The organism is Fusibacter paucivorans, from assembly GCF_018390735.1.
GTDB lineage: Bacteria > Bacillota > Clostridia > Peptostreptococcales > Acidaminobacteraceae > Fusibacter > Fusibacter paucivorans.
The window spans coordinates 57,672-115,342 of record NZ_JAHBCL010000001.1; the positions used below are offsets into that span (position 1 = coordinate 57,672).

Annotated in this window: 55 protein-coding genes and 2 riboswitches (2 of these 57 cut by a window edge); of the genes, 9 read left to right on the forward strand and 46 right to left on the reverse strand. The window is 44.2% G+C overall.

Going from position 1 to position 57,671, the window contains the following annotated elements; genetic code table 11:
* The 10 genes from ilvD to KHM83_RS00280 all read right to left on the reverse strand — a co-directional run.
* Positions 1-295, reverse strand: partial view of a dihydroxy-acid dehydratase gene (gene ilvD, locus KHM83_RS00235; RefSeq protein ID WP_213234883.1) — the beginning only. 1,376 nt of this gene lie to the left of the window's left edge; the window shows 295 of its 1,671 coding nt (coding positions 1-295); its start codon is at positions 293-295; the stop codon falls past the left edge of the window.
* A 153-nt stretch (positions 296-448) separates the two neighbouring features.
* Positions 449-1,318, reverse strand: coding sequence for a succinate--CoA ligase subunit alpha (sucD, locus tag KHM83_RS00240; RefSeq protein WP_213234884.1), 870 nt, complete (start codon positions 1,316-1,318; stop codon positions 449-451).
* Between the two features lie 13 nt (positions 1,319-1,331).
* Positions 1,332-2,528 carry an ADP-forming succinate--CoA ligase subunit beta gene (sucC, locus tag KHM83_RS00245; protein WP_213234885.1) on the reverse strand — a complete coding sequence of 399 codons (1,197 nt, stop codon included), beginning with the start codon at positions 2,526-2,528 and terminating at the stop codon, positions 1,332-1,334.
* A gap of 84 nt (positions 2,529-2,612) precedes the next feature.
* Positions 2,613-3,755: an aspartate-alanine antiporter-like transporter gene (locus KHM83_RS00250; RefSeq protein WP_213234886.1), complete on the reverse strand. Its 1,143-nt coding sequence runs from the start codon at positions 3,753-3,755 to the stop codon at positions 2,613-2,615.
* Between the two features lie 137 nt (positions 3,756-3,892).
* Positions 3,893-4,071: riboswitch (cobalamin riboswitch) on the reverse strand.
* 160 nt (positions 4,072-4,231) lie between these two features.
* A riboswitch (cobalamin riboswitch) is annotated at positions 4,232-4,403 on the forward strand.
* A 486-nt stretch (positions 4,404-4,889) separates the two neighbouring features.
* Positions 4,890-5,363: a MarR family winged helix-turn-helix transcriptional regulator gene (locus KHM83_RS00255; protein WP_213234887.1), complete on the reverse strand. Its 474-nt coding sequence runs from the start codon at positions 5,361-5,363 to the stop codon at positions 4,890-4,892.
* Between the two features lie 200 nt (positions 5,364-5,563).
* Positions 5,564-6,433 (reverse strand): TIGR03943 family putative permease subunit, encoded by an 870-nt coding sequence (locus tag KHM83_RS00260; protein ID WP_213234888.1) that lies wholly within the window; start codon positions 6,431-6,433, stop codon positions 5,564-5,566.
* A 1-nt stretch (position 6,434) separates the two neighbouring features.
* Complete coding sequence (locus KHM83_RS00265; RefSeq protein WP_213234889.1) at positions 6,435-7,976, reverse strand: permease; 1,542 nt, start codon at positions 7,974-7,976, stop codon at positions 6,435-6,437.
* Between the two features lies 1 nt (position 7,977).
* On the reverse strand, positions 7,978-8,892 hold the full coding sequence (locus KHM83_RS00270; RefSeq protein ID WP_343213084.1) for a CobW family GTP-binding protein: 915 nt from the start codon (positions 8,890-8,892) through the stop codon (positions 7,978-7,980).
* Between the two features lie 348 nt (positions 8,893-9,240).
* Positions 9,241-10,134 (reverse strand): dihydrodipicolinate synthase family protein, encoded by an 894-nt coding sequence (locus KHM83_RS00275; RefSeq protein ID WP_213234890.1) that lies wholly within the window; start codon positions 10,132-10,134, stop codon positions 9,241-9,243.
* A 372-nt stretch (positions 10,135-10,506) separates the two neighbouring features.
* Entirely contained in the window at positions 10,507-11,412 is a 906-nt protein-coding gene (locus tag KHM83_RS00280) for a DMT family transporter (RefSeq protein ID WP_213234891.1), read from the reverse strand.
* Between the two features lie 206 nt (positions 11,413-11,618).
* Between KHM83_RS00280 and KHM83_RS00285 the strand changes: the two genes are divergently transcribed.
* Positions 11,619-12,164, forward strand: a complete 546-nt coding sequence (locus tag KHM83_RS00285) for a glutathione peroxidase (RefSeq protein WP_213234892.1) — start codon at positions 11,619-11,621, stop codon at positions 12,162-12,164.
* 202 nt (positions 12,165-12,366) lie between these two features.
* Here the strand turns inward: KHM83_RS00285 and KHM83_RS00290 are convergent, their stop codons facing one another.
* From KHM83_RS00290 to KHM83_RS00385, 20 genes are all read right to left on the reverse strand, one after another.
* Positions 12,367-12,927: a helix-turn-helix domain-containing protein gene (locus KHM83_RS00290; protein ID WP_213234893.1), complete on the reverse strand. Its 561-nt coding sequence runs from the start codon at positions 12,925-12,927 to the stop codon at positions 12,367-12,369.
* Positions 12,928-13,133: 206 nt separating this feature from the next.
* On the reverse strand, positions 13,134-13,787 hold the full coding sequence (locus tag KHM83_RS00295) for a VanZ family protein (protein WP_213234894.1): 654 nt from the start codon (positions 13,785-13,787) through the stop codon (positions 13,134-13,136).
* 1,178 nt (positions 13,788-14,965) lie between these two features.
* Positions 14,966-15,958, reverse strand: a complete 993-nt coding sequence (locus KHM83_RS00300) for a gamma-glutamylcyclotransferase family protein (RefSeq protein WP_213234895.1) — start codon at positions 15,956-15,958, stop codon at positions 14,966-14,968.
* 141 nt (positions 15,959-16,099) lie between these two features.
* Entirely contained in the window at positions 16,100-16,501 is a 402-nt protein-coding gene (locus KHM83_RS00305) for a Rid family hydrolase (RefSeq protein WP_213234896.1), read from the reverse strand.
* Positions 16,502-16,625: 124 nt separating this feature from the next.
* On the reverse strand, positions 16,626-17,747 hold the full coding sequence (locus KHM83_RS00310; RefSeq protein ID WP_213234897.1) for an NAD(P)/FAD-dependent oxidoreductase: 1,122 nt from the start codon (positions 17,745-17,747) through the stop codon (positions 16,626-16,628).
* Complete coding sequence (locus KHM83_RS00315; RefSeq protein ID WP_213234898.1) at positions 17,747-18,079, reverse strand: (2Fe-2S)-binding protein; 333 nt, start codon at positions 18,077-18,079, stop codon at positions 17,747-17,749. The genes KHM83_RS00310 and KHM83_RS00315 overlap by 1 nt, the downstream gene beginning before the upstream one ends.
* A 4-nt stretch (positions 18,080-18,083) precedes the next feature.
* The gene (locus KHM83_RS00320; RefSeq protein WP_213234899.1) at positions 18,084-19,646 is read right to left on the reverse strand and encodes an FAD-dependent oxidoreductase; all 1,563 of its coding nucleotides are present in this window, start codon (positions 19,644-19,646) and stop codon (positions 18,084-18,086) included.
* Between the two features lie 9 nt (positions 19,647-19,655).
* Positions 19,656-19,970 carry a (2Fe-2S)-binding protein gene (locus KHM83_RS00325; protein ID WP_213234900.1) on the reverse strand — a complete coding sequence of 105 codons (315 nt, stop codon included), beginning with the start codon at positions 19,968-19,970 and terminating at the stop codon, positions 19,656-19,658.
* Between the two features lie 14 nt (positions 19,971-19,984).
* Positions 19,985-21,280 (reverse strand): FMN-binding glutamate synthase family protein, encoded by a 1,296-nt coding sequence (locus tag KHM83_RS00330; protein WP_213234901.1) that lies wholly within the window; start codon positions 21,278-21,280, stop codon positions 19,985-19,987.
* Positions 21,281-21,287: 7 nt separating this feature from the next.
* Positions 21,288-22,007, reverse strand: a complete 720-nt coding sequence (locus tag KHM83_RS00335) for a GltB/FmdC/FwdC-like GXGXG domain-containing protein (protein WP_213234902.1) — start codon at positions 22,005-22,007, stop codon at positions 21,288-21,290.
* The gene (locus KHM83_RS00340) at positions 21,995-22,891 is read right to left on the reverse strand and encodes a class II glutamine amidotransferase domain-containing protein (protein WP_213234903.1); all 897 of its coding nucleotides are present in this window, start codon (positions 22,889-22,891) and stop codon (positions 21,995-21,997) included. Before KHM83_RS00340 ends, KHM83_RS00335 begins: the two co-directional genes overlap by 13 nt.
* Before the next feature lie 36 nt (positions 22,892-22,927).
* Positions 22,928-24,292, reverse strand: a complete 1,365-nt coding sequence (locus KHM83_RS00345; protein ID WP_213234904.1) for a glutamine synthetase family protein — start codon at positions 24,290-24,292, stop codon at positions 22,928-22,930.
* Positions 24,293-24,652: 360 nt separating this feature from the next.
* The gene (locus tag KHM83_RS00350) at positions 24,653-26,065 is read right to left on the reverse strand and encodes an APC family permease (protein WP_213234905.1); all 1,413 of its coding nucleotides are present in this window, start codon (positions 26,063-26,065) and stop codon (positions 24,653-24,655) included.
* A 316-nt stretch (positions 26,066-26,381) separates the two neighbouring features.
* Complete coding sequence (locus KHM83_RS00355; RefSeq protein ID WP_213234906.1) at positions 26,382-27,842, reverse strand: hypothetical protein; 1,461 nt, start codon at positions 27,840-27,842, stop codon at positions 26,382-26,384.
* A 128-nt stretch (positions 27,843-27,970) separates the two neighbouring features.
* Positions 27,971-28,600, reverse strand: coding sequence for a DUF2812 domain-containing protein (locus KHM83_RS00360; protein WP_213234907.1), 630 nt, complete (start codon positions 28,598-28,600; stop codon positions 27,971-27,973).
* Positions 28,600-28,938, reverse strand: a complete 339-nt coding sequence (locus KHM83_RS00365) for a PadR family transcriptional regulator (protein ID WP_425513861.1) — start codon at positions 28,936-28,938, stop codon at positions 28,600-28,602. The genes KHM83_RS00360 and KHM83_RS00365 overlap by 1 nt, the downstream gene beginning before the upstream one ends.
* 203 nt (positions 28,939-29,141) lie before the next feature.
* Positions 29,142-30,209, reverse strand: a complete 1,068-nt coding sequence (gene buk / locus KHM83_RS00370; protein WP_213234908.1) for a butyrate kinase — start codon at positions 30,207-30,209, stop codon at positions 29,142-29,144.
* 120 nt (positions 30,210-30,329) lie between these two features.
* Positions 30,330-31,229 (reverse strand): bifunctional enoyl-CoA hydratase/phosphate acetyltransferase, encoded by a 900-nt coding sequence (locus tag KHM83_RS00375; protein WP_213234909.1) that lies wholly within the window; start codon positions 31,227-31,229, stop codon positions 30,330-30,332.
* Positions 31,230-31,575: 346 nt separating this feature from the next.
* Entirely contained in the window at positions 31,576-32,046 is a 471-nt protein-coding gene (locus KHM83_RS00380; protein ID WP_213234910.1) for a DMT family transporter, read from the reverse strand.
* 18 nt (positions 32,047-32,064) lie between these two features.
* On the reverse strand, positions 32,065-32,508 hold the full coding sequence (locus tag KHM83_RS00385) for a DMT family transporter (protein ID WP_213234911.1): 444 nt from the start codon (positions 32,506-32,508) through the stop codon (positions 32,065-32,067).
* Between the two features lie 174 nt (positions 32,509-32,682).
* Between KHM83_RS00385 and KHM83_RS00390 the strand changes: the two genes are divergently transcribed.
* The 4 genes from KHM83_RS00390 (at position 32,683) to KHM83_RS00405 (ending at position 36,871) form a co-directional block, all read left to right on the forward strand.
* Positions 32,683-33,372: a Crp/Fnr family transcriptional regulator gene (locus KHM83_RS00390; protein WP_213234912.1), complete on the forward strand. Its 690-nt coding sequence runs from the start codon at positions 32,683-32,685 to the stop codon at positions 33,370-33,372.
* Positions 33,373-33,600: 228 nt separating this feature from the next.
* On the forward strand, positions 33,601-35,052 hold the full coding sequence (locus KHM83_RS00395) for an MATE family efflux transporter (RefSeq protein ID WP_213234913.1): 1,452 nt from the start codon (positions 33,601-33,603) through the stop codon (positions 35,050-35,052).
* The gene (locus tag KHM83_RS00400; RefSeq protein ID WP_213234914.1) at positions 35,053-35,499 is read left to right on the forward strand and encodes a MarR family winged helix-turn-helix transcriptional regulator; all 447 of its coding nucleotides are present in this window, start codon (positions 35,053-35,055) and stop codon (positions 35,497-35,499) included.
* A gap of 136 nt (positions 35,500-35,635) precedes the next feature.
* A complete protein-coding gene (locus KHM83_RS00405) occupies positions 35,636-36,871 on the forward strand; it encodes a hypothetical protein (protein WP_213234915.1) in 1,236 nt (411 codons plus the stop codon).
* Here KHM83_RS00405 and KHM83_RS00410 read toward each other — a convergent pair.
* Both KHM83_RS00410 and KHM83_RS00415 read right to left on the reverse strand, forming a co-directional pair.
* A complete protein-coding gene (locus KHM83_RS00410; protein ID WP_213234916.1) occupies positions 36,814-37,419 on the reverse strand; it encodes a rhomboid family intramembrane serine protease in 606 nt (201 codons plus the stop codon). The genes KHM83_RS00405 and KHM83_RS00410 overlap by 58 nt on opposite strands.
* A 293-nt stretch (positions 37,420-37,712) precedes the next feature.
* Positions 37,713-38,315 (reverse strand): YczE/YyaS/YitT family protein, encoded by a 603-nt coding sequence (locus KHM83_RS00415; RefSeq protein WP_213234917.1) that lies wholly within the window; start codon positions 38,313-38,315, stop codon positions 37,713-37,715.
* A gap of 191 nt (positions 38,316-38,506) precedes the next feature.
* Here KHM83_RS00415 and KHM83_RS00420 point away from each other — a divergent pair, with 191 nt between their 5' ends.
* A complete protein-coding gene (locus KHM83_RS00420) occupies positions 38,507-39,379 on the forward strand; it encodes a LysR family transcriptional regulator (RefSeq protein WP_213234918.1) in 873 nt (290 codons plus the stop codon).
* Between the two features lie 124 nt (positions 39,380-39,503).
* On the opposite strand, the gene KHM83_RS00425 is transcribed toward KHM83_RS00420, so the two are convergent.
* From KHM83_RS00425 to KHM83_RS19910, 13 genes are all read right to left on the reverse strand, one after another.
* Positions 39,504-40,079, reverse strand: coding sequence for a class I SAM-dependent methyltransferase (locus tag KHM83_RS00425; RefSeq protein ID WP_213234919.1), 576 nt, complete (start codon positions 40,077-40,079; stop codon positions 39,504-39,506).
* Between the two features lie 60 nt (positions 40,080-40,139).
* Positions 40,140-40,301, reverse strand: a complete 162-nt coding sequence (locus KHM83_RS00430; protein ID WP_213234920.1) for a hypothetical protein — start codon at positions 40,299-40,301, stop codon at positions 40,140-40,142.
* Positions 40,302-40,327: 26 nt separating this feature from the next.
* Complete coding sequence (locus tag KHM83_RS00435) at positions 40,328-41,158, reverse strand: deoxyribonuclease IV (RefSeq protein WP_213234921.1); 831 nt, start codon at positions 41,156-41,158, stop codon at positions 40,328-40,330.
* Between the two features lie 463 nt (positions 41,159-41,621).
* Positions 41,622-42,695 carry a tartrate dehydrogenase gene (locus tag KHM83_RS00440; protein ID WP_213234922.1) on the reverse strand — a complete coding sequence of 358 codons (1,074 nt, stop codon included), beginning with the start codon at positions 42,693-42,695 and terminating at the stop codon, positions 41,622-41,624.
* Positions 42,696-42,897: 202 nt separating this feature from the next.
* Positions 42,898-43,788 carry a hydroxymethylglutaryl-CoA lyase gene (locus KHM83_RS00445; protein WP_213234923.1) on the reverse strand — a complete coding sequence of 297 codons (891 nt, stop codon included), beginning with the start codon at positions 43,786-43,788 and terminating at the stop codon, positions 42,898-42,900.
* A 73-nt stretch (positions 43,789-43,861) separates the two neighbouring features.
* The gene (locus KHM83_RS00450) at positions 43,862-45,064 is read right to left on the reverse strand and encodes a CaiB/BaiF CoA transferase family protein (RefSeq protein WP_213234924.1); all 1,203 of its coding nucleotides are present in this window, start codon (positions 45,062-45,064) and stop codon (positions 43,862-43,864) included.
* Positions 45,065-45,268: 204 nt separating this feature from the next.
* Positions 45,269-45,763, reverse strand: a complete 495-nt coding sequence (locus KHM83_RS00455; RefSeq protein WP_343213086.1) for a LeuD/DmdB family oxidoreductase small subunit — start codon at positions 45,761-45,763, stop codon at positions 45,269-45,271.
* Positions 45,764-45,775: 12 nt separating this feature from the next.
* Positions 45,776-47,032, reverse strand: coding sequence for a 3-isopropylmalate dehydratase large subunit (locus tag KHM83_RS00460; RefSeq protein WP_246542808.1), 1,257 nt, complete (start codon positions 47,030-47,032; stop codon positions 45,776-45,778).
* Between the two features lie 358 nt (positions 47,033-47,390).
* Positions 47,391-48,644 carry an SLC13 family permease gene (locus tag KHM83_RS00465; RefSeq protein ID WP_213234926.1) on the reverse strand — a complete coding sequence of 418 codons (1,254 nt, stop codon included), beginning with the start codon at positions 48,642-48,644 and terminating at the stop codon, positions 47,391-47,393.
* 257 nt (positions 48,645-48,901) lie between these two features.
* Complete coding sequence (locus KHM83_RS00470; RefSeq protein WP_213234927.1) at positions 48,902-50,815, reverse strand: sigma 54-interacting transcriptional regulator; 1,914 nt, start codon at positions 50,813-50,815, stop codon at positions 48,902-48,904.
* Positions 50,816-50,828: 13 nt separating this feature from the next.
* Positions 50,829-51,359 carry a cysteine hydrolase family protein gene (locus KHM83_RS00475; protein ID WP_213234928.1) on the reverse strand — a complete coding sequence of 177 codons (531 nt, stop codon included), beginning with the start codon at positions 51,357-51,359 and terminating at the stop codon, positions 50,829-50,831.
* A 157-nt stretch (positions 51,360-51,516) separates the two neighbouring features.
* Positions 51,517-52,098 (reverse strand): DUF1697 domain-containing protein, encoded by a 582-nt coding sequence (locus KHM83_RS00480; RefSeq protein WP_213234929.1) that lies wholly within the window; start codon positions 52,096-52,098, stop codon positions 51,517-51,519.
* 14 nt (positions 52,099-52,112) lie between these two features.
* The gene (locus KHM83_RS19910; protein ID WP_213234930.1) at positions 52,113-53,663 is read right to left on the reverse strand and encodes a PucR family transcriptional regulator; all 1,551 of its coding nucleotides are present in this window, start codon (positions 53,661-53,663) and stop codon (positions 52,113-52,115) included.
* 316 nt (positions 53,664-53,979) lie between these two features.
* On the opposite strand from KHM83_RS19910, the gene KHM83_RS00490 reads away from it, so the two are divergent.
* Positions 53,980-55,392: an aminomethyl transferase family protein gene (locus KHM83_RS00490; RefSeq protein ID WP_213234931.1), complete on the forward strand. Its 1,413-nt coding sequence runs from the start codon at positions 53,980-53,982 to the stop codon at positions 55,390-55,392.
* 283 nt (positions 55,393-55,675) lie between these two features.
* Here KHM83_RS00490 and KHM83_RS00495 read toward each other — a convergent pair whose 3' ends face one another.
* The gene (locus tag KHM83_RS00495) at positions 55,676-56,329 is read right to left on the reverse strand and encodes a hypothetical protein (RefSeq protein ID WP_213234932.1); all 654 of its coding nucleotides are present in this window, start codon (positions 56,327-56,329) and stop codon (positions 55,676-55,678) included.
* Between the two features lie 272 nt (positions 56,330-56,601).
* Between KHM83_RS00495 and KHM83_RS00500 the strand changes: the two genes are divergently transcribed.
* Both KHM83_RS00500 and KHM83_RS00505 read left to right on the forward strand, forming a co-directional pair.
* Positions 56,602-57,291 carry a response regulator transcription factor gene (locus KHM83_RS00500; RefSeq protein WP_213234933.1) on the forward strand — a complete coding sequence of 230 codons (690 nt, stop codon included), beginning with the start codon at positions 56,602-56,604 and terminating at the stop codon, positions 57,289-57,291.
* Positions 57,284-57,671, forward strand: partial view of a sensor histidine kinase gene (locus KHM83_RS00505; protein WP_213234934.1) — the beginning only. Its footprint extends 833 nt past the window's final position; 388 of the gene's 1,221 nt are visible here — the first part of the coding sequence; the start codon lies at positions 57,284-57,286; its stop codon lies off the right edge, out of view. The genes KHM83_RS00500 and KHM83_RS00505 overlap by 8 nt, the downstream gene beginning before the upstream one ends.

Here is a 57,671-nt window from a genome sequence, read left to right on the forward strand (position 1 = left end):
CTGCAATGAGCTCACGCGTTGCCAGCGAATATTTCATGCCTTGGTGTCCCATGGCAATACCGTCACAGACTGCAATTGCTGGAAACATCATTGGCGTACCGCCGGCCATCGCAACACCTAATTTGACGGCGTCTGCAATTTTATCGAGATTGATGTGACCGGGAACAACTTCATTATGTGAACTGACGATCCCGATCAATGGGCGCTTCATTTCCGCTTCCGTCATGCCAAGTGCATTGAAGAGGGAACGATGCGGTGCTTGCTGCACACCCTGTAAAACTGAAAAACTCTTCATACTAAATCCTTTCTGAAAGGCCTGGTGCCCTTCACGCTACATAGTAACCAACCTTAAAATCAATTGATATTAGTATACTATAAAATGTTTTGAAAGAAAGTGAAATAGCGAAAAAATATGAAAGGAATTTAATATTCTGCTCGTCATAAACAATTATTGCATTTTTAAAAGGAGTGCCGGGACAATTTCGGACAGTCTGGAAACCACGCTGACACCGGCATCTGCAAGCGCCGCTTCTTTGGATGCAACCGTCCCCTTGCCGCCGGATACAATGGCGCCGGCATGCCCCATACGCTTGCCCGCTGGTGCTGTTTTACCCGCAATAAAAGCGACAACCGGCTTCTTCATATAAGCCTTCATCCATTTCGCCGCTGTTTCCTCAGCCTCACCGCCGATTTCACCAATCATGATGACGGCTTCGGTTTCTGCATCTTCGTTAAAGGCTGACAGCACATCAATAAAGTTTGTCCCGTTAATGGGATCGCCACCAATCCCAACAGCCGTTGATTGACCCAATCCTGCTTTTGTAACGGCATCAACCGCTTCGTAAGTCAATGTACCGGATCTCGAAACAATGCCGATGTTGCCCGCACGATGTACATGCCCCGGCATAATGCCGATTTTTGTCTGATCCGGTGTGATAATGCCCGGGCAGTTGGGCCCGATCAGCCGTGATTTCTTGCCGCATAAATACGCCTTTATCTTAAGCATGTCCATAACGGGGATGTGTTCCGTTATACAGACGATTAAAGGCATTTCTGCGTCAATTGCCTCAATAATGGCATCACCTGCAAAAGGTGCGGGCACATAGATAACGCTCGCATTCGCACCTGTATCTGTTTTTGCCTCTAATACCGTATCGTAAACGGGGACGCCATGTACTTTTTCGCCGCCTTTTCCCGGTGTAACACCTGCGACGATTTTCGTACCGTAACCCAACATCAGTTCTGTATGATATTTTGCTGCTTTACCCGTGATGCCCTGCACGATGACACGGGTCTCATCATTAATCCAAATAGCCATAATAACAACCTCCTTATTGTGTCAACGCAATCATTTTTTCAGCACCTTCATCCAGCGAATTGGCGGTATGGATATCAAAAGGGGATTCTTCCAGCATTTTTCTGCCGCGTTCGACATTCGTGCCCTCTAATCTCACGACAAACGGCAGATCGCGTTCAATTGTCGGCAATACGCGCAAAAGTCCCTCTGCAATGGTGTCGCACTGCATGATCCCGCCGAATATGTTGATTAGAACGCCCTTTACCTGAGAATCTCTTAAAATGATATCCAGCGCCTTTTTGACGTGATGAGCATCGGCACTGCCGCCCACATCCAAGAAATTAGCCGGTTTGCCACCTGCAAAATGAATGGCGTCCATGGTCGCCATCGCCAGACCGGCACCATTGACGAGACATCCGATTTCACCATCAAGCGAAACATAAGACAGCCCATCGTCGCCGGCTTCTACTTCTTTGGCATCTTCTTGTGCAATATCTCGAAATGCCTTAATTTCGCGATGTCTAAAAAGCGCATTGTCATCAAAACTGATTTTGGCATCTAGTGCCACCAGTTGTTCATCCTTTGTCAAAACAAGTGGATTGAGTTCCAGCAGCGATACATCTTTCGCCATAAAGCATGCCAGAAGACTGTTAAGCAGTGCTGTCATCGCCTGAAACTGGTCAGTCGGCAGCTGAAAACACTGCATGACTTGCCGCACATGATGCGGTCTGATGCCAAGACTTGGTTGAATTTGCAGCTTGGCAATCGCATCAGGCGTTTCTGCGGCGACTGCTTCAATAGACATGCCGCCCTCTCGTGATGCCACCAGCACGATGGTGGCCGTCTTGCGGTCGACGAGCATACTCAGGTAAAATTCTCGTTCGATTTCACATGCCGGTTCAAGGTATAATTTGTGAATTGGCAATCCCGTGTGATCTGTCTGATGCGTCACGAGCTGTTTGCCGAAAAGTGCTTTTGCAATATCAATGGCTTCATCTGCAGTTGATGCAAGTTTGACCCCGCCCGCGAGTCCCCTGCCGCCTGCATGAACTTGCGCCTTGATCACAACTCGGTCTCTAATTTCTTTCCTTGCATATGTTTCAAATGATTCAATTGTTTCAAAGACGTGCCCAGGCTGCGTTGTGACGCCATAGTCCCGAAGCACTTCCTTTGCTTGATATTCATGTATATTCATTGATTCCTCCTGTTTAACTGCCAATGGGCATTGCATAATCCCTTTAAGCTAATCCTCTAACGCAATAGGGTGAATGCCCGTTTTTGAGATCGTATCAGCATCCCTATTGTCGTAAAAGGATTAAAATTTGAATGATGCCATAGCCTCGCTTAAGTAAAATAGTATATTGGCGTTGATAATCATTGAAATCAACGCAAACGGGTATGTTGCACCGTAGCCGATGGCAACATTTGGACTCCTGAATGCTTCAATTGCCGCACCAAGTCCCGGCGTACTCGTCATGCCGCCGCAAATAGCCCCCGCTAAAATGTCGTCACTGATTTTTAAAAGATACTTGCCAACACCATAGCCTACCAGCAAACTCGCTAAACAGATGAGCATGCCAATCCCCAGTAGTGCAATGCCCGATTCTGCCAATCCTTCAATGGCCTGATAGCCGTAATTAATTCCAACGATTGCTAAAAAAACATTTAACGCCATTTCCTGAATTGCATTTAAGATCGTTTCATTAAACGTAAATCTCTCGAAATTTGCCCCTAAAAATAGGGCACTCAACAGCGCACCACCCGTTGTCCCCACGGAAAGTACAATGGTTTCCGAAAGATGCCATTTAAAACTGCCAATCAGTATGCCAACGGCAACCACAATAAAATAGTCCAGCACTTTAAAACCTTGAGTGCCTTGAATACGTTCACTTTCACCTTTAGCAGGCATACGCTGCTGAAATTGGCGACCATACCACTGCGAAAACAGGATGGCAATCAAAACCCCAGGTATATAGGCAACTGCATAGCCTGCACCAATTTTGCCTGACGGATTTTCCGCCACCCGTTTGGCGAGTTCAAGAACCGTTGCCAAGCCGGGCGAACTCGTCAGCGCACCCACATACCCGCCGATCACTTCGTATTTGAGTTGATAATACCATGAACCCAATAAAAAAGTCGCCATTGCACCGGTTACTGTAATTGCGATTGCCAATACTGGGAACTTAAAACCATACTGTCGCAGCATCGCTTTTAACTGTTTTGAAGCATTGAGCCCCACCGAGACAATAAAGCCAATCAAACTGGCCGAAAAGACAATTTGAGGAACGGCAACGGGTTCATGCCCTATTGCCGTGATGGCATAACTCATTGCCAAACTTACAAAAAGCGTCGCTGAGCTTCCAAGCTTATAGTATCCAAACCCCACGTTTCCCAGCAGATTACCCAGTAAAATACAAATACTGATTAAAAAAAGGGGTTGTTCCATTAATGCGTTCAAATGACTGCCTCCTATTTCTTGCATTAAAGCCCTTAAATAAAAAACCCCCTGATCAGTCAGAGGGTATAAGGGCATAACAAATGACACCACGCGTGTGCCTGCAATTTGTTAACACCTCCTTATGCTCCGTAAGTCTTTCAGTGTTGTTCTCTAAGGCAGGTCTCCTGACTTCAGTTCTTCAAACGGCTGCACCTTCCCATCAATTAACGACAGTGGCTTTGCAGCGTTCTCCCTGTTACAGTGGCGGGACCGTGATGGCATTGCACCATGCTTCCCTATTAAGCTCGTATCGAGCACCTTAAAGCTGTTATGAAATTGTTTACAGTATAGCGCTATTTATAAAAATGTGCAAGTCGGATTGCAAAATAAAAAAATGAATATCTGCATGCAATATTTCCTGCACCATATCCACTACTTTCTTTTCAAACTTCATTGACAATTGATGAAAAACGCGCTATGCTTATCGTAAGTTAATTGAATATCAAAAAGCAATTGGTGTATATTAAATACTTAATAGGGAAGTCGGTTTAAATCCGACGCGGTCCCGCCACTGTAATTGTCTGTGTACTTCATCACCACTGTGAAAACGGGAAGGGAAGCGGCACAATAGACATAAGTCAGGAGACCTGCCAGTTGTAATGCACTGTGATACTCACGAGGATGAGGTGTGTGGCTTAAGTATTTTTATTATGCGACCATGCCCTTTCATACATGAAAGGGCTTTTTTATTTTGCTCATTGCTTTAGGTGCCGTATCCTCCGGCACTTTTTTTCTTTTATTGAACTTCATTCCTCCATGATGATTTCCTTTACCCATGAAGTAATTGGTAAAGGCTTCAACCAATTTTGATAGTATATGGCTTACGCCATTTACGCATACATCGTCATACTGATGTAAAACGTCACGTTCCTGTATCGACCAATCAAACGTGTACCCTTTGCATCGCCCCAGACGATGTTATAAAATCCTCCAGCGGCTGACCACCGCTGATTACACCGAATCGTGCCCCTCTCCAAAATGCCGATTCGGTTTTTTCCATTTTTATACGTTCTTTTTCACAAACCACTTGAGTCACATTTCACAAGAAATTTTATAGCTTTCGTACGATTGATTTGCAGCTAATCATGCCGTGCATTATTTACTGTACTCACAATTGCCTTCCCGTATGTCTTTCGTCAATTGCTTTAGCTTTTCTCGAAGCGCGATACCTTCCGTCAATTCAAGGCCTACATCACAGGCAATTTTGTAAGGAATTTCCGCGGCAGACGTTTTAAGTGCCTGTCCGGCATCGGTCAGCGTAATCATCAGCAGCCGCTCATCTTCGTCACTTCGCTGTCGTGTAATATACCCCTGCTTCTCTAATTTTTTTAACAGCGGCGTCAAAGTGCCCGAATCCAACAAAAGCCGCTCACCCAACACTTTGGCAGAAATCGTTGTCTCTTCCCACAGTACCATCATCGTAATGTATTGCGTGTAAGTAATCCCCAGTGCATCCAAGTGTGGGCGATAGCGTTTAATAATTTCCCGAGAACATGCATAGACGGCAAAGCACAGCTGATTTTCCAGCTTCAGTACTGCGTCGTCATCGCGATATTTTTTTTCTGTCATGTTGAGCCTCCTTTTGATTGACTTTGTCCAATTCCTATATAAAGCACACGTTTTAGTTTTGTTGAATTTAATTGCATACAACCAAATTAGCATGCCTTAACTAAATTGTCAACGATACATTCAACATGACGATACCGCCCATTTAACATCTTATTTTAAATACGTATCTTATGCATTGCGCTATCCTCTTCGTGATTTATCTAATAAGGATAAACATACGCTTCCACGGGTTCTGCAGGTGCAATATCCACAGCATCAATAAACGGCTGACCATCCTCACCTATGTTGATAACACCTGAAACGGTCACCCACGAATCCGTCTTCAACCCTGAAGCGCCTTTATACTTACAAGGCATTCCTATTGGCGTCAAGTCTGCCGCACAGCAAACCATCGCAAGTCTTGCGGGGATAAAAGTATCTTCGTCAAGTGCATCCATATTGTTTAATACAAAACCCGTCACGATAATTTCATAACCATTGTAATGGCTTGGATCGCGATAAATTGCATTGAGTCTATTATAAAATTCATCGTTGCCAACAATCACACGCTTCTCCGCGTCTTCTTGGGCGACTGTTCGTATTTCAGTTTGCATTTCTGTACGTGCCTCAGTTTGCCTCGATTCTTCCACTTGGTTATCGACCACAGCATCCTCTAATGTCGTCATTGCGACTGCCTCTAACGGCGAGGCAATTGCTTCATCATCGTCAAAATAAACCGACGCTTGCTGATCGATACTCATGGCACTGATCGGTTCGCTTTGAAAAAATGCACTTGTATCTGAATAACGGCTATTCGTTTGAATAGGTTTATGCGGTACTAAAATAACCAATAGTGGCAGCAACAGCACAAAGCAATGGGCATACCGCGTTTTATAGGTTAACCGTTTCATTTTGCCGGATGAAACAGCCCATAGCAACAGCATTAATACGGTGAAATAAAGATAAGGCTTAACGCTCGGCGTCACATAACTGAGATATCGATCGCTGGCAACGAGATAAAAAAGTGTTATGGCAAACGCCGCTTCACTCAATCCTTCTAAAATTGACTGCATGCTAAAATGAAATTTCATATCACATGCCTCCCATCTTTGAAAGCAAATATACGACGCCAAAACAAACGCCAAAGGTCGTCAAGAGCAAGCGTATGATAAAGTGTTTCGAAAACGAGGATGACAGCAACAGCACGTTTTTTATATCCATCATCGGTCCAAAGACGATAAATCCCATGATCGCGCCAAGTGAAAATTGGCTCAAGAAACTTCTGGCGACAATGGCATCTGAGGAAGAACAAAGTGAGAGGGCAAAGGCAAGGCACATCATAACGACAACGGCACCCGCTCCCTGATAAACACCAAGGGTATTCTGAATATTAATGACCTGAAGAATCGCTGAAACAAACGTCCCGATTACCAAATACTTACCGACGTCAAAGAAAGTTGCCTGCGCGTGACGCATCACAACCCAAAACCTTTCTTTAAGTTTTCCATCCGTCGTATCTTCATAAAATCCACAACTGCATAAGATCTCCTCATAGCGCGTCTCACGAAAAAGGTTATCTCCTGCAGGCCATATGATATATGTCGTGCCAATGAAGATCGCCGTGATAATGCCAAAACAAATACGGCTTGCAACAATGAATAGATCGCCACTAAAGGCATAGTAGGTCGATACAATAACCCATGGGTTAATGACTGGCGTCACCAGCATAAAAGTAACTGCTGCAGGCAGCGGCACACCCTTGCGTAAAAGCCCCTTAAAAACAGGAATAGATGCACAGTCACAAACAGGAAAAAGAAAGCCGCCAAGAACGGCAAAAAGCATTCCCATGCCAATCGATTTTGGAAAATAGCGTTCAATAAGTCTTTGGGGTACTAAAATCTGAAGCACCGATGACAATAAAACACCAATCAGCAAGAAAGGAACTGCTTGCAGTATAATCCCTAAAAAAATATTGACAATTGTATCAGCCGGAATACCAATCGCATTCAGCACCGCTTTTACCAACAAGTATATCCCCGCCAATAGCAAAAACGTAAGTGATAAACGACTGCCCGCATGCTCTCGCTCCTTGGTAAGTTGTCTTTGAATCGCTTCATAGGCATCAAATTGGAGTAGCTTGACACCTGGGTTCAATCTTTTTAATTGTGCTTTTAAGCGTCGATCTATCTGACCTCGCATGGCAATACAATCACATTCTGCAACTTGGGACAGCAATGCGGGCCCCGTTCTCCCCAGTAAGTTTGGCAGCATCTCTGCATGTCCTACGAGCAGCATCCCCTTTAGGCTGCATTTTCCTTTTAAAACAGAAGCGTTTAATAGTTTATAAAGCTGCTCCATCGCAACCATACCGTTCCATTCAATCCACAGAGCATCGGGCCTCTCTGACGCTATCAGGCCTGCCATTTGTTCAGCCACCAATTCTGGTTGCGACATCGTTTGTTCCATTGAAAACATTAGGCTTTTAACACAGCCTTGCAGGACCGTTTCACCCATCTCAAATTGTACCACCCCCACTTTTGCCGATTGCCATTCGCTTCTGCTAAGCAATTGATTGAGAAGCATCGTCTTTCCAGACTCTAGAAACCCTGAAACCACGTATATTGGGGTATTCATTTTATTTACCTCTAAAGAGCGCTTGCAGCGCCGGTACATTGAGGTCTTCACCAATAATGCACAGCGCTTCGCCTACTGTATCGCAATTATTTATTGAAGCTTCTCCGGGCACATACTGGAGGTTAGCATATCCCCCTTTAATCGGAACAATGCCTTTTGCACGCACAATATTGCCATAACACGCCTTTGAAAGTGATGTCAATTTATCTAAAAGCACCTTTTGATCTAGCGCTTCTTGTATGTCAATCGTAATGGTATCAAAAATTTCATTTGCCGTATGGTCGTGATGATGTTCTCCTTCACCGCAATCGCAAACTGTCGCATCGCAAATATTGAAAAGTGATGTTTGGGGCAGCAAAACATGTGTATCAATGGGTTCACAGATTACTTCTGCATGAATTGCAATTTCTTTAATCGACTTTTGCAGCAATGGCAATGCGTTTTCACATGCTGTCACACGATTGAGAATGATCACATCTGCATGTTGTATTTGATCTTTATAAAAGGTGCCAAAGTTATACAAATAGCGTTCATGACGCTTGGCATCGACAACAGTAAATTTGCCTTTGATCTCAGCATGGGGGGCAATGCGAGAATCTCTACAGGCACTGGCGACATCAGAGAGCTTCCCTACCCCTGATGGCTCAATCATAACGACTTCCGGCTCGAAATGCGTCAATAGCGCTTTTAACGCATTTATAAAATCCCCTGACAAACTACAGCATATGCAGCCTGCATTAATTGCCTGCACTTCGATCGCCCCCGTCGCAAGCAGTGCCGAATCAATGTTCACATCACCAAAATCATTTTCAATAAGTGCCACTTTACGATTTCGAAATACCCCTTGCAGCATTTTTTGAATCAGTGTCGTTTTCCCTGCCCCCAAAAAACCGGAGATAATATATATTTCTGTCACTTTTGTGCCCTCCTCAGCTTATGTTTATATGCTTTTACGCTTGTCCGCGTACCCTCCAACAATCCTAGTTGCAAATGCAACTCATTTGCATATAAAAACATTATAAAAGTATCGCGATCCATCGTCAACCCTATCGCTTGATAAAACACGTTACCATTATCATAATCGGTTTGTCCAAAAGCTACTGTTCGATTTCTTCACGACAAAAAACGCTGTACACAACGTAAAAACGTCAATGCGCAGCGTTTGCTGGATAATATCATAATACAATTTAAATTTCATGCAATTACTTTTTATTAAACACGAATAATCGGTTGTTTTCTGGCTTTAATACAATCAATTAAAACGTTAACCAATACCATTGGCTAACAGCAAAGCCCTAATCTGCGCCGCTTCTTCGTCATTAGCCATAATCCCAGGCGCCTTGACTTCCGGCACAATTGGCACACCCACGAGCTTAACCGCCATTTTAATTGCCGCGACAAACGGCTGCGTCATCGTATAAACCGGCATTAAGTCACTGACCACTTTCTGACAGTCGAGTACCGTCGCCATGTCGCCAGTCACATAGGCGGTATAAAGCTTTTTAAACAGCGACGGATAAAAGTTTGAAATACCGCCGATCAGGCCATCGCCGCCCGCCATGAGATTAGGCACAAAATATTCATCAAACCCCGTGAAAAAACAAAAGTCTGGGCGCACCGGTTTCACTGCTTGAATCAGTGCGCGCGTATGACTGATATTGTCAACGGTATCTTTAATGCCCACAATATTTTTAAAATCCACTGCCAGCCGCTTAACAAGCGCCGGTGTTAAATCATGCACGGTGCGTTCCGGAAAATTGTAAAGCATCATTGGCAGTTTAACACTCGTTGCAACCATCTCAAAATAGCGGTACAAATTGGCTTCATCCAATTTAAAGTAATAGGGTGATACAACCAAAATCGCGGTTGCCCCTGCACGCTCAGCATACTGCGAGAGTTCAATGACTTCATCGACTTGGGTACCCCCCGTTCCAATCAGTACGGGCACACGGCCGTCAACGATTTTTACTGCATGGTCGATTAACGCTTTTTTCTCTGACATTGAAATGGCAAAAAATTCGCCAATACTGCCTAAAAAGAGCAGACCGTCAACGCCGTCCTCAATTAAAAACTCAATCATTTTTGTGGTGCCCTGTAAATCAATGCACTTGTTCTCATCTAAAATTGTCACCATAGGTGTAATCACGCCTTTAAACATAGCAAAACCTCCTTGAAAATTGCCTTTCTTTTCTCTATGGCAATGCATCGCTAAAATGATAATCTTACTTAACATCCGATCATCCCGCATGCAGTTGTCATCATCTTATTGCGGCAAGAAATTTCTATGCAAACCTTCCGCTTGGAAACCTGCATAGGCCACACCGCTAGAGCTTTATATTGCATTTATCACTAAGTTTTATATTACCTTTACCATTAAGTTCTATATTGCATTTTAGACATCTGATGGCACTTGGATTTTTGAATTCTTTTTGAATACACCGTGAAACAAAACGAAATACGCCGCCTGCGCACCAAAACCATCACACACTGACATACCTGCGGTACGGCTTTTAGTCAATCACCGCCACAATCATATGTTCTGCGCTTGCTTTTGAATAAATTTTTGTTCAAACATACCCGTGGTTAAATAAACGCCTGTCATCACGAGCAGCCCTCCGACAATTTGGCTCCAAACGAGTTCAGCACCAAGTAATACGCTGATGAGTGCCGTAAAAACAGGTACGAGATTCATAAAAACACCTGCACGGCTTGCACCAATCTCCATGACGGACATATTCCAAAAGATAAATGAACCCACTGATGGAAATAAGACAATATATGCCATCCCCACAAAGGCCATCGGTTCCACACCACTGAGATCAATTCCCTGAATCAGTACAAAAGGCGTGAGCAGCATCACCGCAAAAAGGCCGGCGATCGCCGTTGCCGTAATAGGTTTAATCTCTTTTAGCCGTTTAGCAATCAACGAGTAAATTGCCCATACTGTAATCGCACCCAACATCAGTAAATCACCTGTATTGTAGTGAATTTTAAAAATAGAGAGCAGGTGTCCACCTGTTAATGTCGTAATAACGCCAAGGAGTGATACGACAATCCCTAATCGCCGCCATCCGGAAATGCTTTCTCGCAGGACAATCGCCGATAAAATAACAATCATACCCGGATTAAGCGCACTTACGAGCGCCGCATTGGTGGAAGAAGTAAAATGCAGTGACGTGTACAAAATCATATTGTAGCCAATATACCCAAGAATACCCATTGGCAATAATAGCGGCCATGATTTAAATGCCTTGCGCCAATCCGGTCTTTCCATAAAATGGGCAATTGGAAAGAGCAGCAGGCATGCAAACAGCCATCTGACAAATGTCATTGAGAGCGGGGTCAACTGCGTTACCACATATTTTCCGAAGACGTAGTTGCCAGCCCAGAATAAATTGCACAAAGTTAACATTAACCATACCGTCGTTTTCCTCATAATGCCTCCCTGATGTCTTCAAAATGTCTTCTGAGTCTTCCCGATAGAAATCCTTGCATTGTTATTGTTTCATTGTACCTTATTTAATGGGAAAAGTGTACGTTATCCTGCACGAATTACATTTTTTTGTCATTGACTTGCGGTGTTTTTCTGATATAATAATTTCATACAATTTAATTGCATGCAATTTAAATGGAGGTTATCCTATGTCACTATATGATTTAACAGCAACAACTATTGAAGGCGAGAGCCAATCACTCTCTGAATACAAAGGCAAAGTCCTCATTGTTGTCAATACGGCCAGTAAATGCGGCTTCACACCGCAATATGAAGATCTGGAAAAGCTATATCAAAAATATCAGGAACAGGGGCTTGAAATTCTCGGCTTCCCATCCAATCAATTCGCAGAGCAGGAACCCGGTACCAACGATGAAGTCAAATCTTTCTGTCTGCTCAATTACGGCGTCACCTTTCCGCTCTTTGCCAAGACGGACGTACGCGGCAGCAATGCTCATCCCGTCTTTAAATACCTGACTGCTGAAAAAGGTTTTGAAGGCTTTGGCAAGTTTAATCCGACAGGAAAAATGCTTTCTGCGATGCTTAAACTAAAATACCCTGAAATCATGCCCGGCGACGGTATCAAATGGAACTTTACAAAATTCCTCATTGATCGTGAAGGCAATGTGATCAAGCGCTTTGAACCGACCGTCTCACCGCTTGATATGGAAGACGACTTGAAGCAGCTTCTTTAAGCATTGACCACGATTAACCCACATGATCTAAATACCGTCTATCATACATGAAAAATCCCCTCATTGGCTTTAACGTCACCCATTGTAGTGACTGTTAAACGGTTATGAGGGGATTTTCATTTTATACAAATCTAATTTTAAGACGCGCCGCAGCGTTTTTCCTACGCTTCGCGCCCCATTTATCACATTTTAAGGATGCGCTTTAGACGCCTTCCATATAGTGCACCGTCATGCTGAGTTCGACATCATGCTCGCCATTATTATAATAGGCATGCGGCTGATCCGCTTTGAACTGTATTGAGTCGCCAGCTGCCAGCGTGTAACCCTTACCTGAAACTTCCAGTGTTAACGTCCCATTAAAGACAATCAACAGTTCCATCGTACCGCGGCTGTGCGATTCGGAATTGAGCTTGCCGCCGGGTGCAATGACAATTTTATAGAGTTCAAAATTTCGACCGCTTTCAAAATTAAAGTATGGATAAACCAGATAGCCGCCATCATCTTCCACAATACAATCTACCTCATCGGCTCTCAAAACAGCCGGATCATTTTGCGGATGATGAATCAACGTTGTAAAAGAAACTTTCAGACCCTGAGATATCTTCCAGACCGTTGCAACAGTAGGATTGGATTCACCCCGTTCAATCTGCCCCAGCATACTTTTGCTAACGCCAGTCTCCTGCGCGAGCTTATCTAAACTCCATGCTCGGTCTTCTCGAATTTTTTTTAGATTTTGCGAAATAATGCTATTTAAATTGTCCATTGCAGTCTCCCTGTGTGCGCTATAACATTCGATTAAATCGTATCACCACATTCTCAATCGGCGATTCAACCATCTATCATATTATAACATGCAGACCGTTCAAGGCGACCATTATTCATTGCTTTTTTATTTTGCTTTAAATGAACAGCAGAGCGCCGCTTCACTGTAATCAGCTATTTCTTCGCAACGAAATCTAGAAATCATTTTTAAAAACCATACAGTATTTTGGCCAGTCCAAATGCATCATACATCATAAAATGTCCTATCGACATTGCAAACAGATAGATTGCCGGTTCATATTTATAATGCGAATGCGCCGTCAATCGCAGTCTGTCTCCCACAATATGCCGAAAGACATAAAAAATCAGGTATCCCAGTACCGCACCAAGTGTATTTAAAATGATGTCATCCACATCTGTCTGGCGATAATTAATCAACTGACTGACTTCAATTAGCAACGAAAAAGAAAAGCCGGCGAAAAACATCATCTTAATGCTGCCCATCTTCGGCCAGATCAATGGCATTAAAAATCCAAACGGCATAAATAAGAGAACATTTAAAAAATAGGCAACCCAATCAATCTCTCTGGTAAAGTTATTTATCCCGGTGTCAAAAGGCAAAAGATTCACTTGATCCATGCTTATTCGAATACCATAGCGCTGTAAATCAAATACCGTACCCATGCCTGTAAAATAGAATACCGCAATCACATAAATCACAAAACTGATCATTATCAGGAAACGCCACTTGGGTTGTGTGATTTCCCCTTGTCTATATTGGATATAGAAAATGCCATAAGTGATTAAAAACGGCAGGATCACCGTTAGGCTCTCATAACCTTTCATCAGAAAATCGTTCACCTTTCATCGCCTCGCTTCTTTACGATTTCTCTATTATTTCTTTTCTGGCACGCTTTAGCACCATATGTTCTATTGTTATTCTATCGCATGTTCCGCCTTGATTTCATAATTTCAAATTGTTTATTGCCTAAGAAAAGCCTATGAGAATCTTAAAGATTTCTTAATATGTATGGAAGTTCATATTGGAAGCGCTTGCCATTATTTGCATGGCCTGCTTCAAGGTTATTGCTGTAAACATATCCTCTAATATTTAATTGTGTTTTAGGCATAAGTTCCCTGTTACTTATTACCTTTATACCGTAAGTCGCCCGCTAAGTTTTCAACCATTTGACGTGTTGATATATTTATTCATATGATGTATCCTTTATTTAGATGATCACATCCATTTTTTCATAAAAGGGAGGCTTGTGTTTTATAGGTTGTATCCCGACATTCATTAATCAAGTGCGTAACTTTGCTTGATAACGTTATATAAAAGTTTAATCTCATATTTGCTAGTAGAAAGGAAGTGCTTATGCCATACATAAAACATATCTTTTTTGATTTATTGGCAGTTTTTATCCAGGCGTCACCTAAAATAATTGCTTTAATTATCATTTCGAGAATGTCCGTAAATAGTGGAATGGAGAAGTTAAGAAAAATAAGTCTCTATACGATTACACTTACATTGATTGTACCCATTCTTACGCCAATCATTTTAAAGTTCTATGATTATTACGCACGTGACCTATTTATTGTTATTCAAAGAAGTACAGATTTCATATTCGTTGTAATTTTAGGGTTCTTTATTTATAACGGTATAAAATATCGAAAAGGAAAACAGTCTAACATGTAACTTAAAAAGTTAAATGTCTAAATATTTCAAACGGTTATAAAAGATCAGTATTATTCGATGCTGGTCTTTTTTTAGAATTTTCTTGTTCTTATAAAATTAAAAAATTGACTTGTTGGTGGAATAGAAGTCTTAATTATATTTTTCTGACTGAAGTCTTTCATCATCAACTCAGGAAAAGCTGATCATAAGCTCGAATACACCTTCATCCTATTTACAGCAATGATATTGCCTAGAATCATCGCAAGCGTAAAAAACTCAGTTCTTAAGAACTGAGTTGCATATGAAAAAAAGTAATATGCCCTTTCTTCATCTGTTTATTCGCTTGATCATTACCAATTAATGATTAGTTATTTTCTGTATTTATGGCTTTTAGTTGTATTGCTGCCATTGCCATTGCTATTTTAAAACGTTCATAAAATGGCTTGTCAAAAGGCAATTCAAACTGTTTTACCGTTGAAGGCAATGCCATCATTGCCTCTGTAAAAATACAGTGCTTTGAGGTGCTTTCGATCGGAACGCCCATTGCAGATTCAATCACTTTATGATTTGCTTTCAATAGTGAGCCCAATCGCTCCGGTGCCATCATTGCAACCGGTGTGAAAACAATGCCATAAAACGCTTCGCCAATTTGTCGTATGGTCAGCATTACTTTAAGGGGGTAATCGTCCATGCCTGAGTTGATTTCAAAATAGGACACTCTCTCCAAATCATTACCGGCGCTTGGACTGTCTGCACTTTGATATTGGCTGAAATGCCCTTCGGCATTTGTCAGTCTAAAAAAATGATAATCATCATAAAACGGCATATTCCCGTTAAAATCTCTAATCGCTATGAACTGATCAAATGTTGACTTAAAATCGCCAGCGGAATCCTGCACCGTATTATCTGCTGCAATCGCCGCTTTCGGCGATGCCTTCAAATAGACCCAAGCGTCGATAATTACCCTGTCCACCGCCTTACTGGCAAACGCTTCTTTTAGAATTGATTTATCTAACTTTCCTTTATCTGTTTTCAGAATCGATTCATCAGTCTTTATTGTTTCTGCTCTTATGAAAGCGTAGGCATCCTCTGTTTTTACGGTTATGGACAACTGGCTGCGCTCATATACCGGCACTTCTTCCCACTGGTCTGCCTTTAACAAATCCTTTTCAGTAACCATTAGCAACATCCCCATAACCTGCGAATCCGCTGCTTCATTTAGATAGAAAAAACCGTCCGCATCTGCAATCACTTCATAGCCATTTAAAGCAGCCGGCACTGATGGCTTAATTGACCCAAGCAGCAGCTTTTGAATGTGGTGATCTCGTAATGTTCCGTAAGAAAACAAATACGGCATGGCCTTCTCCTTAATGATTACTGCTTTTTATGACTATCTTTTATTACTATTTTTAAGGTACTGCTCTAATGATTGCCAAAGATAGCAGCATTTACAATCATATTTTAACAAAAAATTATAGGTCTTGTATGAACAAGTTGCTTAAAGTGTCGCGCCAACCACTGCGTCGAGTTCGATTTCCACAAGTTGCGTCGGCCTGTTCAGTGCTGATGTGCCCACCATGGTACAAAGCGGTTTCACCGGTTTAAAGATTTCAGAATACGCTCTGATAATCTCACTGCCATGGCTCATATCCGTCGCATAGATTTTTACACGCACGACTTCTTCCGCTTTTGAACCCGCTTCTTCCAGCAATTTTACGAGTTTTTCAAGCACGTATTTTGTCTGCGCATAAGGATCGTCAATGCCGAAGACAGTACCATCCGGCTGAACTGACGTCGTACCGCCAACGTAAACAAAAGGGCCTACTTTGACAATGCGGCTGTAGCCGGCTTTTTCTTCAAGCGGTGCACCTGAAGCATAATTGACACGCTTTAATTCCATATTCTCGTCCTCCATCTTTAATCTTATTTATTGTATATGACGCCATTGTTTTTTTCTAAAGATCGTCGCGTTTAATCGACTTTATACCATCGCATTTACGCAGCAACACGTTGGTAACCCATGTCTAAATTTTGGCCTTAAACCGATCATAGCGCAGTGCATCAATGTTGACCATTGGCGTTTCATTTGTCATCAGACTGGTGAGTATTTGACCAACTGCCGGCGAGATGCCGAAACCATGTCCGGTAAAAGCACAGGCAACCGTTAGCCCGGGTACCTCGTCTACATTGCTGATAACGGGAACGTGATCGGCACATTCATCAATCCACCCCGCCCATGTTCGCACGATTTTCGCATCGGCTAGCACCGGAAAATAACCCATAATCCCACGGCAAATACTCGGTGCCGTCATCCCCTGTGTCACAGGGCGATCAAAATCCGACGTATAGGCGTCAATTCCAGAAGAACCGCCAAAGACGAATGAACCATGGGTGCTTTGATGTCCATAGAAGTCTGCCTCAGCAGTGCCGAGCATCTGCTCAAACATCTTAGGCTGTGCTTCGGTGACAAGCGCCTCTAAAAGAATGCGGTTCATCGGTACAAAGAGCCCCACAGACGCCAGCAAATCATTGCTTTCAAAACCGGCGGCAACCAATATACGCTCTGCATAATACGTATCATAATCCGTTACAACTGCCACAGCGCGCCCTTTTTGCTTAACAATTCGCTGCGCTGACTCACCTGTGATAAAGCGAACACCCTGGCGGCGCGCCTTTCGATAGTAGGCGAGTGTGGTCAGCATCGGGTTTGCGTGCCCATCTGTCGGACACCAGCTCGCACCGATCACTTCATCTGAAAGATAGGGATTAATGGCCTTCACTTCATCGGCGCCGATCATGCGGACATCCAGTCCGAGCGCGGTAGCCCGATCTGTCAGCCCCTGTAGGATCTTCAAATGCGCATCTGTCTTTGCCAGTCTCAGATTGCCTTTTTTATAATATTCCACATCCATTTCGAGTTCATCTGAAAGGGACGGCCAAAGATGTTCTACCGCATACATGGCGATGGGCAGTTCTCTCGGATCTCTGCCCGACTGGCGAACACCCCCGCCATTGCGGCTGGAACCGCCCTCACCAATCTGTTTTTTTTCAATGACGGTCACTGAAAGGCCGCGTTTCGACAAATAGTATGCCGTCGCACAGCCAATGACGCCGCCACCGATAATAAGAACCTCTGATTGCTGCATTAGCGCGTCCTCCCTTCGGCTTCATTGGCGAGTACGCGCATGGGCACCGGTCTAAATGGTGCACGTGCCACCGCATCTTCCAGCACATCCGGTGAAACGTCCAGTTCTTTTGCAACGATTTGCTTCACCAGCCGCGCACACGTCTGACCTTGGCAAAGACCCATGCCGGTTCTGAGATACCGCCTGATTTCTGTTATGGTAAACATGCCGTCGTGAACAGCACGCCTGATTTCTCCTTTTGTCACTTCTTCACAGCGGCAGATGATCATACCGTCATCCGGCGCCGCTACATAAGGCCCCAAATCAATGGAGCGGTCAATGCGCCCATTCATGCGCTCACCTCCGTCTAAAAAATCTCGCTGTGCTTGCATAGTCGAGCGGCACCTTCATGGTTACGACATGTGTTTGATCCATGGCTTTCCCCGTTCGAACGGCTGTAATCTCAGCATCGCATATAGGTGCGCCGCTCCGATCCAGTGCAATGCCCCGATCACCTTTTTCAGGAAGTGGTAAAAACTCATAGGGAAAGCTAACGTAAGCAGTTGATTCCAGCGGCTTTTCTTCAACGAGGAAAATCGCTTGACCAGAACATGAGGCAACACACATGCCGCAGCCTGTACAGGTTGCTTCTGCATTGATAACCGGCAGGGATGTAATATCATTGCCAATTAGAATGCACCCCTTCACGCAGGCATCCTGACATGGGTTGCACGGAATATTCTGCGTGCATTCAATCACCGGATAAACACCCGTTTTGCCATGCTGTATGCTTGGAAAATGTGCGAGGTCACTCTCATCTAAATAGCCTTTCGTCAGCAGACTTTGAGAAAGCACAATGCCCTCTTCTGTCACTGTCTGCACCCTGCCGCGCTGCTTCGGGCCAAACATGCCTTCACGCAAACTGCCAAGCGATGCTTCATGTGCAGTGACAATGCTTTCAAAATCTGACTTTTCAAGATAACCTGCCTGATAAGCTGCGGCTGCACCTGCTATTCTGCCCTCAATCATGGCAGAACTGGCTTCTTCAATGCCCGAAACATCCCCTGCGGCGTATATGCCCGGCACGCTGGTCGCACCATAGGCGTCTACCGCCGGGACAATACCGTTCATTTCACAGCCCGCACTTTTTACAAGCTGCGCCATTGGCGAGAGACCAACGGCAAGGCAAACCGTATCGACGTCAAATGTTTTTTCTGATCCCGGAATCACCTGCCATGCGGCGTCAACTTCGCCAATGGTCACGCCTTTAACACAATCCTCACCATGTACGGCGACAATGGTATGGGATAAATAAAACGGTACGCCAGTCCGTGCAACTTTCGCCGCATGGACACCGTAGCCGCCGATTTTTTTCGATGCATCTACCAGCGCCACTACTTCACAGCCCGCTTGAAGAAGCTGATAGCTCACCACGAGGCCAACGTTTCCGGTACCGAGCATCAGCACACGACTGCCGGGCTTGATCCCATGCAGATTCATCATGGTCTGTGCTGCGCCTGCACCGATCACGCCAGGCAGTGTCCACCCTGGAAACGTCACCATGTTTTCTGAGGCACCCGTTGCAACGACAATGGAATCCCCTTTAAAGTGCTTGATGGAATCCCCCTGCATCACCGTGAGTTCTCTGCCTTCGTAAACACCTGCCACCGTTGCATTTAAAACCACTTCTACCCCACAGGTTTCCGCTTCTCTTAAGAGGGTTTCGCCGATATTGTAGCCTCTGATCTTCGCCTTGTGCTCCTTTGAGCCAAAGAATTTATGAATTTGTTTAAAGAGCTGTCCGCCCGGTTTTGCATTTTCATCGAATACCACCGTTTTCATGCCGGCTTTTGCTGCTTCAATCGCAGCACTTAGACCCGCGGGGCCTGCACCGACGACGATGAGTTCATACCTTTCCATCGCTTTCACCTACGCTTCTTTTTTTGCCGTGACACCATATTGCGTTTCAACCTTCATACCGGCTTTCAGCGGTGTCACACATGTTCGAATATTCGGCTTGCCATCGACGATCATGACGCAGTCCGTGCATCTGCCAATGGCACAGAAGATGCCTCTCGGGCGGTCTTCCTTCATTGTATGACGATGCACCATAACGCCTGCCGCCCTCAGTGCAACGGCAATGGGCTCACCTTCAAAGCCCTGAATGGGCTTGCCGTCAAATTCAAATGTGACCGTTGCGCCCTTTTCAGTGGCGCCGAGTATCGGATGCTCTTTTATTCGCATAATCTCACGCCTTTCTAAATTTTATTGGAGGCGGTAAATCCAAAACCTTCACCAATGATAAAATCACTTCCGACGAGTGGAATACCCGTCATGGCACATGCTTCCAGTGTCAACGCACGTAAATCTTCTCTCTCTAAATTCTTAAGTTTGGTCTTGCCCGCCGCTTTGGCCAACAAGATGGCCTCCGCTGTCATCCCCTTGATATAGTTCGCAACGCGTTCTGCTGCCTTGTCAATATCCAGTCGCGCACGCAGTTCAGGGTCTTGCGTTCCAATCCCGAAAGCACATTTACCTGCCTGACAATCCATGCACACGCGGCATCCCATTGCCACCATGGCACTGGTGCCAATGGCAACGGCATCTGCACCAATGGCCAGTGCCTTCGCCAGTTCAGAACCATCTGAAATGCCGCCCGAGATAATAAGGCTCATTTCATCTTTAACGCCCATTTCCTCCATGGTGCGCACCGCTTGAACCAGTGCTGGCATTGTCGGTATCCCCAAATGATCGGAAGCCATTACAGGCGCCGCCCCTGTGCCGCCCTGACAGCCATCTAAAATAATGCCGTCAAAACCGATTTTAATGGCAATTTTCACATCATCCCTTACGCGTCCTGCGGCAATTTTGCAGAAGATTGGCGTTTCCCAATTGGTGATTTCACGCAGCTGCTGCATCTTGACCACCATGTCATCTGCACCAAAGGCATCGCCTGTTCTCGGGTGGGAATGAAGGTCTATCCCAATTGGAATTTGACGCATCGCTGCGATGTCCGCCGTGATTTTCGCACCCATAAGGTGTCCTGAAAGCCCCGGTTTCGCACCAATGCCATAGAGCACTTCAATCATATCCGCGACTTCAAGGCTTCGCTTTGTAAAGCCCATGCGGCTCGGCAGCATTTGAATGGACTGCCTGTACGAATTGGCGAGTTCTTCCGGCAAAATGCCGCCTTCGCCATTGCTGATTACGGCGCCTACCATGCTTGTCGCCTTTGCGAGGGCGATTTTCGCCTCTTTGCTCAAAGCCCCGTAGGACATGCCTGCAATCATAATCGGCGTTTCGAGAACGAGCGGCTTGGTTGCAAATCGTCCGCCGAGCACCGTGCGCGTCTCACAGTCTTCACGGTAGGTATCAATGGGCATGCGCGTCAGCTGTGACGGCATGATCATCAAATCGTCAAAGTGCGGGAACTGCCTAGGCGATGCACATCCTCTGATTCGGTATTTGCCGTATGTCGCCTTGTAATCTATTTCTGAAAGCGTTTCTTTACGCCATTTTGATTTCGGTCTGTCAATTGCTCTTACTTCTGCCATACCCTCATCACCCCTTCACTTGATACTTTTTCGCCTTTTCGGGCTCGAGTTGCGGCTTGAACAGCTGGTAGGCATGACGTCCGGTTTTCATCGGACGGATCACTTTAAACGCCTTCGCATCAGCGTCAATACCATATTGCTCAAACAGCTCTGTCAATGCATCCGCTTCGTCTGCCTCAATAGCATCGAGAAAAACGTTGCCGCCCATCTTGGATTCTGCTTCCGGATCACGTGTAAATATTTTGCCAAGATACATTGATTCTCCTGTTGCCTCGCCAATCTTGCCGAGGACGATTAGGTTACCCCCCATGGCCATGATGCCGCCCCATCTGCCTGCGTCGCCGCAGACGATAATATTGCCGCCCTTCATGCCATAGCCGACGCGGCTGCCCGTATTGCCGTAAATGACAATATTGCCGCCGCAAATGTATGATCCCACATTGCATCCTGTATTTTTTTCAACGATCAGTTCGCCCGACATCATATCGTCTCCGGCGTACCAACCCACACTGCCCTTGACGCGAACGGTGAGTCCTTCTAAAAAACTGCCGGTGTAAAGACCGGTACTGTCATCAATAATCACTTCACCGTCGCCGGAAAGTCCGGCGCAGACGTTGTGCATGGCGTTAACCTTTGTCAGCGTCACCACCGGCGATTCTGCAAGCTTTTCTCTTATGGCGCTGTTTAGATTGGCGTCACCTAGCTTTGATACGTCTATATATCCCATACGCGCACCTCACCCGGTTCCATTTCCACTGCAAAAACTTCTTCATCCATAATGTTGAATTCAATTTGCTCTGAACCCAATAGGATATAGTCATCGGCTTCTACCACGAGCAGCGGCTTGATGCCCAGTTGATCCTTCACAAAACCAATTTGATTTTCCGTGGATGCGATGATGCAGTAAATGCCATCCATATTTTCAGATGCATATTTCAGTGCCGCTTCCAAATCGCCGCCGTTTTCACGCATAGCATAGGCGATGAGATGGCTTGCCGCCTCTGAATCGTTCATGGTTTTAAACGTTGCACCCTTTGACTCCAGAAAACGTCTCAACTTAAAGTAATTTGTAAACTGGCCGTTATGCACCATGGCAAGCCCCGGATAAAAAGGTGAGACAAAAGGATGCGCCGCATTGATGTCTTCAGCGCTCTCCGTCGCCATGCGCACGTGGCCAATGCCATGTCTGCAAGGCGTATGGTCGATGGTATGTTTCGAAAGCAACTCATCCAAGTAACCGCCTTCTTTGTATACCTTAATGCCGTTTCCGACGGAGTGAACCGTCGTACCGCTGTTGGCGTTAATCGCCGTATGCAACGCTTCAACCTCTGTATCAACCATTGCCAGTTCAAATTCTACAATGGGAATCGTCGACTTTGCTTCAACGACTTTTTCGGAAACGATTTCACCATAACACTCGATGATTTCAATGAGTTTTTCATACAACGCCATCTCCTTAAGGGATACCCTCAGGCAAATGCGCTCCGTTTTGGGAAATACCGCAATACCACTGGCATCCGGTCCCCTATGCTGTATATACGTCAACATCTTCAAAAGGTCTTTGGAGATATCGGTTTCATTTTTGCTGATAATGCCTGCTATGCCACACATAAACACGCCTCCAATTCAATCTCATATTCAAGGTTATCAGACGTGATATGAATACGTCATCCATTCCCAGTCTGTTACAAATTTCTTATATTCTGTTGCTTCCTTGCGCTTCAGTTTCACAAAGAGATCCGTTAGTTCCTTGCCCACTGAATCGAGGAGGATATCGTCTGCTTCCAGTGCATCCAGTGATGATGACAGCGTCGTTGGGAGCGCCTGTGTCTGTCTGCTGATATCGCGGTAAAGGTCTGTGGTCACAACTTCCGGCGGCTCAATTTTATTCATGATGCCATCTAGACCTGCCGCCAGAATACTCGCCATGGCAAGGTATGGATTTGATGCGGCACTGGCTGCTCTGATCTCCATACGCGTTGCTTTGCCCCGCTCATTTGGCACGCGGATGTAAGTGGTGCGATTGTCATAGCCCCATCCGATAAAGATCGGTGCAAAAGAATCCGGCTGATAGCGTTTATAGCAGTTAATCGTCGGTGACAGAAACGGTGTAATCCCAAGTGCGTGTTTGCAAAGACCACCGATAAAATGCTTGAGCGTGTCCGATATACCATCCGGTTTTTCAGGATCATAGCAAACGTTTTCACCTGTTTCAAGGTCATTGAACGAAACGTGAAAATGACAGCCGCTGCCGCCCGGCGCTTCCTTTGGCTTCGCCATAAACGTCACCATCAAATCGTTAAGCTCTGCAATGTCTTTGCTCATAGACTTAAACAATGCGTTTTCATCCGCAGCCCTTACCGCATTGGCATGTCGCCAGTTATACTCAAATTGACCCGGGTAATATTCATGATTCATATAGAGGACGTTGAATCCCATCTTGCTGAACGTATTGGTCATTTGATAGAGAAAACGCTTTGGATCAATGCGTTTATTAACCGTGTAACAAGTGGCTGGCTGATTGGTATAAGGCACGATACTGCCGTCTGTCGTCTTATTGTAAACATAGAATTCAAGTTCGCTTGCTGCAATGGGATCAAGTCCAATCGCATGATATGCCTCAACCATTTTTTTCAAAAACCCTCTTGGCGACTGTTCTACCGGTGCCCCGCCAAAATAAAGATCGCCAAGTATCATCGCCGTCTGTTCGCAGTGCGGCAACAGGGTAAATGTTGAAGGATCGCCAATGATTTTCATGTCTTCACATGTTTCTGATATAAACCGCGAAGGTACAATATCATTGTCGTATGACATTTGCAGTGATGCGATGCAGAAAGCAATGCCCTCGTGAATTATTTCTTCCAGCATCGACACCGGCATGAGTTTGCCGCGATTAATGCCTAAAATATCTGTGTACTCCAATCGGATCATTTCAATCCCGTTTTCTTCGATCATCTTTTTCATATCAGCGATGGTCAATTGTTCATGTCCCGTATACTTATCTTTCGCCATATCCTCTCTCCTTATTGCTAATCGCCTGTGGGAATATGCCCACACACTTCTTCATAGATCTCTTTTAGCCATTCTCTTTTCTGCTTATGCTTCTCTCTCATTTGTCTCTTCAAATGATCTCTTTGACTTCCTTTTGACTTCCTTGATTTGTTTTTTGCTTTATTGTACATTTGTCCTTTTTAATAACTGTTTAAAGCAGCTGCCCTTTCAAGTAACTGAAAGGGCAATCGCATCGTAAACAACCGTGTTTTAACGTCCATTTAAATAGAAAGCTTTCTTGGCAGAATAATCAATCGGACGCCATTGTCCACCATTCAGCCATCAAATCACTCTCGTGTATGCCTTTATGCCTTTAATCTTTTACACCGCTTCAACAGGTACTGCCGCTTCATCATTGTCAAATTCAAGTGAATCATTAATAATTTGCTCGATTGGCACCGGTTTAAACGGCTTCACTTTCATAACGCCTACTACCCAGACGTATGCATAGACGATGAGCAGCGCAAACAAGATGCCGAATACTTTATAGATTTCAAGCCTTGAGGTCATATCTGAACTGATATTCCAGATCATATAGACATTTCCCAGTATACCGATAATCTGAGGTAATCCCATGAAAACCAATTTTTGATTGCGTTCCATATCTGGATAGCGCTTTCTTAAAACCAATACATTCATGTGCGTCATTATATAGGAAAGAAGCCAGAAACACGATGCTGCTAAAATCACATTGGTAAGACTCGTCGAGTCTGTATAACCTGATACCAACATGATGAAGTCCGCGCCTGCGATGAATATCAATCCAAATATCGGTGCTCCGAGCTTATTGGTCTTTGCCATAAATTTTGGAAACATTTTTTCTTCTGCCATGCCCATAACAATTCTGGCACTGCTGGATAAAACAGTATTTAATGTGCTAATTCCCGCCAGTATCGTAATAAAGCCCATCCACATTTTCCCGAAGTTTCCCAAGACAGCTTCTGCGAAGAGCATATGCGGCATTGGTGATGAAGCCAACGCATCAAGCGTCACGTAATTGGTCATACCAACACCTAAAATCCCTTGAATGACAAAGAGAAGTATCAGTGCAATGACCATGGAAAGCAGTACATCTCGCTTTGGATTTTTCAAATCCTTAGCCACGGGGATAATAAATTCAACCCCAATGAAGAGCCAAAACGCCACAGCCGATAAACTCATAACACCACCAACACCTGTAATGACCGGTGCCGTCTGTTCTGCTGCCGTAATAACAGTGCCTGTTCCCAGTTTAAAGAAACTGATAATGCCCATGCCGGTAAGTGAACCCAGCAGGAGGAAAACAACGATATTTTGAACCTTTGAGAAAAGGTCGACGCCAAAGAAGTTGACAATGCTTAAAATAATAAGCACACTTGTGCCAATTACCACTGCCGGGATCTGCGGGAAAAATTCATTAAGTACCATGCCGCACATTGCCGCTTCGACTGATGATGCGAAGATCATCGTAATGACATAGGCAGCAATGTTTGAAATCATGGATGCCACCGGTCCAAGACCTACCAGTGAATACTGTCCCACACCCCCATCGACGTTCGGCATGAGCTGATGTAATTCTGCAAATGAGATCGCGATAAATGCATTTAAAATTACGACGACAAATAATGGCAGTATAAATGCCTTTCCAGAAAGGCCAACGCCCATCCCCAAGGATAGTAAACAACTTGTCGCAACAATGAGTCCGACACATACGGCAACTGCGCTGCCAAGTCCCAATTTCCCAGTACTATTCATACCAAACACTCCTTTCGAAATAAAAGAAGACAGAATCACGAAGGCGTTGCATCACTCTTGATACAACGCCTTTGTCTCCCGTCTGTTTAATTTTGTTTGATTATACATGGAGCGTCTATAATTTGTCAATATACAATATACAACTTTTTATTGGCATTTTATTGGCATTTTGGCTTTAAGCTTTCTCCCAACCCGCTTTTGGGTTGCGAATAAATTTGAATTTTCTAATAAATTTGTTCGCAAAATCATCCCTTCATAAAAAAGCCTCATTTTCTCACATCGCTTCTGGATCATGTGAAAAAACGAGGAAGGCAAATCATCGTTCAAGTAATCGGTTAAGCTGCTTATTTCGCCAATGATCATTCTTTGTGATTGGCGGAATCCGATGCCAAATATCCTTTAGGTATTGAAAATATCCGCCGATAACCGTCAATTCTCGACAGTAAATCGCCCGATCATAACGTTCGGGATTCCAAGCAATTACAATACTGTCATCCTGTACGCTGATACAACTTTTATCAATGTTTAAGTTGAGGTTTTTAAACGATGTCAGTACCATGGTATAGGCATCATTATTTTTAATCGTCGTTAAATAGGCCAGCTGCTGATGGAAAAGCGCTTTACGAATGCGAACTTCTTTCCCAACGATAATCGAGAGGTCATAATCGATGACATGCGATGCATCCGCGGCAAGTTCTAAGGCGTCTAAATTATAGATCTGTACATAGTGGCAATGGCTTCGAAGCGCCCTTCGCTTGCGATTGGCCTCAAGGCAAAGCGCTTGAATCGCATCGGGTACATTGTTATCTTCGAGTATCTGTTTTAAAAGCGCAATAGGCATATTGCGGAATGTCGGCATCTGATTAATCATATACGTTATCTGCTTCTCTTTAAAATGTGTTTCCATAATGTTCAGCATATCCGTTGGATCTTTCAAATCTGATGCGTAAATAAGCTGATTGGAACGCGCCATAATGGCATGAATTGCCTTTCCGTAAAACGCAATACTCGCAGCATCTCTGTGAATCAGCGCAATGTGGTTCGCATGATTTTTGTCAATGCTCATCCCAATCAATGACAGATGATTCTCAATGAGATAGATCCCCTCATTGTAGATTTCCTCTGTATTTTTATAGACATAGCGCACTTCGACATTTCTGGAAAGATATACCGGCAGCCATCTTAAGATCACTACGTACGGACGATAAGAATCTGTCATATAGTCAATAATCACGACTTTATGCCCGAGGCTTACCACTTTAAGAATATTTTCAATCATGGCTTTTAATGCATCAGGATCGACATCATCCCACTGAATATCACCAAAGTCACCAATATAAACGCGCTGCCCAGGCGGTAGCTTGTAAATCGTCTCCCAAAAAATCGTCATGGCGTGCCGCCAACCATCATACCCTGTATGGACGCCGACAGTAACCTGCTCGCCACTCTCTGCATCCGTACTTGACGCGGCTAATTCAACATCTTCTGTAAGCCAGGCTTTCAGCGCTTCCCCAAAAGCCTCCACCGTGTCAAAAGGCCCCTCATAGCCTGAGGCTTCCAAATTGGCTAAGAGCTGTTTCTGCTGATATGTAAATGGCTCACTTAGAAAATAGGCAGCCATTTTTGCCGTATATTTAGATCTGAACTTCAATTTTCGCTGACCGTTTTTCCACTTGCTCACCGTGGTAATATCCGTTCCAATTTCCAGTGCAAGGGTTTTACCCGTCACGTTGAGTTGTTCCATGACGAGGCCGAGACGCGTGTTTACCTGTGCCATAACGTTCTCCTTTTCTGCGGGGTGCTCATCATATGGCATTTGCCATTGCCGCATCCTTTCAACGCAGCTTTTGACTTGCGAACAGTTCAATTCTAAACATTTTCAGTCCTGCTGTCAATGAACCTCTACTACTCGTAAAGCCGGCTTTCATCTTTCAAATGTTTCGCTTCTCTAACCGATTTAACCATTGGCCTTCCAAACAGAATCCCCAATATCAACAAGAGTCCACGAATACCCCAAATCAAAGCAATCGTACTATTGACAGCTGCCGGCAAGAAAGTCAATGCGAATAAGACAGCAGTCATCATCACTTCCCATCCATACACCATCGCAACTGCTTTAACGGATTCATACTGATCGGCTGCATCAGTATGAAGTTCAAAAGGTTGTCCATCTTGTTCTTTTTCCAAAATCAGCAATTCGTTATTATAATTGCCCGGCGCCGTTGCAATCTGACCAAAACCCTTGCCATAAGGCCGCCACTTAACTTTGCCAAAAGCGTATTTAAGTCCAATATTTTTTGTAAACGTCCTAAACCCCATTGTCTCTATATAAGCTTGATAATCTTTTGCTCTTGCATTGGTCAAATTCCCTGCAAAAATCACAGCGTACTCAAATGCATTTGGCTGACAAGATTCAAAATCATAGGTCAACATGCCGCATCCTTTTAGGCGGTAACCACGCTTTGCCATATCGTTCAGCCATTTTTCCTGTCCATTGATAAAATCAAAAAAATATCGCCTAACGCGCTTTTGCATTATTTTCCATCTCCTTTTACGATTGAAGCAGCAAGCTTTAAAACTGCCTTCATGCGTTTTAACTCTTCTTCTGCCTTCTCTCTGCCAATCGCTGTAATCACATACGTCTTTTTCTTATTGTCCCTTTCAGAGTCGACAAGTCTAATCCATTTCTTTTTAACCAGTGTATTTAAAGCACCGTATAGGGTACCTGCCCCTAAAACCACGCGTCCGTTGGTCTCATTATCAATAAACTGCATAATACCGTACCCGTGATTCGGCTGATAGACTGCCAGCAAGACGAGAAACGTCGTCTCCGTCAATGCACCGCCCTTTGCATGATCTCTAATGGTCTTCACCACCTTTAATTATTACGTTTACTGTAATATGAAATATATCACTAAACGTAATAACTGTCAACAGGTTTCTTTGATGGAATATCCTTTTCTCAGCAAAAAAGCACCATAAAAAAACAGCCCCTTTTACGCTGTTGGACTGCGTAAGAGAAGCTGTTGTAAATCTCAAGCTAAATATTCATTCAGGTATTTTTATACATTTGCGGCTAACCTTCGAAAACGTGCGCCGATTCTTCCCCCCGCAAAACACGAAGTGTGCCATTCGCAAGTGATTCCATTTCGTTTTCACCAGGAAGCAATGCAATTGGGGCAATAAACTTCACACGCTTAACAATCCAGTCCGTCAATATCTTAGAATAAGCGATGCCGCCGGTTAAAACGATGTAATCCACTTCCCCATCAACCACCGTTGCCAGCTCACCAATGCCTTTGGCTACTTGGTATGCCATCGCTTCATAAACGCGTTTTGCTTCCGCATCGCCTTCTGCAATGCGTTTTTCCACAACTCTGGCATCATGTGTACCGAGGTACGCCTTAAGTCCGCCGTTGCCGCGCAGCATCTTATGAGTCGTCCGCTTATCATAATCGCCGGAGAAACAGAGATCGATTAATTGCTTACAGGGTACACGTCCTGCACGCTCCGGCGAAAAAGGGCCTTCGTCATCTGAAATGATGTCAATCATTTGTCCTTTTGCATGAACGCTCAGGGAGATCCCGCCGCCTAGATGGGCAACGATGCAGTTCACATCCTGATAGCGCTTGTTATATGATGCAGCGGCTTTCATCGCCATCGCTCTTGAATTAAGCGTATGAACCGTACTGGTTCTTGGAATAACCGGCATCCCTGAAATTCGCGCAATATCCTGAAGCTCGTCGACGCGAACAGAGTCGTATATATAGGCTTTGACACCGACACGCGATGCAATTTCATAGGCAATAATTGCCCCTAGATTGGATGCATGCTCCAGTGCAGGACGATTCTTTAAAATATCCAGCATTGCCTCGTTGACTTCATAAGCACCTGATTTAACAGGCGGCAGCATACCCCCGCGTCCAACGACAGCCGATAGTTCATGTATGTCAAACCCTCTTGTTACAAGTGCCGATTCAACGACTTTCTTGCGCATTAAAAATTGATCCTGAACGTGTTCATATTTTTCAAGCTCGACGATATCATGTGAAAGCGTCTCTGTAAAAAGCTCTTTATCCTCTTCATACAGCGCTATTTTCGTCGATGTCGACCCTGGATTGATTGCCAGTATTTTATATGCCATACTTTCCTCCCGTTGGTGATGAACGCTCGTATTTCATCACTTGATCATGCACTTTATACTTCAAATTTCATTATCTTCATCATATCATAATGATCGATGTCGGTTCTATGTCAATTTTTTCTATACGGCAGATGCCGACAAGACAAGTGACAGGTATTTTTCTTCCGTTGTAGCACCGCGAGATGTCAAAACAATCGGTACTTTTGCACCGACGATAAAACCCGCCATTTTGGCGCCGGCAGAATAGATCAACGCCTTTGACAGAATATTGCCGACTGTGATATTGGGCACCATCAGAATATCAGGATCTCCGCAAATTTCACTTTCAAATCCTTTGATTGCAGCCGATTCTCTGCTCATGGTCAGGTCATACGAAATAGGGCCTTCAATGATGCAGTTTTCAATTTCGCCGTTAAGATTCATTTGTTTCAAAGCATCTGCTTCAACGGTTTCAGGCATTTTTGGATTAACGGCTTCCACTGCGGCAAGCACAGCGACTTTTGGTTTTTCATAGCCCATATCCCGAAAGGTTTTAACGGCATTTTCAAGAATTTGACGTTTTTCATCCAAATTTGGATACATCATCATGCCACCGTCCGTAACGCAAAGTAACTTATGATAACCGGGTACTTCATGCAATGCGACAACAGACATAACACTTCCTGTTCTGAGTCCCTTTTCCTTATCAACGACTGCTTTCAGAAGATCTGCTGTGTTGATTTTTCCCTTCATAATAAAATCTGCTTTGTTCTCGCGAATCATTTGCACAGCCAGCGCTGCCGCTTCCGCATCAGCAGCATCAATAATACTACCATCGGGTAAGGTCACACCAAGTTTTCCTAAAATGGCATCAATCTTTTCGCGATTCCCAACCAAGACAGGCGTAACGAGCTTGTCTCCGACCGCTTTAAAAACGGCTTCAAGCGTGTGCTCATCTTGAGCCGCAGCCACAACGACCCGTTTAACTGTATCCAGATTTTGTACCTTTGCAATGAGTTCATCAAAATTTTTAAAAACCATGTGAATTGACCTCCATTTTAACCTTAATGACAACACTTCATCCCATAAGGGATCTCTTCATATTAAAATGCACGCAGCTCCCTTTTAGATCGCTTATACATTTTCATTATACGCGACTTTTACAATGAAATTCAAAAAATACAACAAGCCTTATGAATTTTTTTTACGTTTCGCCTTGCAAAACCGCATTTCGGTACATATATACCGAATATCGGTCTTGTATATCATACCATATCTACTATCCCGTATTCCAGTAAAAAATATCTCGGTCACCATTATATTTGAATGACCGAGATAATAACTAAAATAAATGATCCTATATTATTAAACTTAAACAAATAATGCCCTATGCCGCATTTTCAGTTTCAGGCGTTCGATCAATCCCCTCACCATTATCACTCTGCCGCGTAAAAAGCATGAGTCCTGTAATTAAACAAATGCCGCCCAAACATTTTCCCAATGAAAAGAGATCAAATAACCAATAATCAAGTAATATGCTCACACCAATTTGACCGATAAATCTGAGCAAGACCATTTTAAATGCTGCAATGCGCTGTACCAATCCGTTAAAAATAAACGTCGTCCCAATGCCAAGGATCCCCGCCATTGCTGCGAAGCGAATCGCCACAGAAGTGATATCTCCAGCAACAAGTGTTTCGCCTTTTGAAAACAGGAGCAGAGCAGCGGCAATTGTTCCTGTAAAGAAGGTGATGCCCACACCTCGAATCGTGCCAATTCTTGAGGCGACAATACCATTAATCGCGACGTTGACAATCACGGCAAATCCCGACAAGCCAGATAAAACAATATAAATCATATTTCATGCCTCCTTATGCTAAAAACGTACCATTAGCCACAATCCCAATGCGATGATGGCAATTCCAAGAACACGTCGCTTGTCAAAAGCCTGTTTAGGCGTGCCGAGTAATCCGTATTGCGACATAATACCGGACATGATGAGCTGGCCGAGCATTGCTGCTGCCAGTGCCACCGTCAAGCCTATTCTGGGGACAACAATACTGTTGGTGTAGGTGATGCAAACATTCACAATTCCCGGCAAAATAAACCAAGGTGCATACCGCTTAACCATTGTCGCTGTCGGCTGATTCAAGGCGCTGTTTCTAAACAGCAAAAAAAGCACACAGACAGCAGCAAACCCTGTTAAGTGGAAATAAAAAGTTCCTTTATATGGGCCAAATACCTCTGATGCGAGTCCGCTGAGTAATAGCATCACACCAATAAGCATACCGTTAAACCACGATAAGTGAACGTATTTCAAACTAAACCTCCCTTTTATACCATACTTTACAATACAATGCTGTGTTGAACACCTAATAGATGTTCTTTTCAAACAAAAATATTTTCGCTATCATTAGCATAGATGGTTTAAAACATTCGCACCATGACAAATGTCATGCACGATGCGATTGTGTCATTTTTTAAGGAGCCCGTTATGAAACGAATTCACGATCCTCTTCAGCTGCGCAAGATTCTTTCCACACATGATATTTATCGTTTTTTTGATGCTGACATAACCCCATATGTCACCATGATGACATATGAGCCCGGCGAATCCGTCTTGACAGCCGGAGACGCATTAACCCATTACCTATTGCTTGTCGATGGACGCATTAAAGTCAGCTATCTATTTGAAAACGGCAAGACGATGGCTGTAAAATTTTATCACCCGCTGACACCCATCGGGGATATTGAATACTTAAGAGATGTCCCGTTGCTCTGCAATGTCGACGCCATTGAAACCTCATCTTTCATCGCCATTGACGTCCAAACGCTTCGAACACATTTCAGCAATGATGTCGCCTTTTTAAAACATCTCATCGAAAGTCTCAGCGATAAACTCTATGCAACGGTCAACAACAATGCCTACAACTTTATTTATCCGCTTCCAAACAGACTGGCCAGCTACTTGCTGCATCAACCGTCAACTAACAATGTCATTGTACTGCACGCTTCGTATCTCGAAATCGCAGACTTCTTAGGCACTACTTACCGTCATCTAAACCGGACGATTAGAATGCTCGTCGATGAAGGCATCATTGAACAGCGCGATCATGAGATCGAGATTACCAATCGCACGCATCTTGAAATGCTGGCTAAGAGCACTTACATTGGAACGACTTAAATCAACGGTGCTAAAACCCTAATAATTAACGCCAGAGACCTTTCGAGTAGCGCTGTAAGCACTCGCTAACTTCCGTAAGCGTCTTTCAATCCTTTGTGAACAAAGTATTAACGTTTTTGTGATGTATTGACTTTAAAATGCCGCTGTGTTATCTTATGCATGATAGTTAGATATCTAACTATTCGTAACCCGAATAATATCTGGCATAAAGATTAGAAAGAGGTATACATGTCAATGCAAGAACAAGAAAAAGAAAACGAACAAAAACAAGATCAAGCCTATAAATCAGAAACAACAAATGACAGTGCACATGAATTGCACGATGCACAAGATAAAACAAAACGAATGGGTTCTGAACCCATTCCAAAACTGTTAGCGCAGTTCTCCATTCCAGCTGTTATCGCCATGCTGGTCAACGCCATCTACAACATTGTCGACAGGATTTTCATCGGCAAGTTTGTCGGCGAAGACGCCCTTGCGGGTTTAACGATTAGCTTCCCGGTGATGATGATCATCTTTGCCTTTGCCGGCCTCGTCGGAATCGGCAGCAGCGCCCTCATGAGTATCCATCTGGGCAAAAGGGATTTTAAAGGCGTCAATCAAATCTTTGGCAATATGATTACATTCGGCACCTTGGTAACAGGTGCAACACTGAGCATTATCTTTATTAATCTTGACGGCATTATGAATCTCTTTGGTGCAACACCGGATATTATTACTTATGCCTCAGACTATATGCGAATCATCCTAATGGGATTCATATTCCAAATGTATGCTTTTTGCCTTAACGGCGCCGTTAGAACTGAAGGACATCCAATGCTTTCCATGACGACAATGCTGCTTTCTGCCATAACGAATATCATCCTTGACTACATCTTTATCGTCAATCTCGGATGGGGTGTTCAAGGTGCTGCGATTGCTACTATTTCCGGTCAGCTCACCGGGCTGTTGTTCCTGCTTCGATTCTATTTCAGCGGCAACAGCGTCGTCAAATTACAGCCGCACGATTTTATTCCGAGACTATCAGTCTTTAAGAACATTACGTCCATTGGCGTGTCATCCTTTGTCACACAACTCGGCACAAGTGTTGCCATGACCTTTTTAAACCGCGGCCTCGGCCAGTACGGCGGTGTTGGCGCCATTACTTCCATGGGCGCCATCAACAGCTTGTTTACACTGTTTATCATGCCAATGATCGGCTTACAGCAAGGATTACAGCCTATTATCGGCTATAATCACGGTGCAAAATCTTTCGATCGTGTAAAAGGCGCACTAAAGCTTGGATTGACGGTTTCAATGCTCTTTTCAACCGTTATTTTCATTGCACTCCAAGTTTTCCCTAGAGTGTTTATCAGTGCCTTCCTCGATCCAACGTCTGAAACGGTCGATGTTGCAGTCAAAGGCCTCAGAATTTTTATTTTAATGCTGCCGTTGCTCGGTATTAACATCCTCGGAACCGGCTTTTTTCAATCCATCGCAAAAGGACATATTGCCATTATGCTAGGCGCCATGAGACAGTTTATCTTCCTGTTGCCGTTGGTTATTATTCTGCCGCAGTTCTTTGGTTTGACCGGTGTTTGGATGGCAACGCCGATTGCCGATGCCATTTCAATTCTGGCAACAGCGATTGCGTTATTGTATCACTTTAAAGAAACGCCTTCTCTTGCACAGGAGGCCTAAATGCATACATTAAAAGACGAAAATCTTAAAAGTATTTTTCATCTGCGCGCAAACCTTGAAAACGTCTTTTTTAAAGATTTTGACAATCAAATGAATTTTCCAAAACATCTCAACCACACACATTTTAAAACATTGATTATTCTATCCTTTGAAGGTGAACTGCCTATGTCTGAAATCAGTCATAAACTGAGCCTTGAAAAGGGGTCTTTTACAGCCGTCGCCAATACGCTGATGAAACTCGATCTCATCGAAAAACGTCAGCGTCCTGACGACAGGCGCATCTACACCATCAGTCTGACGGACGAGGGAAAGGCCTTTGCAGAACAGTATAAAGCAGACCATCGGCACTTTATTCGTAATCGCTTGACAAAACTCAGTGATGCTGAACGCGAAGCTTACTTCACCTCAGTTAGAACCATCAACGCATTGACTGAGAAGATGGTCTAGCGCATCTCTGTCATAAAACATTGATTTTCAGTGCTTGCAGTCCAATCTTCTACAAAACTCTAAAGACATTCTAATCAAATCTAAACTTTTTTGTGGCATGCTATTGCTAAAGGATCAAATCCCTCAGGAGGGTTTTATGCAATCAATGCTCGATGAAGTTATATTAGATATTACAAAATACTGGTACGAATCACTACCGACTCAACCATCGCTTAGTGAAAGTCGTGAACTCTATCCTCTAAAACTCATACGCTTTCTACGCTTAAAACATTCCTTTAAACGCAGCATGGCGCAGGTCGATCGCGGCGATTCTCTTTACGCCTTATCACAAGACCCGAACATGATGCGTTTTGTTGCACTTGGACTTGGGTTTAAACCAACCACTCTCAATCAAATGATCGGCGATCAGTATCTCGAAACAACAGATGCATTCCTCAAGCGTGCCCGCGAAACCGCGCCGCAGCTCGAAAACGAATCCATCTATCAAGCGCTTCGAAATGTCTGGATTGCCAATACGATACAAGTATTCATGGGACATCCCGTCGAACTCACAGATGCCATCTTTGCTTACAGCATGCTCTATCCGCTCTCAGACAACCTGCTCGATGATCCAGATCTGTCCGGTGATACGAAGCGACATTTTCTTACGCGTTTTAGACTCCGTCTCACCGGTGAACACGTCCTGCCGCAAAATGACAACGAAGCGATGGTCTTTCAAATGATTAAGTGCATCGAAATGCAGTTTGACCGCTTCGCTTTTCCGGAAGTTTATGACCATCTGCTTGCCATTCACGACGCACAGGCCGATAGTTTAAGACAACAGGAACGACCGCTTTCAAAAGCAGAAATACTCACGCTGACGTTCACCAAGGGCGCAACGTCAGTATTGGCAGATGGTTATCTCATCAATGGCACGATGACACCTGAGATGTACCGCTTCCTGACCTATTACGGCATCGTTTTACAGCTTTGCGACGACTTACAGGATCAAATGGAAGACAAGTGTGCATGCCATCAGACTATATTCAGCACGGCCTCAAATGAGCTTCTCGTCCGCAATACGCTGAGGCTTTATGATCTTTCACAAAAATCGCTTAATTTGATTCCCGCCTGCGCAGATCCTGCAATTGACACCGAAATGAAGCTGCTCTTATCGAGAAGTATCGCTTACCTTATCTGCGATGCCATTTTCACCCATCGCAAGCGTTACGTCAAAACATTTTACGCCCAGTGCAACCGTGCCTATTTTCTGACATTTAAACAGCAAAACGCCCTTAAGCAATTAATGCTTAAGAGCGCTGATAAATTTTCACTTCAATTTTCGGGCGGCACGCCCGCTGAGATATTCTTTCGCGATTCGAGCCGAGCGTGAATGGCAATAAGCATCATACCAATAACGCCGCCGATGATATGACCGAACTCAGATACCTGATTTTGCACAAAAATGCCGCGATAAACTTCCTGCCCCAAATAAAGCCCTGCCACACAGACAAAGGTAATCGGGATGCGTCCCTTGTGCTTCACATTGGTGAACGACGCCATAATGATCATCATAAAGACAATCCCGCTGGCGCCTAATATCCCACCGCCAAAAATGATCGCATTCAATACGCCAATCAAGATCGTCGCCAAGAACATGGCAAATATCAGAAAGCGACTGCCGTACTTTTCTTCCAGCATCGGCCCAATCAGTAAAACAAAAGTAAGATTCCCCAGTAAATGATCAAGGGATGCATGCCCCAGAGGCCATAACAACAGCCTTATAAAATCAATGGGCGCATACCCGCCATAATACGTAAAAATCGCAAATGTCCAACCCGTTTGAAAAAACGAATCAATGACAAATACCAGTGTCGCCAATAGCGAAAATGTTAAAATGACAGGCGCATTGTATTCAAATCCTTTAAAGTGTGCTCGCATGGCTTCCTCTCCTTTTATTTAAAAAATGATCTTTTTATGATCACTTACCATCATATATTATCAAGACAGTCTCTATTTTTTATCCTTATACCCAAAAAGAGCCGCCCTGCAATGTCTAAAGCAACATTTACAGTGCAGCTCTCTATTTTTTTGACATTTCCTGTCGCTCAGTTGTTATTAAACCAACCTTCTCAAGCCGTTTATCCACAAGTTATAAATCATTTACTGCGTGACTGTTAACATTGACGTTATCACGATTCCATCCGATGTAGATCCTCACTACCTTTAAAAGCCTAAAGGGTCACAGGATGTATTTTTTTTGACAGTGCACCCATTGTGCGCTGAATAATGTAGCCGCAAACCAACAAATTGGCAATGGTCGCAATGCCAATGAGTCCCCCCATTAAAAACCCGATGAGCGCAAACAGACCATCTAATAAGGTTCGAACATATTTAAGCTCAATGCCCGTCTTGTCGGCAATGGCAAAGCCAATGCCCTCATAAGGGCCTCGACCTAAGTCGGCATAAGCATATAACCCAATCCCAATCCCCAGCAGCAATATCCCGAAAGACATTTCGAGTATACACCACACCGCACTGCTGCTCTGAGGCTGAAATGCATTAAAAATATCCATAAAGGCGCCAAACAATAAAAAATGTACAACCGTACCAAGACGCACCTGACTGCGGTCAAAGACAAGTGAAAACAAAATCATCAGCAGTGATGTGACATAAGATGCTGCGCCAATTGAAAGCGGACTATGCCGATGCATCCCATCCCATAAAACAGTAAGTGTTACATTCCCAAGTCCTGAAGCTGTAATCATGGACATGCCAAGTGCGGCAACCATCGTTCCAAAGACGAGCAAAAGCCATCTGTCAAAATGTCTTATCATGTGAAAGCCCCCTTATTCAGACGCCCTTTTACTTTAAAAATATCTAATCTTGCGTCTTGCCTCTCACAGTATATAATAGAAGTAGTTCTAAGCATATCGAATGTTTCTTATGCATTACATAAGATAATCTTATGCAAGTTAAAGAATTCAGCCCACGGCAGTCTACATCCTCACGCGTATCAGGAGGTCATATGAAACTGACGAAATATGAAATATTTTTAAAGGTTTTAACTTTTGGCAGCTTGTCAAAAGCCGCCGAATACTTTAATTACACACAGTCCGCCGTAAGCCAGATCGTCCAGTCCCTTGAAACAGAAATGGGCATAACACTGCTGAACCGTTCCAGATCTGGCGTTTCACTGACATCCGAAGGCGAACAGATACTTCCCTACATTCAAGACATTCATGCCGCCAACCAAAAACTTGCGACAAAATTATTCGAACTGCATGAACTGGATGCCGGCGTTATACGCATTGCCGCTTTTACCAGCGTCACATGTCACTGGCTGCCCCAGCTTATCCAGCAGTTCAAAAAAGATTTTCCCAATATTGATTTTGAAATCAACCAAGGTGATTATGTTGAAACGGAAAATCGGGTTCAGGACGGACTCGTTGACTTTGGCATTGTTAAATTGCCAAGCAAACTGGTAACGACTGCGATCTACCAAGATCCCATGATGGTGATCCTGCCGGAAAATCATCCACTTGCCGCATGTGATGCCATTCCGGTTGAACGGCTTTCCAACGAGCCGTTTATCATGCTGGAACCCGGTAATAACGACGACCTCAACCGCATTTTAAAGCAAAATAAAACCGTCCCAAAAGTAGAACATCGCGTTCGGGACGATTATACGATTATGGCAATGGTCGAACGAGGGCTTGGCATTTCTATTTTACCGGAACTCGTGCTCAGCAGAACGTCTTACCACATCGTCTGTAAACCATTAACACCGCCAGTGCATCGTGTTCTCGCCATTGCCGTCAAAGACAACGCAACATTGTCACTGGCCGCTCAATACTTTATCGACCGCTTGGTGAAAGCGTTTCCGCCATCTAATTTCTAAATGATTGCGTGTGTGCTGCACGCTACGCGTTTATGCGTTTATGCCTTTATGCTTTTATGCTTTTATGCTTTTATGCTTTTATGCTTTTATGCGTATTAAGCTTTCATCGTGTATCTATCCGCGTCTACGCTTCAAAGACAATTCGATAAAAATTGTCACTGAGCGAAGCCGTTTCAATGTGGCGAAAACCGCCCGCTTTAAAATCTGCCACCGCTTCATTTGCGCTGACGCGATGGGCAATCGGCGGTCCTCCCGGCGTTTCATCCGCTTTGAAGTCAATCATCATCAGACGACCGCCCGGTTTAAGCATGTGTTTCAGTGATTCTACAAATGGTGGTCGTTCATGAATTTCATGGTACACCGTCACCAGTGCCACAAAATCAATGGCATCCTTCTCAAACGGATAGACAACCCCATCGGCCTTGATCACTTCGACCTGTTCAGCACCAAGGGTCTGTGCTTTCGACCTTAGATAGTCGACTGCAGCTTCGGAGACGTCTACTGCGTATGTCTTTGCGCCTGTAATCAATGCAGCGGGAAAAGTAAAAATCCCCGCTCCCGCACCGATATCACAAAAAATGTCGCCTGCTTTTAAACCGCTTTGCAGCAATGTGTTCTCCGGCTGCATTTCTTCTTTTCTCGCATCGGAATCCAGTCTTTCAATATGATGCTGCCAATCATGATAGTTGTGTTTATGCATTATGCCATTCCTTTTCTATTCAAATTCGGTAACTGTCTTTTATCTTTTGTCTTTCGTCTTTCAGCTTTCGTCTTTCAGCTTTCGTCTTTCTGCTTTTGTCTTTCTGCTTTTGTCTTTCTGCTTTTGTCTTTCTGCTTTTGTCTTTCTGCTTTTGTCTTTCGTCTTTTGTCTTTCGTCTTTTATTATTTTGTGTCTGTTCACTGTCGTTGTTTCACTTGCCATTATTAATCTCTTTGCGTTTTTACCTTTTAAGTGCGGCGAACCGCTCTGATTTTTGCAATTTCAGCCGCATAGCCATCCAGCTCATTTGGCGTTTCCAAATAAAATGGCAATTGACTCAGCTTTGGATGGTTGACGATTCGCTCAATGGCTTCAAACCCCAATGTACCATCGCCAATCTTTTCATGTCTGTCCTTATTCGATGCAAACGGCATCATACTGTCATTTAAATGGATTGCTTTGAGCCGTTCTAGGCCTACAATACGATCAAACGCCTCCAATACCCCATCGAGATCGTTGACGAGATCATAACCGCTTGAGTACAAGTGGCACGTATCCAGACACACGCCCATTTTCTCATTTAGCGTCACACCGTCAATAATGGCACGCAGTTCTTCAAAACGCGCCCCGACTTCCGATCCCTTGCCGGACATGCCCTCTAAGCATATTACCGGGGGTATCGATTCTGTCAGCGTTTCGTTAAGCGCTTCTACGATATAAGCAATGCCAGCCTCAACGCCTTGTCCGGTATGAGAACCGGGATGAAAAACATAGAGACTGTTTGGTATTTCCAAAAGTCGCGCCATGTCATCTTTTAAAATACCCTTGGCAAAATCCCGTACGGATGGGTCAGCCGAGCAGAGGTTCATCGTATAAGCAGCATGTGCCATAATAGGCCCGAAGTCATTTTCTGCCGCAATGCGCCGATAACCTTCTATATCTGACGGATGCAGTGGTTTTGCCTTACCGCCTCTTGGATTTCTTGTAAAATACTGAAATGTCGTCGCGCCAATGCGAACAGCCTCATTCGCAGCCGCTTCAAAGCCATTGCTAATCGTTAAATGTGGTCCTATTGTCAATGTATGAAACCTCCTGTTTTGCCGTAATGATCATGACCATGTTTTTACCTGTTTCAGCCATTTGTAATCGGTACATTAAAATTAAAAACATTCAATCACGTCATTAACTTGTAATGATTACAGTTTCTTTTACCCATCTTAACACATTTTTACACAGTTTGCATTGTAAGCTATGTAAGGAAATTGGCCTACTTTGATACGGAAATTGAATAATTTTCCTGAGGATCTACCCTTTTCTGTATCCGCTGCTTTCGACATCAGATAATTTCAGTATTGCTTTATTTCAGTATTGCTTTATTTCAGCGTTGGTTTCTTTCACTAGTCGTTCAGCTCTACCGAGATTCATTTTATTCATCGTTCGGATGGTATATTAAAAAAACCCCCGTCATTTGCTTTTAAAGCATCTAACAGGGGGAAACTGGCAACCATTTCATTCATGCCGTTTTTTGCAATGCAATCATCTCTAAAGCATATGGAGCTGACGGCAAATGGCGTCACCGACAGAAGCCGTCGTGCCCTTGCCGCCAAGATCAGGTGTTATGGCATTTGGATCAGCAAGCACTTTCATCATCGCCGATAACACACACTCACCATAGGATTCATGCCCTAAAAAGTCCAACATCATCTTTACCGTCCAAATCATCGCCATTGGATTGGCGATACCACGCCCTGCAATTTGAGGCGCAGAACCGTGAACGGGTTCAAACATAGAGGGATATTTTCGCTCTGGGTTAATATTGGCACCTGCCGCAAATCCGAGACCGCCCTGCAGTGCGGCACCAAGATCTGTAAGTATATCACCAAACAGATTGGATGCAACGACGACATCAAAATCTTGTGGGCGCTGAATCATGTACATCGCCATGGCGTCCACATGGCATTGTTCCGTCTGAACATCAGCATATTCCGAAGCCAGTTCATCAAAGATATGATCCCAAAACACCATGCTGTAATTAAGGGCATTGGATTTGGTAACACTGGTCAGTTTATGGTATTTGCCTCTCTTCCGTGCCAGCTCAAATGCATAGCGCATGACTTTTTCAGTCGTCCGTCTTGTAAAAATACTACTTTGAACCGCGCAAGCCTCTGGCGAAGTCTCTCTAAAAATACCGCCTGCACCCGCGTATTCGCCTTCTGTATTTTCGCGTATAAAAACCATATCAACGGTTTCCGGCGTCTGCCCAATAACAGGGCACTGCACGTGAGGCAATAATTTGATAGGTCTTAGGTTAATGTATTGGTCAAACCCTTGGCGTATTTCTAAGAGCAGTTCTCTCAGTGAAATGTGATCCGGAACACCTGGATAACCCACGGCCCCCAGCAGGATGGCATCATATGCTTCCAAGCGTTTTAAACCATCCTTTGGCATCATCACACCATTCTTTGCATAGTATTCACAGCTCCAGTCATAATGATCAAAACTGAATTGGAGATCACCGGTTAACTGTGATACGGATTCAAGCACCTTGATTCCTTCCCGCATGACTTCAATGCCGATTCCGTCGCCAGGAATGACGGCAATTCGGTAATTTTTCATATAATACGCCTCTCTTTTAAATGAGCCAATTGCTTATACAATTGCCTTAAATGTGAAATCGTTATGGCTATGTGTCAACTATTAATGATATACCGTCACTTTATGAGTGGGCTGCTGCCCATTAAGGCATTTCCCATCTGATATCTGCAAACTGAGCATTGCTGTACGTCAATGAACGGCATCACCGCGGTGCGCTTTCAGCTTATTGCCTGCAGATATTCGCAAGGTGTCCCGTGAGATCCGATTTGACATCTGCTTTGATAACATCAACGGTCTTTAGAAGCTGTTCCAACGCAATTCCCGTCTCGTAACCCATTTGTTCAAGCATATTGACGAGATCTTCTGTTGCGATATTGCCGGCAGCACCCGGTGCAAACGGACAGCCTCCTAACCCGCCGGCGGCGGATTCAAAGGTATCAAATCCCTTTTGCAGTGCAACGACGACATTCGCGAGTCCCATGCCGCGCGTGTCGTGAAGATGAAGACCAAATGCAACGGACGGATATTTTGCTGCCACGACATCAAGTACGTTACCCATTTGAGCCGGATTGGCAACGCCGATTGTATCTGCCAGATAAATATCATCAACGCCGATTTCAATGGCTTTATCAATCATCTCACAGACCTTTTCCACAGGAACATCGCCCTCAAACGGACAGCCAAATGCCGTTGCAATATCAATTTTAATGATGAGATCTGCAAAGCGTTTACGAATATCTGCCAATGCTTCAAAGGATTCCGCAATCGTTCGGCGCACATTTTCACGGTTATGGGATTCACTGGCAGAAATAACATAGCTAATCTCCCGTATCCCTGCCTTATAAGCCGCCTCAGCGCCGTGCAGATTGGGAACAAGTGCTGTAAACGTCACCTCTGGATACTTTGGAATCACTGTTTCAGCGATTTCTGCAGCATCCCGCATTTGTGGCACGGCTTTTGGATGCACAAACGAAGTCGTCTGTATTTTTTTAAAGCCTGCGGCAATAAGCCCTTCAATGATTTCAAGTTTTTTTGACGTCGGTATGAAATTTTCAAGGTTTTGAAAGCCGTCTCTGGGACAGACTTCCACAATATTGACTGTATTTTTGTTCATTTTGTACTCCTGTCTTTCACTGTCCTTGTGCATTGTCTGCCATACACAGCCTCGATCCAATATTACATTTCCATTAGATGACTTTTTGATCGGACAGCGATTGGATGGTTGCATCGTCATAGCCTAAAAAGTCTTTTAAAATTTCCTGATTGTGTTCGCCGAGTGTCGGTGCCGGTGTATTGACTTCAGGCATTGTTTCATAGAGTTTGATGTGTGACCCGGTGATCTTCATCTTACCGGCTTTAGGATGATCGATTTCCACAAACATTTCTCTGGCGTCTGCGATATGCGGATCTTCTACAACTTGTTTAATATTGTTGATCGGCGCACATGGAATGCCTGCCGCCAGCATTTCTTCAATAAGAACGTCAACCGTCTTCGTCATCGTCCAGTTTTCTACAATAACTTTTACCTCTTTATGTGCCGCAACGCGTTTTGGATTGCGGTCATAGCGTTCGTCATCAATGTATTCAGGTGTCCCCATTAGGTTGCAGAGCAGTTTCCACAGTTTATCATTGCCGCAGCCGATGACGAGACTGCCGTCAGAGCCTCTAAAGGAATCGTATGGGTATACGGATTCATAGCGATTGCCGATGCGTTCAGGAATCTTATCGTTAACGAGGTAAATCTGATTAATGATTTCCAAACTGGCGACAACTGAGTCGACCAAGGAAACATCGACCTTTTGGCCAATACCAGTGACATCACGGTATCTGACGGCTGAAAGAATACCAATGGTAACAGATAAGCCTGCGAGGACATCCCCCATTGCCGTTCCCGTCCGAGTCGGTTCACCATCCGGCCAGCCCGTCGTGCTCATCAAGCCACCCATTGCCTGTCCAATAATGTCATAGCCCGCTCTATCGCTATAGGGGCCGTAGTGGCCAAACCCTGAAACACAGCCGTAAACGAGCCTAGGATTAATTTTTTTGAGTTCGTCATAACCGAGTCCCAGTTTTTCCATTGTTCCGGGACGATAGTTTTCGATGATGACATCAGCCTTCTTCACGAGATCCAAAAAGACAGCCTTGCCTTCCGGTTTCTTCAAGTTAAGTGTCATTCCCTTTTTATTGCGATTTAAATTAATAAAATACGAACTCTCGCCGTTTTTAAACGGCCCAAACTGACGGCTGTCATCCCCTTTTTCAGGTACTTCGATTTTTATGATTTCCGCCCCCATATCGGCAAGCATCATCGTTGAAAATGGTCCCGCCAGCACTCTCGTAAGATCCAGTACGACCAATCCGCCCAAGGCGCCTTTAAGTTTTGTTTCCATTTATATTGCCTCCAATTCACTTAATTTATCACTTATGCCCACGGCGCGTTATCCCCTTGCGCCGCAAAGTCTCATCGCCATTTTTAGCCGGTATACTGCCAGAAGGTAAACACCAACTGGCAGTCACCGCTCCTCATCATTTATTGTGACTGCTGTGAGGACCTGTGCCATATCTCAAAAGCGTCAAAATAGAACGCTTTCTTTTTATTTTTCCAAGGTTTCCAGAAACGGCACGAGGCCGCCAATTTCAATAATTTTCATAATATGTGCCGGCATTTTAGAGCATGCATAGGTTTCGCCCTTTGTTCGATTGATGATGATTCCGTCGAGGTACTGCATTTCGAGTTCATCTAAATCGCTGATTTTATCCGTTTCAGCACATTCAATCGCCAGTATGCCTAAATTAATGGCATTTCGGTAGAAAATACGTGCAAATGACTTTGCGACAATGATATCTACACCGAGGTATTTCAATGTCAATGGTGCGGTTTCACGGCTTGAACCCGATCCAAAATTGTTTTCCGCTACCAAAATATCGCCTTTTTTAAACTTTTCTGCAAAACTTTCATCAATTGGGCTCATGGCGTACTTGGATGCTGCCTCAATGCTCAATTCCATATAGGCTGGCGGCGATATAATGTCCGTATTGATGTTGTCGCCGTATTTCCAGACACGGCCTTCAATCATATTTTTATCCACGTTCGCGCCTCCTTATAAATACTTTCTCGGGTCTGCTATTTTGCCTTCAATCGCTGCCGCGGCCACTGAAACAGGCGATGCCAGATAAATTTGGGAATCTTTGCTGCCCATTCTGCCGAGGAAATTACGGTTTGTCGATGAAATACATATCTCTCCCGGTGCAATGGCGCCTGAATGCAACCCGAGACATGCGCCGCAACTCGGTGCTAAAATCGTGCCGCCCGCTTCTGAGAGCATACGCAGAATACCGTCTTTTTCACAGGCGTCCCAAACTTCTTTGGATGCCGGCGAGATCAGCAGTCTGACCCCTTTTGCTATTTTTCGTCCTTTCAGCACTTTTGATGCTTCAAGCAAATCATTGTACCTGCCGCCTGTACATGAACCAATATAGGCCTGATGAATAACCGTTCCCGCCACATTCTTAATCGCCGTCACATTATCGACCTCGTGCGGACATGCCACAACGGGTTCTAATGCTTCAGCCTTATAATGGCGTGTTTCGCAGTAAACGGCATCAGCATCACTCTCATAGTGTTCATAGCCGTCTGTAATCCCGCGGGCTGCCAAATATGCCTCTGTCTTTTCATCCGAAGGGATAATGCCAACCTTTGCACCCATTTCAACCGCCATATTGGAAATGGCTAGGCGCTCATCCATGATCATGTTTTCAATGGTCGTGCCGACGTGTTCAACTGCTTTATACGTCGCACCTGCGTGGCCAATATCGCCAATGGTCTTGAGGACAACATCTTTTGCCATAACGCCCTTTGGCAAAACACCGTCCCAAACGACTTTGATGGTTTCCGGCACTTTAAACCAAATCTCTCCGGTTACGAGTACACCCAGCATTTCTGTTGAGCCGACACCCGTTGCAAAAGCACCCATTGCACCGTACATACACGTATGGGAATCCGTGCCGACAATGACTTTCCCCGGAAGTGCATGACCGTTTTCCACCATGATCTGATGACAAGGTCCCACGAATTCATAGTAGTTGTCTATGCCGTTCGCCGCTGACCACTCGCGTGTAAACTTCACGATTTCAGCCTGTTTTGCATTTGCCGGCGGCGTATAGTGATCTGAAATCACAACGACTTTATCTTTATTCCAAATATTTTTATCCAAGCTTTTCAGTTTTTCGGCGATCTCTACTCTCGGTCCTAAAATGTCGTCCATCATCGCTTTATCAACTTTTGCCCAAAGTATTTCTCCTGCGCTTGCCTTTTCGACACCGGCAGCTTTTGCCAGTATTTTTTCCGATATGGTCATTCCCAATGTCGTCGCCTCCTTTATTTTTCAATTAATCTCATTTCAGCATGATCCTATGTGTCTTGAACCCATTTGTCTTGAACCCATGTGTCTTGACCCTATATGCATCTTTTAACCGGCATTGTGTTTGGTGCCGCTTTCACGATACATGAAATGGATTAAAACCATTTAATCCATTTCACTTCATGATCTTCAAGATTGTCAAGATTGTCATAAGTTTATGCGTTTTAAGCGTTTTAAGCGTTTTAAGCGTTTCAAGCGTTTCAAACGCTTTAACATCTTCTTATTAAACTTTTTTAGCCCGTGCACATTCGATCTGCCAATAATGATATTTTGTTACACATAACCGATACTTGCCTTAGAAGATCCGGTAAATACCAAGTCCGGCCATCGCTGTCAGGAACAGGACACCTGCCACTGCCACGGCAAACATCTTGATAAACAGGTCATTCTGCTCTTCTTCTGAAACGTGTGTATTGGCAACATAAGATGCCAGTGCCAAGGCACCACCTGTCGAAACAGGGCTAAGACCTGCCGTATGCGCTGTAATGGTAATCGCAGAAATCAGATCGACAGGGCTGACATTACCGCCAATATTGGCAATGATATCTGATACCGTCGGAATGAGCGTTGGCATGACGACACCTGATGTCGAACTGAACCATGACATAATGCCGCCGGTGAGACCAATAATCGGCGATGCCGTCTTCTCATTCATAAACTGTGCAAGGAAGGCAGAGAGCATTTTGATTCCTTCAAGCTGAATGACGACGCTCATGAGAACCCCAACACCTGTTACGAGCAGCAAGGTTCCCCACGGAATGTTGGTAATTGCCTCTTTCTCTTTTGCCACCTTGAGGAAGGATAATACGGCAGCAACCAAGAATGCTGCAAGACCAACATTAATCTCAAAGAACATAACAGAAATCACCATAACGCCAATACCAACGAGTGTAATCGCCTGATTGCGGTTGAATTTTGGCAGTTCATTTAGTTTGATAGGTGATTCAACGTTTATTTTGTAACCTTTTAGAACAATGTACAAAACAATTGCATAAAGTGTTTCACCTAAGAGTGAGTTAAAGAAATACGGCATATCAATACCGGTGATTCCCTGTTCAGCCGCCAGTGTAATCCCGATGATTCCCGTTGGTGCAATTGGCGATATCCCGCCTGCCGCTGCACCTAAGATCCCCATCGGCGCCAGCAAAAGCGGCGACACGCCCATCTCTGCTGCAAGCGCCATGGTAAAGACGGCCATCAGTGCCATGACCGGAATGGTTCCCGGCCCGATTGCCGATAAAAACACTGCCAAAACATAAATAACCAGCGGAATGAGATTGGTGCGTTTCCCTGCCAGTGCGACAGCTTTTTTAGCGAAAAGTTCCAAGGTTCCGTTCACTTGTGCGATGCTGAAAAGATACGTAACGCCTAAGAGCATGACAAACAGTTTGCCGCTGAACCCCGCGATAATCGTCTTATCTGGAATGCCGCCGATTCGTCCGATAACAAGTGCCAGACCCATTGCGACAAGACCCGTATTCATTTTTCTGAAGAAACCCAGCGCAATTGCGACCAATAAAAAGATTAATGATAATCCACCCAAGTTCATTTTGTTTCCTCCTCTAATTTTTTAAGAAATAATCGACCGATATCATTGCGTGGCAACTAAAAATTTCTAATAACCCCTAAAAACCATACCCCTTTCTTCAAAATTTTTATTGCCGCAACTATATAGTGCAAACCTCATGCCAAAGTCAAAATCGTGACAAATAGCATGATTCGCTAACAAAAAAAGAAACAATCGTTCACATATTAAACACTAATGTGAACGATTGTTTCTTTTTTAAACGGTTCATCTTTAATTTTTTAAGTCTCCTGCTCTGCACGCATTGCTTTTAACTTTTTCCAAAGCGTCGTCCGACTAATCTCCAGTTTTTGGGCCAGGAGCGTCGCATTGCCGTCATACGCTGCATACATTTGTTCAAGTATCGACTGCTCCATGGCTCTAAGCGTCCCCTTACTGATTTGCAAAGCGTTGCCGTCTGTTTCCGTTAAAACGCGCCCTGAAACCTGACGTTTCTCCGGTTGATTGTTTTCAATAAAGTCTGCATAGATCGCATCAAGGCTCATGTGTTCACTGAGCAGTGAAATGCGTTCAACGAAGTTTTGGAGTTCTCTGACATTGCCTGGCCAATAATAATTACGAAGTGCCGTAAGTATTTTTGGTGGAAGCGTCATGCGTCTCGGACACAGGAGTTCAATAAAGTAATTTAACAGCTTCTCTATATCGCCGCTTCGTTCCCTTAGGGGAATGGTATCCAGTTTCAGCACGTTTAACCGATAAAAGAGATCGCGTCGAAAAGTCCCCTGCTCCACCGCTTGAAGCAAGTCATTGTTCGCTGCCGCGATCACCCGCACGTTGATTTGAATGACCTGATTGGAACCTACCCGCCATATTTCCCTTTCCTGTAATACTCTGAGCAGGCTAGACTGTAAGCTCATTGGCATTGAGCCGATTTCATCGAGGAAAATCGTCCCCATATGCGCCAGTTCGAACATGCCCATCTTGCCGCCCTTTTTCGCCCCGGTAAACGCACCTTCGTCATACCCGAAGAGTTCGCTCTCCAGCAACTGCTCGGGTATGGACGAACAGTTCACGGCCACAAAAGGATATGCCTTGCGTTCACTTTCATTGTGAATGCCCTGTGCCAAAATCTCTTTGCCCGTACCGGATTCACCGGTAATCAGCACTGTAGAATCAGAAGTTGCATACATTCGGGCTTTTGCCAAAAGATTTTGTACCATTTCACTTTCACCAATATAATTGTCAAAAGTATATTTGGCAACCAGTCCCTTTTTATAAATCTCAGAACGAATTTTCATCTCATAGGCTTGAATTTTGCCGACATCCTGAAATGTCGCCACAGCGCCTTCAATAGAATCCTTGACGATAATGGGAATGCGATTGGTGACAATGGTGTTATTCCGTACTTTCTGAATGGCGCCAATTTCAGATTCACCCGTTTTGATCACGTCAATCAGCCGCGTCGTCGGAATAAAATCATCCGCGCGATTGCCAATAATTTCAGTTGCCTTGATCCCCATAATCGTTTCAGCCGCTGGATTAAAAAAAGTAACAATGCCCTCGGGATCGGTGACGATGATGCCTTCATAGGAAAATGTCAGAATTTGATTTAGGCGCTCCGCCTGCAAAATCTGGCGATGTGTCTGTCTGACGATTTCGACGGCATTATTGATAACCTGCCGTACTGTCTCCGGCGACGTCTGGAGCAGAACCCCCTCTACCCCTAAACTTTTGGCATAGGCAACCGTGGTAACGCCGCCGACGATAACTTCCGAACCGCTTTCAACGGCTCTTGCCACCATTTGCTCTGATTTAGACCGATCACTGTATTCCGACATGTACAGCAGTTCGATATTAAATGTTTCCGAAAGAAATTCATGATTAAACGGCAGTTTATCGTTGATAATCAAACCGACTTTTCTCGAGATTTTAATCGCTTCCCGCACGGCATATAAAACGTCAAAGGATGTAAAATCACAGTTAACCACCGGAATAGAAACACTGTTGGCAATATTCTTATAGGTAGCACCGCGACTGATCAGCACTTCGTACTTTTGCAGTTCCAGTTCCTTTGCCAATGCGGCGCCATTTTGAAACTGCCCCGGAAAGACGTCGATCTTGACATCCATTTCAAGTGAAATATTTTTGACGAGATGCGACAGTTCTTCATAGGGCGCTATAAATGCAATCTTCATGGCCATCCTCTGTCTACTTGGGATTGTTGCTGAAAAGGTTTAAAACGTCGGTAATGGGCATGAGCTTCGCGTAACGGTCACGCCAAATCGCCTCATTAAAAAAGGTTTTAATCTTTTCGCCTGATAGATAATCATTATCAAGTGTACTGTTGCAATCCTCCGGGACAATGATCTGGTATTCTAAATCAAAAGCGCTCCTGAGTGTCGCATCAACGCAATATTCTGTCTGTAGGCCAACAATGGCAATCGTCTGAACCGCTTTTTCATCTAGATACGCTTTCAGTGACGTGTGATGGAAAGCACTGTTAAACGTCTTTTCAAATATGCGTTCGTCTGCCAGCGGCGCAATGGCATCATCAATCTGCCAACCCTCAGCGCCAATCGCCAAATCACTTTCAGGTTCATTGTGACGAATGTAAATCACTTCGACATTTTTTGCTCTTGCCCCTGCAATCAGGGCTTTAAGCCTCTCGATAAACGCTTCTGCGTCATATGGCTTTTCTGCCATAAGCGCCTTTTGAACATCTACAACCAATAAAATCATCACGAACCTCCACATCTGTCTATCCTTGAGAAAATTGCGTCATTTACATTTTAATCCTTTCACCACAATATCGAAATCGACGAAAAATCAATCTCGTGTGGTAAAGATTTGACGAATGGTAATGATACAATTTCCTTACTCATAAAGTTTTCACTTATCACACTTGATCATTTGTCAGCATCAGCGCATAAATTTTGCGAACCGTATTCACATTTCGCACCGTCATTTTTTTATAAAGTGCCGTTCCCACGACTTTTGTCATGCCGCTTCGCGTGGCATTTTCTCTCAACACTGACCAAAAGATCGCTTCTTTGATGATGTATACCGTATCAATGCCGCCTACGATTTTTAACTTTGACCGCAGTTCTGCCTCTGATATCAGCTCCCATAAAAACATGACGTCACTTTTCATGGCATCATCGTTCTGCCATGCGTCCGGTAGCGTCTCCATCACGGCTGTCATCGCATTCATGTCGAGAACGAGCACTTTGATGGCAAGCCCGAAATCCCTTTCGATCACTGCTTCAAGTTTCTGTGAAAGAACGTCTGCGGCAGTCTCTGGCATCTTCTCAGGTGCCGTTTGTTCCCCTGCATGCCACTGAAAAATAATATTGCCCGAATTAATGTAGGTCACAACATGGGTCATGCCAACGCTTTCAAAGGATTCTTTCAGTTTCGGCATTGCGATTTTGTTTTTGCCGCCAACGTTAATACCGCGCAGCAATGCTGTATAAACCATTTGTCACCGCCTTTTTAATCAATCCCATTCTCCACAATCATACAGGAAAGCATTAGAAAATTCACTTCATTTTCAGACAATGTATTTAAATCCACATTTAGCATTTTTGCAATCTTCTGAATGCGGTATGCCAATGTATTGCGATGCAGAAAAAGCGCTTTTGCGGAAAGTGCCAAGTTGCGCCCATGTATCAAATAGTGGTATAGACTATGGATGAGCTCTCGGTCTCGTTCATCGCCCTTTTCCCATATTTCAAAAATTTTCGCATGACAAAAGCTTTTTAAGTGATCCTGCATTTTAAGCACTTGAATGATATGTGTTTGCTGACAGGCATCATAACACAATAAATGTCTATCTGTGTTTTCAATGCATTGGCTCATGGCAAAATGGCATTGGGGATGGTAGTATTTTAAATCGCTTAATTGCGAAAATACCGTACTGACACCACAGTACATTTGCAGTTTTTTCAGTGTCGCCTCTATTTGAGCAACCGTCTCCGGGTTTCTAGTCTCGTAATCTTCATATCGGCAGACCACGAAGATTGCCTCCGCATACTGCAGCACGACGCCTTTTGAAAATAGCTGCTTAATGTGTTTAAGATAGGGAAGTGCCCTCATTGGCGTATCAAAGGGAAAGTCACCTCTTATTGCCATAAGCTGAAAGTTATCCCCCGCTTTCCAAGCATAGGCTTTCAAATGATAACTGACGAGATCTGCATCAGCCTCGGCACCATCCAAGAGTTTAACAAATAAAGCCGTTTCATTTTCAAATGCGAGTGCCGTCGCCTCGTTGTTTCGAAAATACAATTTTAATTTGTCCGCAATAACTTGAATAATATCCAGTTGCCCTGCCGTAAATGGCTGATTAATATCCACAAGGCCAAGCGCGCCAAATGATTGATCGCCAATTTTTATCTGTGCCGTCACATAGGTGTGCGTTTCATCGTTAATCGTGTAAAAAACCGTTGGGTGCCGATCATTTGACGTATGCCGTGCAATTTCCTGCTGTTCCCGCTGTGTGTAAAAATCAAGGAGTGCAGACTGCTCCGATTCTATTCGCTCCCAAATCGTCCCCGTGATTGGCCCATCAAAGCGTCCGGCTCTTGTAATAAAGGTTAGGTTATTATCGAACATGGCAATTGGATTCGTAAGTTTTTCCGACGCCGTTTTTAAAATGGCCACAATATTTTGTCGATGTAAAATATGCATCAGAAGTGCATGCTCCCATCGTTCGAATGATAAAATCGTATGCATCAGCAGATGGCAAATGCGCTCAGCTGTTCGGTCATCTGTTCCGTCGCCCTCTATACTGATTAAAACACGCATTCCGTCAAAGGGCATCGATTCTGTCAGCAACCCAATAAAGACGAGTTTTGTTGGCAACGTTCCTTCAAAATTGTCAACCATCTCTTTAGTCGCAACATATAAACAGGCTTCATCCTGCACATCACTCGCTTCCCATAGCATACAAACGCGTTCAATGCCATCATCAGTTGATACAGTTTGATGAAGTTTAGGATCAAATGATGCTAACGTATCTAACAGCATATTCAGTGTGCACTGCACTTTTTCACCATCCTCCCCACATAGGAAATTGCATCATAGGCTTTTGAAAATTCTTCACCCTAATATGTTGAATACCTGTAGCCATACATATTGTCGTGAAAAGGTCAAAATTTTAATCATGTTATTCCCTCATGTATCTCTATCTGTACAATTATGCCGAAAAAAACCTTATATTTCTCATTTTATAGCTAATGACAGTTCCAAGCAAACGTTATATTGTTAAATTAAGCGAGATGCATCTTACCAAACGGCTAAATATATTCGTTTTCAACGATTGTGAACATGAAAAATATTTACAAGGAGGTATTATTAGATAATGGACGCACAAAAACAAAACAGTCAATATCAAATAAAAACAGAATCCGAAGCACCTGGATTGTACAGCCTTTACAGCCCTGCCCTCGAATCCGCAACGCTGCTGTTTCAAATGGCGCCGGGATTATTAATCCCATATGAATTTGGCGGCGTCAAACATGAAATTGACGGTTATCGAAAGAGCGCTTGGATTGGTACAACTCTGATGATCAGTCCCATTTATGATGTCTATGGCCCGGATGCCGTTAAATTTTTAAACAGCATCTGCATCAACGACTTTACAAAACTTACCACAAAGGGTTTAAGGCATGCCGTTATTTGTAACGAGAGCGGTCAAGTACTGACAGACGGTGTCGTCATCAGAATTGCTGAAGACCGTTATCGAACTTATTGGCTCAATCCGCCAATTGATTTTTTACTAAAAGAAAGCGGCATGGATGTCTATGGTGAAGATGTAACGGGAACCGAATACTTCATTCAGATCGCAGGCGAAAAATCGCTTGAAATCTTAGAAGATGCTTTTGAAGCTGATCTTCATGATATTAAATTTGCAACACATCGAAAAGCGATGATGGGGGACAAAGCCGTTGAAGTCGTTCGTCTGGGCATGTCCGGCAATCTCTCTTATGAAGTTCACGGTCCAATGAATGAGTTCGATGAAGTTTACCGAAAAATATGGGCCAGCGGCGAAAAATACGGCGCTACAAAATTAGGCCTTCACGCTTATAATCTCTTCAATCATACAGAAGCCGGCTTCCCAAACATCAACCTGCACTATCCGCTCCCTTGGTTCGAAACCAGTGAAGCCATGACAAAATACATGTACGAAAATCCTCAGTATTCTATGTATAATATTAATCGAAAACTGCTTGGCAGCGTCGGCGATGACCTCCAATCACGCTTTGTAACCCCCTATGATGTCGGCTGGGGCTTCTTAGTGAAATTTAATCATGATTTCACAGGCCGTGAAGCACTGGAAAAAATTGCGCAAAATCCGCCTAGAACCGCTGTGACACTCGAATGGCATGCAGATGATATCGGCGCCGTATATGCCACCATGTTCAAGCCTGGTGAAGCACCTTGCGATAATATCGCACCAGAATCAGACGTTGACGTCAATTCAAATGCCTTTTTTAGTGAATACGCATACCGTGCAGACCGCGTGCAGCATGACGGACAAGATATTGGAATCAGTTCAGGCAGAATAGTCTCCTACCACTATAACAGTATGATTTCGCTGGGCTTTATTGATCCAAAGTTTGCCGAAGAAGGAACAGAACTGACACTGATCTGGGGAACGCCGGGTACAAAGCAAATGAACATCCGTGTCAAAGTCGCAAAAATGCCATACAATGCCGATTTTATCAGAAATGAAAATAAAGACGTTTCAGAAATTCCGCATTATCAAAAGTAACCATTGCTTCAAACCCTTCACGAAATGCACGCTTCACCGTACAAAGTACAATTGACCTTTAATGAATACAGCATCGCCCGAAAACAGATTAATCAATCAGCTTTCGGGCGATTTTCTTTTATGTCAGTTCTTCATTTAAATTGCCATTGGCGCTTCGCTTTTATTTTAGCTTTTATTTTAGCGTTTACTTTAGCTTTACTTATGCCTTTACTTATGCCTTTACTTCAGCCTTCACATTAGCTTTCACTTCAGCTTTTGCCTCCGTTTTTACTTTTGCTTTAATTTACGGCACCATTACCGCATCTGCCATAGCCGCATACTTTTCATCAAGTGCGATGTGGCTTTGAAGCTGCGCAATCACCTCGTCAAGCGCATTCTGTACAGCCGCCTCATCGACCGTTTCAGCTGTCAAGAGCGCCCTCAAAGTATCGCGCAGAGCATCGTTAATGGTTTTATCTGCTTCAAGCGCCTCGCGTTTTTCATCGAAAATCGCTTTAAGCGATTCACGTGTTTCAGCACCTGCGCCTCGAAGGTCCTCTATTGCAGCGCGTGCTGCTTCACGGTCCATTTCGCCTGAGAGCAGCGCGTCAACAATCTTTTGATACGCTTGCTTTTCTGCCGCCATGGCCGTTTCTCTCAGTGCATCTCGCGATTCGTGGAATGCCTTATGTTCTGCTTCAAGTGCTGTATAGGTATCCAGCGCCTCAGGGTAGTATGTTTCAAATGCTTCTGTCAGCACTTGTATTCTTCTTTCACCATCTGCCTTCCGCCTGACTTCAATTGTGCGGTCATCTCCCGGTCTTTCACCATCAAATTGCTCAATGCGCGGCCTTTCCGGGCGCAAAGGCGCATTGTCTGCCGTTTCTTCTGTTCCTGCAAAGACTGCCCCGCTGAGCAGTGTCGTCGTCACCAAGCCGAGTATTAATAATTTTTTCATAAAAGCCTCCTCATCATTTTTTACACGCAGACCGTACCTACTTTCGATGTCGTCTACACCTTATCGTACATGTGCGTCAATCGGTGTATCAATCGTTGCGTCACTAGACATCTTGTTCCGCACTGTCATTGTCTACCATCATCATAAGCTGCAAATGTATGATGCCCATGGGAAAAGTGTGTAAAAAATGTATAATCTCTTTGGGATCGCGCTTGAAACATCAGTCCATAGCGTATAATAGAATTATAGAACCCAAAGAGAAGGAGTTGCGCATGTCACTGGAAAAAACACTCGTCATCGTGGAAGACGACCTCAATACCTTAGATATGATCACGCGTTATTTTGAGCATGAAGGCCTGTGTGTTCAGGGATTCAGCAGCATCGAAGGCGTCTTGCCATTTATCCGATCGAATGACGTCGCCCTGTGTATCTTAGATGTCATGATTGGCCATGACAATGGCTTTGATCTCCTTAAAACCATCAAAGCTGAATACAGCGAATTGCCCATCATCTTCGTTACGGCAAAATCAGATGAATTCGACCGAATCTACGGTATCGAAATCGGCGGCGACGACTATCTCACCAAACCATTTTCGCCGCGGGAACTGGTGGTTCGCGCCAAACGCTTGCTCGCGCGTCAAAATGCGTTTGCATCAGCGCAAAACAAACCTCACGACCAGCAAATACTCGCTCATGGCACCATTCGTGTTCAGCTTGACACCATGGAAGTTTTTGACGGCGACTGCCTCATTACTTTGACACTTAAAGAGTTTGAAGCCCTCGTTTACTTCATGCAAAATCCAAGAATTGTGCTTTCCAGAGACCGTATCATCGAACAGGTCTGGGGGTATGACGCCCTCGGACAGACGCGAATGGTCGATGACATCGTCAAACGTCTCAGAAAAAAACTTTCCGTTGAAATTGAAACGGTGTGGGGAGTGGGGTATCGGTACCATGCATAAATTTAACCGCAAATTAATTTTCATGATGTCTGCCATCTTAATCATTATGCTCCTCGCCAATTCGCTGATGCTCTTTAATGCCTTTGGCCGATATCACCGCAATGAACTCAGACGAGAGAATACGCAAATCGCTGAAAACATCGCCAATATGCTTGTGGCAGATCCAACCCTCGCCACCATTGCCATTGTCAAATCACTCTTTGAAATCAATCAAATTAAAGGTGCTGTCATGACGCCGGAACGCGGCATTATCTATGACAACTTAGACGGCGTGACAGCGCGTGAAATTCTAAAACGTCGTGATCTGGTCGCTGCCAGAGCGCAAATGATCGCCCCAAACGGCACAGATCTCGGACAAGTCATTATTGTCGAGCGCGAAG

What these genes read in the sequence shown, in the direction of transcription:
- sucD (WP_213234884.1), bottom strand. Translation starts at nt 1,318, where the DNA reads ATGGCTATTTGGATTAATGATGAGACCCGTGTCATCGTGCAGGGCATC.
- sucC (WP_213234885.1), bottom strand. Translation starts at nt 2,528, where the DNA reads ATGCAATGCCCATTGGCAGTTAAACAGGAGGAATCAATGAATATACAT.
- KHM83_RS00255 (WP_213234887.1), bottom strand. Translation starts at nt 5,363, where the DNA reads ATGACAGAAAAAAAATATCGCGATGACGACGCAGTACTGAAGCTGGAA.
- KHM83_RS00260 (WP_213234888.1), bottom strand. Translation starts at nt 6,433, where the DNA reads ATGAAATTTCATTTTAGCATGCAGTCAATTTTAGAAGGATTGAGTGAA.
- KHM83_RS00265 (WP_213234889.1), bottom strand. Translation starts at nt 7,976, where the DNA reads ATGAATACCCCAATATACGTGGTTTCAGGGTTTCTAGAGTCTGGAAAG.
- KHM83_RS00275 (WP_213234890.1), bottom strand. Translation starts at nt 10,134, where the DNA reads ATGTTTAAAGGCGTGATTACACCTATGGTGACAATTTTAGATGAGAAC.
- KHM83_RS00280 (WP_213234891.1), bottom strand. Translation starts at nt 11,412, where the DNA reads ATGAGGAAAACGACGGTATGGTTAATGTTAACTTTGTGCAATTTATTC.
- KHM83_RS00285 (WP_213234892.1), top strand. Translation starts at nt 11,619, where the DNA reads ATGTCACTATATGATTTAACAGCAACAACTATTGAAGGCGAGAGCCAA.
- KHM83_RS00290 (WP_213234893.1), bottom strand. Translation starts at nt 12,927, where the DNA reads ATGGACAATTTAAATAGCATTATTTCGCAAAATCTAAAAAAAATTCGA.
- KHM83_RS00300 (WP_213234895.1), bottom strand. Translation starts at nt 15,958, where the DNA reads ATGCCGTATTTGTTTTCTTACGGAACATTACGAGATCACCACATTCAA.
- KHM83_RS00305 (WP_213234896.1), bottom strand. Translation starts at nt 16,501, where the DNA reads ATGGAATTAAAGCGTGTCAATTATGCTTCAGGTGCACCGCTTGAAGAA.
- KHM83_RS00310 (WP_213234897.1), bottom strand. Translation starts at nt 17,747, where the DNA reads ATGCAGCAATCAGAGGTTCTTATTATCGGTGGCGGCGTCATTGGCTGT.
- KHM83_RS00315 (WP_213234898.1), bottom strand. Translation starts at nt 18,079, where the DNA reads ATGAATGGGCGCATTGACCGCTCCATTGATTTGGGGCCTTATGTAGCG.
- KHM83_RS00320 (WP_213234899.1), bottom strand. Translation starts at nt 19,646, where the DNA reads ATGGAAAGGTATGAACTCATCGTCGTCGGTGCAGGCCCCGCGGGTCTA.
- KHM83_RS00325 (WP_213234900.1), bottom strand. Translation starts at nt 19,970, where the DNA reads ATGCGAATAAAAGAGCATCCGATACTCGGCGCCACTGAAAAGGGCGCA.
- KHM83_RS00330 (WP_213234901.1), bottom strand. Translation starts at nt 21,280, where the DNA reads ATGGCAGAAGTAAGAGCAATTGACAGACCGAAATCAAAATGGCGTAAA.
- KHM83_RS00335 (WP_213234902.1), bottom strand. Translation starts at nt 22,007, where the DNA reads ATGGGATATATAGACGTATCAAAGCTAGGTGACGCCAATCTAAACAGC.
- KHM83_RS00340 (WP_213234903.1), bottom strand. Translation starts at nt 22,891, where the DNA reads ATGTGTGGCATAGCAGGCATTATCAGCAAAAATGAAACCGATATCTCC.
- KHM83_RS00345 (WP_213234904.1), bottom strand. Translation starts at nt 24,292, where the DNA reads ATGGCGAAAGATAAGTATACGGGACATGAACAATTGACCATCGCTGAT.
- KHM83_RS00350 (WP_213234905.1), bottom strand. Translation starts at nt 26,065, where the DNA reads ATGAATAGTACTGGGAAATTGGGACTTGGCAGCGCAGTTGCCGTATGT.
- KHM83_RS00355 (WP_213234906.1), bottom strand. Translation starts at nt 27,842, where the DNA reads ATGGCACAGGTAAACACGCGTCTCGGCCTCGTCATGGAACAACTCAAC.
- KHM83_RS00360 (WP_213234907.1), bottom strand. Translation starts at nt 28,600, where the DNA reads ATGCAAAAGCGCGTTAGGCGATATTTTTTTGATTTTATCAATGGACAG.
- buk (WP_213234908.1), bottom strand. Translation starts at nt 30,209, where the DNA reads ATGGCATATAAAATACTGGCAATCAATCCAGGGTCGACATCGACGAAA.
- KHM83_RS00375 (WP_213234909.1), bottom strand. Translation starts at nt 31,229, where the DNA reads ATGGTTTTTAAAAATTTTGATGAACTCATTGCAAAGGTACAAAATCTG.
- KHM83_RS00380 (WP_213234910.1), bottom strand. Translation starts at nt 32,046, where the DNA reads ATGATTTATATTGTTTTATCTGGCTTGTCGGGATTTGCCGTGATTGTC.
- KHM83_RS00390 (WP_213234912.1), top strand. Translation starts at nt 32,683, where the DNA reads ATGAAACGAATTCACGATCCTCTTCAGCTGCGCAAGATTCTTTCCACA.
- KHM83_RS00395 (WP_213234913.1), top strand. Translation starts at nt 33,601, where the DNA reads ATGTCAATGCAAGAACAAGAAAAAGAAAACGAACAAAAACAAGATCAA.
- KHM83_RS00400 (WP_213234914.1), top strand. Translation starts at nt 35,053, where the DNA reads ATGCATACATTAAAAGACGAAAATCTTAAAAGTATTTTTCATCTGCGC.
- KHM83_RS00405 (WP_213234915.1), top strand. Translation starts at nt 35,636, where the DNA reads ATGCAATCAATGCTCGATGAAGTTATATTAGATATTACAAAATACTGG.
- KHM83_RS00410 (WP_213234916.1), bottom strand. Translation starts at nt 37,419, where the DNA reads ATGCGAGCACACTTTAAAGGATTTGAATACAATGCGCCTGTCATTTTA.
- KHM83_RS00415 (WP_213234917.1), bottom strand. Translation starts at nt 38,315, where the DNA reads ATGATAAGACATTTTGACAGATGGCTTTTGCTCGTCTTTGGAACGATG.
- KHM83_RS00420 (WP_213234918.1), top strand. Translation starts at nt 38,507, where the DNA reads ATGAAACTGACGAAATATGAAATATTTTTAAAGGTTTTAACTTTTGGC.
- KHM83_RS00425 (WP_213234919.1), bottom strand. Translation starts at nt 40,079, where the DNA reads ATGCATAAACACAACTATCATGATTGGCAGCATCATATTGAAAGACTG.
- KHM83_RS00430 (WP_213234920.1), bottom strand. Translation starts at nt 40,301, where the DNA reads ATGGCAAGTGAAACAACGACAGTGAACAGACACAAAATAATAAAAGAC.
- KHM83_RS00440 (WP_213234922.1), bottom strand. Translation starts at nt 42,695, where the DNA reads ATGAAAAATTACCGAATTGCCGTCATTCCTGGCGACGGAATCGGCATT.
- KHM83_RS00445 (WP_213234923.1), bottom strand. Translation starts at nt 43,788, where the DNA reads ATGAACAAAAATACAGTCAATATTGTGGAAGTCTGTCCCAGAGACGGC.
- KHM83_RS00450 (WP_213234924.1), bottom strand. Translation starts at nt 45,064, where the DNA reads ATGGAAACAAAACTTAAAGGCGCCTTGGGCGGATTGGTCGTACTGGAT.
- KHM83_RS00460 (WP_246542808.1), bottom strand. Translation starts at nt 47,032, where the DNA reads ATGACCATATCGGAAAAAATACTGGCAAAAGCTGCCGGTGTCGAAAAG.
- KHM83_RS00465 (WP_213234926.1), bottom strand. Translation starts at nt 48,644, where the DNA reads ATGAACTTGGGTGGATTATCATTAATCTTTTTATTGGTCGCAATTGCG.
- KHM83_RS00470 (WP_213234927.1), bottom strand. Translation starts at nt 50,815, where the DNA reads ATGAAGATTGCATTTATAGCGCCCTATGAAGAACTGTCGCATCTCGTC.
- KHM83_RS00475 (WP_213234928.1), bottom strand. Translation starts at nt 51,359, where the DNA reads ATGATTTTATTGGTTGTAGATGTTCAAAAGGCGCTTATGGCAGAAAAG.
- KHM83_RS00480 (WP_213234929.1), bottom strand. Translation starts at nt 52,098, where the DNA reads ATGGTTTATACAGCATTGCTGCGCGGTATTAACGTTGGCGGCAAAAAC.
- KHM83_RS00490 (WP_213234931.1), top strand. Translation starts at nt 53,980, where the DNA reads ATGGACGCACAAAAACAAAACAGTCAATATCAAATAAAAACAGAATCC.
- KHM83_RS00495 (WP_213234932.1), bottom strand. Translation starts at nt 56,329, where the DNA reads ATGAAAAAATTATTAATACTCGGCTTGGTGACGACGACACTGCTCAGC.
- KHM83_RS00500 (WP_213234933.1), top strand. Translation starts at nt 56,602, where the DNA reads ATGTCACTGGAAAAAACACTCGTCATCGTGGAAGACGACCTCAATACC.